This is a genomic window from Sphingobium sp. B2D3A (genome assembly GCF_025961795.1).
GTDB lineage: Bacteria > Pseudomonadota > Alphaproteobacteria > Sphingomonadales > Sphingomonadaceae > Sphingobium.
Map to the genome: position 1 here is coordinate 1,422,115 of NZ_JAOQOI010000001.1, position 56,526 is coordinate 1,478,640.

Consider the following 56,526-nt stretch of genomic DNA (forward strand, 5'->3'; position numbering starts at 1 on the left):
TGTCGCTCAGCCGGGGCAGCGCCATGCTGCTGCCGCCCGGCGGCCTGCATGTCATCGAGAATACCGGGCCGGGCAAGCTCTACACGCTCACTGTCATGACACCCGATGAAGGCTTCTCCGACCTCATCCGCTCCGGCGTGCCGGTCGATCTCGATGCCAGCGATATCGCTCTTCTCTCAGGAAACGCATGATGACTGACCAGACAGCCTCCTATCATCGCCTCGGCAGCTCACCGCGCCGCGCGTGGCAGGTGAATGCGCAGGAGGCCATTCTTGCGCAGGGGGACCAGCCGCGCCGCGTCGTCGCCTGCGAAGCCGCGCCGCAGAATCTGCAGATCGATCTGGCGCGCACGGCGATTGTCGTGGTGGATATGCAGAACGACTTCTGCCACCCCGATGGCTGGCTGGCCTCGATTGGCGTCGATATTTCCGCCGCGCGCGCCCCCATCGCGCCGTTGCAGGCGCTGTTGCCTGGTCTGCGGGCTGAGGATGTGCCCGTCATCTGGCTCAACTGGGGCAACCGGCCGGACCGGATGAACCTCAGCCCCTCGATCCTCCATGTCTACAAGCCGGACGGCACCGGCACCGGCCTCGGCGATCCGCTGGCGAACGGGGCACCGGTTCTGGAGGAAGGGAGCTGGGCGGCGGCCGTGGTCGACGAGCTGCCCATCGCGCCGCAGGACATATGCGTTTCCAAATATCGCATGTCCGGCTTCTGGGACACGCCGCTGGACAGCATCCTGCGCAATCTGCGGGTCGATACGGTGCTGTTTGCGGGCGTGAACAGCGACCAGTGCGTGCTGGCGACGCTGATCGACGCGAATTGCCTGGGCTATGATTGTGTGCTGCTCACCGATTGTGCGGCGACCACCTCGCCCGCCTTCTGCGCCGAGGCGACGCTCTACAATGTGAAGCAGTGTTTCGGTTTCGTGATGGATTCGGCGGCGCTCGTCGCCGGCATGGATGCGGCGATCGGGCAGGAGCGCGCGTGATGAAGATCAACAAGCCCGCCGTCCTCGCCGAAGTGACCGCGCTGGTGGATCGCTACGAACGCGCTCTGGGGGAGAATGACATCGCCATGCTGGACGGCATGTTCTGGCAGTCGGACCGAGCGGTGCGTTATGGCGTTGGCGAATGCCTGTACGGGATCGAGGAGATCCTCGCCTTCCGCAAGGCGCGAGCGGGCGGCTCGCCGCCCCGTGCCATCCGGCGGATGGAGATCACCACCTTTGGCGATGATTTTGCGACCGCGAATGTCGAGTTCCAGCGGATCGGCGGCGCGGTCATCGGCCGCCAGAGCCAGAGCTGGGCGCGGCTGCCGGAGGGATGGCGCATCGTCTCCGCCCATGTCTCGCTGCAGGGAAGCGGCCACTGACGGCACGCGCCCGCGCGGGCTGACTTCAAAGGCCTGCCGCCCTGCCGTCGCTGCGCGGATCGCTCGCGCCTTCCATCTGCCCATCGGCATGGCGGACGATGGCGCCAGCATGGCCCATCATCGCCGTCATCGGCGCGACCAGCTCCACCTCGTGCCCCGCCGCGCGAAGCTGCGCATAGAGCGCCGGCTCGAAGCGATCCTCCAGCTTGAGTGATGTGCTTTCTTCCCCCCATGTTCGGCCGAGCAGCCAGCGCGGGGCGGAGATGGCCTGCTGCAAGGGCACGCCGAAGCGGGCGTAGCGGCTGAACAAAGCGGCCTGCGTCTGCGGCTGGCCTTCGCCACCCATGGTGCCATAGGCCATCACCCGGCCATCATCGAAATGCGCCAATGCGGGGTTCAAGGTGTGGAACGGCTTGCGGCCGGGCTTGAGGGCATTCCAGCCCTCGTCGGCGAGACGGAAAGAGCAGCCGCGATTCTGCCATGTGATGCCGCTCTGCGGGAGTACGAGGCCCGAGCCGAACTCGAAATAGGTGCTCTGGATGCAGCTCACCACCTGCCCGCGGGCATCGGCGGCGGCGAACCAGCAGGTATCTCCCAGGGCCGAGGGGCGCGGCCACGGCATGGCGCGCGCCGGATCGATCGCCTGCGCCATCCGGTCCAGACCGGCCGCGTCATCAAGCAGCGCCTGCGGATCGATCTCCATGAAAGCCGGATCGCCGACATGCGCATCGCGGACCAGAAAGGCCTGCTTGGTCGCCTCGACCAATCCGTGCAGATGCGCGAAGCTTTCGGCCTGTTCCGCCGGCAAGCGGTCGAACAGCGCGAGAATCAGCAGCGACGCGAGGCCCTGTGTCGGCGGGGCGGTGTTGTAGAGCGTGGCGTCGCGCAGCCGCACGGTGAGTGGGGCAGGCGAGGTCGCGCGGTGGGCCGCCAAATCCTGCGCCGTCACCGGACTGCCGAGCTGGGTGAGATCATCGGCGATCCGCTCGGCGAGCGCGCCGCGATAGAAGCTGTCCAGCCCATCCTCGGCCAGCATTCTCAACGTTTCGGCGAGTTGCGGCTGGCGCAGCGTTTCGCCCTGGCGGAGCGGGCGGCCCTCCGGCTCGAAGATCGTGCGATAGGCGCCCGGTACGCATGTCAGTTCGTCCGATTTGCTCGCGGCCAGTTCGGCGCCGCCGGCGGTCACCGCCACGCCCTGTTCGGCACGGGCAATGGCGTCCGCGAGCAGGCGATGCAGGGGGAGGGGAGAGGCCAGCGAGGACCGCGCCAGATCCCATCCGGAGACCGTGCCCGCCACGGTATTGGCGGCGAGCGGCCCGCGCCAGGGAATGGCCGACAGGCCGGCATAGGCATCGCCAAGCGCCCGAGGACTGCGCCCGCAGGCGTCGATGGCCCAAACCCGGCCGTCCGGCTCGTGGATCAGCCAAAAACCGTCCCCGCCGATTCCCGTCATGTGCGGATAGACCGCGGCGAGGCACGCGGCGGTGGCAATCGCCGCCTCGATCGCCGTGCCGCCGTCCCGCAGGATGGACAGGCCGGCTTTGCTGGCCAGATGATGGGGCGCGGTGACCATTCCGTGGTTGCCGTGGGCACTCTCTTGCATGGTCATGGTCCTTTCCGCTCAGCGCATCCCGTCCGCTGCGGATGCACTAGTATGCATCTTCTGCATAACTTTCAACTTCACCTCGTCCAGACCCATGTCTATGCTCCGGCCCGGTTCGTGCCACCCAGCCTCCTGCTTTCCGGAGAGATGCCATGCTTAAAACCCCTCTCGCGCTGCTCCTTGCCATGTCGGCGCTGGCCAGTCCGGCCATGGCCGCAACCGTGGATGCGCGGGCGACCGCTGCCATAGAGCAATCCATCAAGCAGAGCACGCCGGACCTGATCGCCCTCTACCGTGATCTGCACGCCAATCCCGAGCTGAGCCTGGCGGAAACCCGCACGGCCGCGCGGCTGGCGCAGGAAATGCGCAAGCTGGGGCTGGAGGTCACCGAGAAGGTCGGCGGGACCGGCGTCGTCGCCGTGCTGCGCAATGGCGAGGGGCCGGTGGTGCTGATCCGTGCGGACATGGATGCCCTGCCGATGAAGGAGCTGAGCCAGTCGCCCTTCGCGAGCACCCGTGAGGCGCCGTATCAAGGCAAGACCACGTTCGTCGCGCATAGCTGCGGCCATGATCTGCACATGGCCTGGTGGGTCGGCACGGCGAAAGCCATGCTCGCCATGCGGGACCAGTGGCGCGGGACGATGCTGTTCGTCGCGCAGCCGGGCGAGGAAAGCGGGCAGGGCGCGCGCAAGATGGTCGAGGACGGTCTGTTCACGCGCTTCCCCAAGCCCGATTACGGCTTTGCGGCCCATGTCGGCAATGATCCTGTCGGCCGGATCGTAGTCAAGCAGGGCGCTTTTACCAGCAATTCGGACACCATCCGGATCACTTTCAAGGGCAAGGGCGGTCACGGCTCGATGCCGAGCCGCACCATCGATCCCATCGTGATGGGCGCGCGCTTCGTGATGGATGTGCAAACCGTGATCAGCCGGCAGAAGGATCCGTTTGAGTTCGGGGTCGTGACGGTCGGCTCGTTCCAGGCGGGCACGGCGGCCAATATCATCCCGGACACGGCATCGCTGGCCCTGACGCTGCGCTCCTTCTCGCCGGAGGTTCGCGAGCAGCTGGTCGAGGGCGTGAAGCGCACGGCGCTCTCGGCCGCAGCGATGTCGCAGGCGCCCGAACCGGTAATCGATCACAGCAGGGGCGCGGCATCGGTCATCAATGACGATGATCTTGCCGCGCGGACCGCAGCTGCCTTGCGCACGGCGGGCTGGGACGACATTGCCCTGATTCCGGCCACTGCGCCGGGCGGTTCGGCCAGCGAGGACTATTCCGAACTGGTGTCAGCCAGCGGCATGCGCTCGGTCTATCTGGGTGTCGGCGGCTATCTGCCGTCAGTCATCGCGGATTATGCCAAGCGTGGCGAGCCGCTCCCGACAAACCACTCGCCCTACTTCCTGCCGGACGCCGAAAGCGCCATCCCAACGGCCATACGCAGCCTGTCGGTCGCGGCCCTCTCGGTGCTGGGCAATCCCAAATAAGTCTGGTGCGCGGGATCAGACCCGCATCGGCATGAGCACGTAAAGCGCCGGCGCCTTCTCATTCTCGCGAATGAGCGTCGGCGCGGCCGCGTCGGCGAGGTGGACTTCAACCGAGTCGCCTTCGACCTGTCCGAGAATGTCGAGCAGATAGCGGGCGTTGAAGCCGATCTCGATGGGGGCGGCGCTGTAGTCGCCGGGCACTTCCTCGGCGGCAGTGCCGTTTTCCGGGCTGGTGACGGAGAGGGTGATCTTGTCCTTCTCTAGCGCCATCTTCACGGCGCGGGTCTTCTCGGTGGCGATGGTCGCGACGCGGTCCACGCCTTCCTCGAAGCTGCGCGGATCGATCTTGAGCAGCTTGTCGTTGCCGGTCGGGATCACGCGGCTGTAATCCGGGAAGGTGCCGTCGATCAGCTTGCTGGTCAGCACCGCATTGCCGAGGTCGAAGCGGATCTTGGTGGGCGAGAGGTCGATGCGCACGCTGCCATCCACTTCGTCGAGCAGCTTGCGCAGCTCGGCGATGCATTTGCGCGGAATGATGATGTCCGGCATGCCTTCGGCGCCATCGGGGCGCACGACCGTGACGCGTGCGAGGCGGTGGCCATCGGTCGCGGCGGCCTTCAGCACCGGGGCGGGGTCTTCCGCGACGTGCAGGAAGATGCCGTTCAGATAATAGCGCGTCTCCTCAGTGGAGATGGCAAAGCGCGTCTTGTCGATGATCTGGATGAGCGAGGCGGCCGGCAGCTCGAAGCTGGTGGGCAGCGCGCCTTCCGCGATGATCGGAAAGTCGTCGCGCGGCAGCGTCTGCAGGTTGAAGCGCGCACGCCCGGCCTGTACCAGCATCTTGCCCTCGGCCGCTTCCAGGCGGACCTGGCTGCCCTCGGGCAGCTTGCGCGCGATGTCGAACAGGGTGTGGGCGGAGACGGTGGTGGCGCCCGGCGTTTCCACCTGCGCCTGCACATTCTCGACGATCTGCAGATCGAGATCGGTGGCCATCAGCTTGATGGCGCCGTCGCCGGTCGCGTCGATCAGCACGTTGGAGAGAATCGGGATCGTGTTGCGCCGCTCCACGACCGACTGGACATGGCCGAGGCTCTTCAGGAGCGTCGCACGTTCGATGGTGGCCTTCATCCCTCTGGTGTCCGTTTCTTATCCGGTTGATGGAGTCGGAGCGAAGGAGTCCGCTCTTGGAGCCTCATTCCTTATCGAAATTGCCGCATGGGGCAAGTCGCCCCGAGAAAAAAGCGCGTGTCCACCCGGCGCCGTCTTGTGTTCGCGGGCGCGTTACGCTTTGTCCGGCGGCATGACGCTCACCTGCCCTGTCCGCGCGCTCGCTCTGCTGCTGATCGGCGCCGCGCTTGCCGCGGCCGGCAACGCGCGGGCGCGGGATGTGCTCGGCGTGTTCGAGGGCTGGGGCGCGTTCCGGGATCCGAACGCCCAGCGCTGCTTTGCCATGGCCCAGCCGATGGCCGGGGGCTGGGAAGCCTCGCCCTGGCGTCCGTTCGCCGCCATTGGCTACTGGCCCCGCGCCGGGCTGCGCGGGCAGGTGAATATTCGCCTCAGCCATCAACTGGCCAAGGATACGCACGCTGTTCTGTCCGTCGGCGGCAGGCAGTTCCCGCTGGTCGGGTCCGAGGCGGATGTCTGGGCGGCGGACCCAGCAAGCGATGCGGCGATCATCGCCGCGATGCGCACCAATCGGACGATGACCATCTCCGGGCGGGCGCGGGCCGGCGGGCGCTTTACCGATCGCTATGCCCTGGGCGGTGCCGCCACCGCCATCGACGCGGCGGCGTTGGCCTGCGCGCGGCGACGTTAAGCGCTGCTTTCCCGGTCCCGCCATGCGTTGACAGCGCTCTTGTTGCATTGCAGCATACGACGCATCGTCCGGGGAGACCATGCTTCATGTTCTATCGCCACGCCCTAGGGGCAGTCATTGGCTGCCTGATCGCCGCCCCACTGGCTGCGCAACTGCCCGACCCATCCCCTGAGCGGATCAATGCCTGGTGGGGCCATGTCGAGGAACTTGCCAGCGATGCCAATGAAGGGCGCGGAGCCGGCACGCCGGGCTATGATCGCGCGGCCGATTACGTCGTCGAGGCCTTTCGCAAGCTTGGGGCGCAGGCGGCGGGAACGGACGGCTATTTTCAGCGTGTCGATCTGGTCGAGCAGCGCTTCGATCAGCCGGCGAGCACGGCGGTACTCAAGCGCGCGTCGGGCGATGTGGTTCTGGCGACCCCGCAGGATCTGTTCTTCCGTGGCAACACGCCCATGCCGGCCAGCATCGACGCCCCGCTCGTCTTTGCCGGCTATGGCCTCTCCATAGCTGAGGCCGGTCATGATGATTTCGCGGGGATCGACGTCAAGGGCAAGGTGGTGGTCGTGCTGTCCGGCGGCCCGGCCGACATTTCGGGCGCGCTGAAGTCTGATGCGCGCTCGGCGCGCGCGAAGCTCCTCGCTGAGCGTGGCGCCCTCGGCATGATTGCGCTCACCACCCCCAAACAGGTCGAGATCCGGTGGGATCGGCAGGTCGGCAATGCGAGCCTTTCCTCCATGTATCTGGCCGATCCGGCGCTGCGCGATGTCTCGGTGCCCTTCATGATGGCGACCCTCTCGCCGGAAAAGGCCGGCCTGCTGTTCGAGGGTACGGGGCAGAGCTTCGAGGCGCTGTCTGCCCTGTCGGACGCATCCGCGCCGCTGCCCGTCTTCGATCTGCCGGCCCGTTTTGCCGCGACGATTAAGGCGACCCAAAAGCCGCTCAGCAGCAACAACATCATCGCGGTCCTGCCCGGATCGGACCCGGCACTGGCCTCGGAATATGTCGTCCTTTCGGCGCATCTGGATGGCTATGGCATCGGAGCGCCGGTCAATGGCGATGCCATCTATAACGGGGCGTTCGATAATGCCGTCGGCGTCGCCAGCATGATCGAGGCGGCCAGGGCGCTGGCGGCGGCGCCCCAAAAGACCCGCCGCTCGATCCTGTTCGCCATCGTTACCGCAGAAGAGAAGGGCCTGCTCGGCTCGCGCTATTTCGCCAGTCGTCCTACGGTACGGGCCGGATCGATCGTGGCGAACATCAATCTGGACATGCCGCTGCCGATCTTTCCGCTGACCAGCATCACGCCCATCGGCTATGAGGAGAGCACGCTCGGCGCTCATGCGCAGGCGGTGAGCGAGGCGATGGGCCTGCCCATCGTCCCGGACCCTAAGCCGGATCGCAACGTGTTCATCCGGTCGGATCAATATAGTTTCATAAAGCAGGGTATCCCGGCGCTCTTCCCCAAATATGGTTTCAAGCTCGGGACGCCGGAAGAGGCGGTGGAGGCCGCGTGGCGCGCGAATATCTACCATTCTCCCCAGGATGATCTTCTGCAGCCGGTGATGAAGGCCGAGGGCGTCAAGCTGACCGACTATGTCATCGCGCTCACCCAGCGCGTCGCCGACGCGCCAGAGCGCCCGCGGTGGCTGGAGACGAGCTATTTCAAGCGCTTTGCGAACTAGTCGGCCCGTCGTCAGTCTCGTTCGCGGCGGACGATCGCGTAGGTTTTCGGGGCGAGATGGAGATCCCATTGCTGCCCCTGCGCATCGCGCGCGTCATCGACCTCCCAGCGATTGTCGTCGATGTCGAACTCGATTTCGTCCCAGCTCTTGAATCCCGCCTCGTGCAGCACGGCCGTGATGGCCTTCGCCTCCTCCGGGGTCGGGGCACGGTCCGCGGCGAAAGCGGGCGTCGCGCAGGCGAGCGAGGCCAGGGCGACGAGGGGGAGCGGGAACGCGAACTTCATGGATCAATCCTCCGATAGGGGCCGAAGGATTCCACGGGAATGGCGTACGTGGAATGATCTGCCTCGGGCGCGATGGGGCGTCCGACATCACGCTTGTGAGCAAGCGCCAGAGGGGCCCGGACGACCAGAGCGTAACGGCTCCTTGCTCGCCGGGTTCCCGCAACGACGGGAAATCCGGTTTCGTATGGGGATGCTCTGCCGGGATCGGCGTTGGTCAACGCCACTGGCGCAAGCTCCAACATGCGATTATATGCGCCCCATGCCCCACACTGCGACGCCCCTCATGCCGATCCCCGGCCATGTCGATCCTGTGCCGGTCCCCCGCGCGATCACGCCGCGCGAGGACGGGCGGGTCGATCTCGTTGGTCTCTCCCGCGCCCAGATCAAGGCTGAGCTGAGTGCGGCCGGTCTCGATGAGAAACAGGCGAAGCTGCGCGCCAAGCAGCTCTTCCACTGGCTCTATCATCGCGGTGAGACCGACTTTGAACGCATGACCGATCTGGCCAAGCCGATGCGGGGCTGGATGGCCGAGCGCTTCATCGTCGGGCGGCCCAATGTGGTGGAAGCGCAGATCAGCTCGGATGGCACGCGGAAATGGCTGCTGCGTTCCGACGACGCGCAGGATTATGAAATGGTCTTCATCCCCGATGCGGACCGGGGGACGCTGTGCGTGTCCAGCCAGGTCGGCTGCACGCTCAATTGTCGCTTTTGCCACACCGGCACGATGCGTCTGGTGCGCAATCTGACGCCCGGCGAGATCGTCGGGCAGGTGATGCTCGCGCGCGATGCCTTGGGCGAATGGCCAAAGGGCAGCATGGCCGGCTTCGGCGAGGTCGATGAGGAAGAGGACGACGACGCGCCGCAGTACAGCCCGGACGGGCGCCTGCTCACCAACATCGTGATGATGGGCATGGGCGAGCCGCTCTACAATTTCGAGCATGTCCGCGATGCACTCAAGGTGGTGATGGATGGCGATGGGCTGGCCCTCTCCAAGCGTCGCATCACGCTCTCCACCAGCGGGGTGGTGCCGATGATGGCGCGCGCCGGCGAGGAGATCGGCGTCAATCTGGCCGTCTCCCTCCACGCCGTCACCAAGGAGGTGCGCGACGAGATCGTGCCGCTCAACCGCAAGTTCGGGCTGGAAGAGCTGCTGCAGGCCTGTGCCGACTATCCCGGCGCCAACAATGCCCGTCGCATCACTTTTGAGTATGTGATGCTCAAGGACAAGAATGACAGCGATGAGGATGCGCGCGAACTGGTCCGTCTGCTCCGCCAATATCGTCTGCCGGCCAAGGTGAACCTCATTCCGTTCAACCCCTGGCCCGGCGCGCCTTATGAGTGCTCGACGCCCGAGCGCATCCGGCGCTTCTCGGACATCGTGTTCGAGGCGGGCATTTCCGCGCCGGTGCGCACGCCGCGCGGTCGCGACATCATGGCGGCATGTGGCCAGCTCAAGTCCGCCAGCGAAAAGAAGAGCCGCGCCGAGCTGGATCGGCTCGCGGCCGAAAAGCAGGCCGCGCTCGGCTGAGCCAAGGGTTCAGCCGGGGCGCTTCATCAGGAACTGTGTGTCGGGCCGGATTTCGTAATAGTCGGCCGGCCCTCCACCCCGCGCCACCGGCACCGCATCGGTGGTGCGATAGATGCCGTCATGCAGGCAGGCCGGATCGATGTGGATGTGGACCACTTCGCCAAACACCATCACATTGCCGCTTTGCGCGCCGGAAAGGCCACGCAGCGGCATGATGTCTGTCACCCGGCATTCGAACTGCACCGGACTGGCCGCGACGCGCGGTGCCGCGATCTCCACCGAGGCCAGCGGTTCGAGCCCGGCGAGCGCGAATTCGTCGACGTCCGGCGCGACCTCTGCCGATGTGGCGTTCATCGCCTCGGCCAGGGAGCGGCCGACCAGGTTCCAGGTGAAGACGCCGGTCGCGCGCGCGTTTGTCAGGCTGTCCTTCACGCCGCTGGATGAGAGGCCGATGATCGGCGGGCTGTAGGCGAAGAGATTGAAGAAGCTGTAGGGCGCGAGATTGGGCACGCCGGTCGCGCTGACCGTCCCGATCCACCCGATCGGCCTCGGCGCGACGATGGCATTCAGCGGATTGTGCGCCAGCCCATGACCATCGGCCGGGCGGTAGCTGTGGAAGCTGGGGGTGGTCATGATCGTCTCATCTCCGACGGGCCGAGGCAGCGGAATAGCAGATGGACCGGTCAGGGAAAGCGCCCGCTTTTCGTGAAAGGGGGTGACCGAACGATCCGCCGCGCTATAAACGCGCGCCATGAGAATATTGGGTCGCCTGCTCGGCAAGATCATCAGTCAGGGCACATTGACCATCCGCTATGCGGATGGGTCGCAGGAAGTGTTGGGAACAGCCGTGAGGGGCTGGCCGGACGTCGCCATCCGCTTCACCGATGATGCCGCCGCACGCGCCATCCTCACCAATCCCGCGCTCGGCGCGGCCGAGGGGTTCATGGATGGCAAGCTCATCATCGAGCAGGGCAGCATCTGGAACCTGATCATGCTGGTCGCGGCCAATTCGCCTTTGGAAAGCGGCAAGACGCTCGATGAGCCGAGCTTGCTCGGCTGGCTGGGAGAGCGGATCAAGCACTGGCGCGACAATTACAACAAGCGCAGTCGCTCCAAGGCCAATGTCGCGCATCACTACGACCTGTCGGACAAGCTCTACGCGCTGTTCCTCGACAAGGACCGGCAATATAGCTGCGCCTACTTTACCGACCCCGATGCGGTGAGCCTGGAGCAGGCGCAGATCGACAAGAAGGCGCATATCGCCGCCAAGCTCGATCTGAAGCCCGGGCAGCAGGTGCTGGATATCGGCTGCGGCTGGGGCGGCATGGCCCTGTATCTCAATCGCGTGGCGGATGTGGACGTGCTCGGCGTCACTTTGTCCGAGGAGCAGCTCAAGGTCGCGCGGCGCAGGGCGCAGGAGGCGGGCGTCGCCGATCGCGTCCGGTTCGAGCTGATCGATTATCGCGATGTGAACGGCACGTTCGATCGCATCGTCTCGGTCGGCATGTTCGAGCATGTCGGCGTGCGCCATTATCGCGAGTTCTTCCGCACCTGCCATAATCTGCTGAAGCCGGACGGGGTGATGCTGCTGCACACCATCGGCCGCCTCAATGGCCCGTCATCGACGGATGGCTTCATGCGCAAATATATCTTCCCCGGCGGTTACGCCCCGGCGTTGTCGGAGATCATGGAAGGCAGCGAGCCCAACCGCCTGCTGCTGACCGACATCGAAGTGCTGCGCATGCATTATTACTATACGCTCGAGCATTGGTATCAGCGCACGCTTGCGGCGAAGACGGAGATCGTCGCCCTGTATGACGAGCGCTTCTTCCGCATGTGGACTTTCTATCTGGCGGCGGCAGCGTCCGGCTTCCTCTATGGCAGCCAGACGATCTACCAGCTCCAGTTCGTCCGCAATCGCCACACCTTGCCGATCACGCGGGACTATATGGCGCAGGCCGAGGCACGCTATCGCGCCAAGGGCTGATCCTTGATCGAAAATCTAGCTTTCAATAACGAAGTTTAATCGCTGTTTTGAGCGGCCGCTGTTCGATAATCTCCCCTCAATGAATTTTGATCGGGAAGGATATTGAAATGGACGCGAAAACAAGTGGTTCGCCGTCGGGTTGCCCGATGAAGACCTCCGCAGCCATGCGCTCGCTGCTGGGCCGCACCAACCGGGACTGGTGGCCCAACCAGCTCTCGCTCGAAATTCTCCAGCGAAACGGTCTCTCCACTGACCCGATGGGGGACGATTTCGACTATGCCGCAGCATTCAAGACGCTGGATTACGAGGCCGTCAAACGCGACCTCCATGCGGTGATGACGGACAGCCAGCCCTGGTGGCCGGCGGATTACGGCCATTATGGCCCGTTCTTCATTCGCATGGCGTGGCACTCGGCGGGCACCTATCGCACCGGTGACGGTCGCGGTGGCGCCAATAGCGGGCAGCAGCGCTTCGCCCCGCTCAACAGCTGGCCGGACAATGCCAATCTCGACAAGGCTCGCCGGCTGCTCTGGCCGATCAAGCAGAAATATGGCGCCAAGCTGAGCTGGGCGGACCTGATGATCCTCGCCGGCAATGTCGCGATCGAATCGATGGGCGGGCCGGTCTTCGGCTTCGGCGGCGGCCGGGCCGACGTGTTCGAGCCGGAGAAGGACATCTACTGGGGCACCGAGGAGCAGTGGGTGGGCCAGGAAGGCAATCTCACCCGCATTGACGAGGCCGAGGGCCGCGCGCTGGAAGACCCGCTCGCCGCGATCCAGATGGGCCTCATCTACGTCAACCCGGAAGGGCCCGGCGGCAATCCCGATCCGCTCCAGTCCGCACGGGACATTCGCGAGACGTTCAAGCGCATGGGCATGGACGATGAGGAGACAGCTGCCCTGACGGCCGGTGGCCACACCTTCGGCAAGGCGCATGGCGCGGGCGATGCCTCCAAGATCGGCGCCGAGCCGGAAGGCGCAGACATCGCGCAGCAGGGCCTGGGCTGGCAGTCGAGCCATGAGAGCGGCATCGGCGATCATACGATCACCAGCGGCATCGAAGGCGCGTGGACGCCGACGCCGATCAGCTGGGACATGAGCTATTTCGACATGTTGCTCGACCATGAGTATGAGTTGGTGCGCAGTCCCGCCGGCGCGAAACAGTGGCAACCGGTCGGCAATCCGCCCGAGACGCTGGCCCCGGCCGCGCACAATCCTGCCAAGCATGTGCCGACGATGATGACCACGGCGGACATGGCGTTCAAGATGGACCCCGCCTATCGGGTGATCATGGAGAAATTCCGCGCGAATCCCGACTATTTCGCGGATTGCTTCGCACGGGCCTGGTTCAAGCTGTGTCACCGCGACATGGGGCCGAAGGCGCGCTATCTGGGCCCGGAGGTGCCGGCGGAAGACCTGATCTGGCAGGACCCGATCCCCAAGGCCGACCATGCGCCGATCGACGCCGCCGATGTGGCAGCGCTCAAGGAGAAGATCGCGGCATCGGGCCTGTCCGTGGCCGAGCTGGTCACCACCGCCTGGGCCTCGGCCTCGACCTATCGCGGCTCGGACCATCGCGGCGGTGCCAATGGCGCGCGCATCCGCCTTGCGCCGCAGAAGGACTGGGACGTCAATCAACCCGCGCAACTGGCCCGCGTCCTGAATGTCTATGAGGGAATCAAGGCGGACTTCGACGCGACGGCATCGGGCGGGAAGAAGGTGAGCATTGCCGATCTGATCGTGCTGGGCGGCAGCGTCGGCATCGAGCAGGCCGCCAAGGCAGCGGGGCGCACGGTGACGGTGCCGTTCACGCCCGGTCGCACCGATGCCGTGCAGGACTGGACCGATGCCGAGAGCTTCGCCGTGCTGGAGCCCAAGGCGGACGGCTTCCGCAATTATCTCCAGGTGCGCTTCAGCGTGCCGACCGAGGAGCTGATGATCGACCGCGCCCAGCTTCTACGCCTGAGCGCGCCGGAGATGACGGTGCTGGTCGGCGGGCTGCGCGTGCTCGGTGCCAATCACAATGGCCGTAAGGAAGGCGTGCTGACGGATCGTCCCGGCCAGCTGACCAACGACTTCTTCGTCAATCTGCTCGACATGGGCACGGCATGGAAGGAAGTCGATGATCGCGGGGACGAGGTGTTCATCGGTACCTGCCGCAAGACGGACATGGAGAAATGGACCGCGACCCGCACCGATCTGGTGTTCGGATCGAACTCCCAGCTGCGGGCGCTGTCAGAGGTCTACGCGTCGTCCGACGCTGCCGACAAGTTCGTGGCCGACTTCATCGCGGCCTGGGTGAAGGTGATGAACGCCGACCGGTTCGATCTCGCGGCATAATCCCTCTTCCATGGCGGATGCTTCGCCGCCCGGCTCCAGAGATGGGGCCGGGCGGTTCGTTTTAGGCAGGCGAAAAGCTGCCGCGGTCTTGCCGGATGCTGGGGAATGTCGGGAGGCGATAGCTGCCCCGGCAGGAGGGGGGTGCCGGGGCAGCAGGTGCTCGCGCGGCCGTGGGGAACCGGCGAGCAATGGACGCAGGCTGCAGGCTGCGTTCCAAGGCTGACAATAATGCCACCCGTTCAAGAACGAAAATCGATTAAAGTCGTCTCAATGATCGATCTTGCCGATGACTAGTGGCGGGCTGCCAGCGGATTGGCGCGCCCGGCGTCCCTCACAGGTTGCGCGTTTTGAGCGACGCTGATAGGCGACCGGCCTGATCCTCGACCTCCAGTTCGAAAGACCCCTGTCGCCATGTCCGACACCATCAAGCGCGTTGTTCTCGCCTATTCCGGTGGCCTCGATACCAGCGTCATCCTCAAGTGGCTGCAAATCCATTATGGCTGCGAGGTCGTGACCTTCACGGCCGATCTGGGACAGGGCGAGGAGCTGGAGCCGGCCCGGCAGAAGGCGCTGAATGCCGGCGTGAAGCCCGAGCACATCTTCATCGACGATCTGCGCGAGGAATTCGTGCGGGATTATGTCTTCCCGATGATGCGCGCCAACGCCATGTATGAGGGGCTGTATCTGCTTGGCACCTCCATCGCGCGGCCGCTGATCGCCAAGCGCCAGATCGAGATCGCCAAGATGGTCGGGGCCGATGCCGTGTCCCACGGCGCGACCGGCAAAGGCAATGATCAAGTCCGGTTCGAGCTCGGCTATTATGCGCTCCAGCCGGATATCAAGGTCATTGCGCCGTGGCGCGAGTGGGATCTGACCTCGCGCACCAAGCTCATCGAATGGGCCGAGCAGCACCAGATCATGGTGCCCAAGGACAAGCGCGGCGAAGCGCCGTTCTCCACCGACGCCAACATGCTGCACACCTCCTCGGAGGGCAAAGTGCTGGAAGATCCGTGGGAGGAGGTGCCGGACTATGTCTATTCGCGCACCGTCAATCCCGAGGATGCGCCGGACACGCCGGAATATATCACCGTCGATTTCGAAAAGGGTGACGGCACGGCCCTCAATGGCCAGGCGATGAGCCCCGCGACGCTGCTCGAGGCACTCAACGAACTGGGCCGCAAGCACGGCATTGGCCGGCTCGATCTGGTCGAGAACCGCTTCGTCGGCATGAAGTCGCGCGGCATGTACGAGACGCCGGGCGGCACGATCTATGCGCTCGCGCATCGCGGCATCGAGCAGTTGACGCTGGATCGCGGCGCCGCCCACCTCAAGGACGAACTGGCGCCGCGCTATGCGGAACTGGTCTATAACGGCTTCTGGTTCTCACCCGAGCGCGAGATGCTGCAGGCGGCAATCGACCACAGCCAGCTGAAGGTTGCGGGCACGGTCCGCCTCAAGCTCTATAAGGGCAGCTGCATCGTCGTGGGCCGCAAGTCGCCCAATTCGCTCTACAGCGAGAAGGTCGTGACGTTCGAGGATGATGCGGGCGCCTATGATCAGCGGGATGCGGCTGGCTTCATCAAGCTCAACGCCCTGCGTCTGCGCTTGCTCGGGCGCCGCGATATTTAAGGAATGTGGGCCGGCCGCGTCCGGCCCCACTTTCTGCGCGCAAAAGCGCGTTCAGGCCGGCGTCAGCTCTGGGCCGAGCCCCAGAACAGAACGACCGCCATCACAATCACCGCAAGCACGAGCGAGATGCTCAGCACATAACGGACGATGTGCGGCGTCTGGCCGGCACGGGCGTCTTCGGTGGTCTTGTGAACCTCATCTTCCATCTGAGAACTCCTTTCAATTGAGCCAACGCGCGATGTTGGAGGGTCGTTCCTGAGCATCGGTCGCCTCGGAGTTCCCAAAAGGGAAATGCGCTGGCGCTGAGCCCCTCAAAATGCGTCGCTGCGCACCCACACGCTCACGCTTCCGCCATTCACCCGCGCGGTCAGCCGTCCCTCGTCGTCCGACCAGATTTCTTCCTCGCAATGCCCGAGATAATCGCGGAAGCCCGCGCCGGCATGGTCCGGGCCGAGATCGAAGACCTTGGTGGCATCGCCCGCATTGGTGAGCAGCACGACGCAGCCCGGCGCATCCCCGGTGCCGTGGCGGATGAAGCCGATGGCATGGGGGTCGTCGAACAGGTCGGTCTGCGGGCCATGCGCGAAACGCTGCCGCGCTTCGATCAGCTTCTCGAGGCCGTCAATCGGCGGCATCTCGACCTCATGAGTCTCGCCATCGCCGCCCGTATCCTTGTACCGCGCGCCATAGAGATCGGGATAGAACACGCACGGCACCCCGGCGTCGCGCAGCAGGATCAGCGCATAAGCCAGCGGGCGGAACCAGGTCTCGACGGGTGCTTCCATGGCCTGCAGCGCCTGGGTGTCGTGGTTCGCGACGATCGTCACAGCTCGGTCCGGGGCCACCGCCACCAGCGAACCGTCGAAGATCGTCCGCATGTCAAATGCGTCGCCCGCGCACGAGGCCTCGTGAAAGCGGTGATGCAGGGCGACGTCGAACAGAGCGAGCTGATGATCGACGCGGTCGAGATAGGTCTGCAGGGCGGTCATGTCCGGGTGCCAATATTCGGCGACCACGAACAGATCGTCCGCCACGCTCTCCCGCATATGTCCCACCCAGTCACGGAAGAACCAGGCCGGGATATGCTTGGCGGCATCGAGCCGGAAGCCATCGACCGGAAGCTGCTCGGCCAGCCAGCGGCCCCAATATTTCAGCTCCTCGTAGACGGCGTTGTTGCGGAACTCGATGTCCGATCCCATCAGATAATCGAAGTTACCGAGTTCCTCGTCCACCTCGGCGTTCCACTCGCCATCGCCATAGTCGTTGACGAGCTTGAAGACGCCATTTTCATTGGGCTCGTCGAGATGGTCCACGCCGCTGAAGCAGCGGGCATCCCAGATGAACTTGGAATAGGCGCCATTGCGCCCCGGGAAGGTGAAGCGCGTGTAGGCGCGCGCCTCGAAAGCCTCGTCCTCGATCTCGGTGCGGTTATCCGCATTGACCCGGCGCACGCGCACCTGCTCCGTCTCGTCCCCGCCCATCTTGTGATTGAAGACAACGTCGTGGATCACCCGCAATCCGGCCTCGCGCAGGGCGGCGCAGGCCCGTTCGAGCGCGGCGCGATCGCCATATTTCGTGGCCACCGTGCCCTTCTGGTCGAACTCGCCGAGGTCGAACAGGTCATAGGCGTCATACCCAACCGAATAGCCGCCCGCCGCCCCCTTGCCGGCCGGTGGCAGCCAGATATCGGTGATGCCGATGTCCGCCAGGCTCGCGCTCTTGTCAGCCACCTCGTCCCAATGCCGCCCTCCATCCTGCGTGTACCAATGGAAGAACTGGATCAGGGTGCGTGGCGGCATAAAAGTCCGATCTTTGGCTAACGAGCCCAGGATCGGCTCCACGCCGTAACGAAGGTTGGCGGCGGACGTTCCAGCCAGCGTAGAAGCGCGCACGTCGGGCGGTGTTGCGAACATCCAGCGCCACATCGAATAGGACGGTTTAGGCCCTTGGTCATAGTGAGAAAGCGCATGAGGATCAGCGCGAAAACCTAACCTCGCGCCCGCTCCGCTGCATCACTGGCGAGGCGGTCGGCGCGCTCGTTCTCCGGGTGGCCGGAATGGCCCTTCACCCACTGCCAATCGATCTGGTGGGGGGCGACGGCGGCGAGCAGTTCTTGCCAGAGGTCGGCATTCTTGACCGGCTTCTTGTCGGCGGTGCGCCAGCCATTGCGCTGCCAGCCGTGAATCCAGCGGGTGATGCCGTCCTTCACATAGTTGCTGTCCGTGGAGAGAATGACGTGACACGGTCCCTTGAGGGCATTGAGGCCGGCGATTGCGGCCATCAGCTCCATGCGGTTGTTGGTGGTGTGCGCTTCCCCGCCGGAAAGCTCCTTCTCATGGCCGTTGAAGCGCAGCACCACGCCCCAGCCGCCCGGTCCGGGATTGCCCTTGCAGGCGCCGTCGGTGAACAGCTGGACGGTTTTCACGAGGCCGAGCCGAACAGCGCCGCTGCGTCCGTTTCGGCATAAAAGTCGAGGCGCCGCAGATAGGCCAGCGGGTCCTTGCGCGTCACCAGCGCATTGGCGGGCGTGTTGATCCAGTCATAGGCGCGGGTCAGCAGGAAGCGCAGCGCGGCGCCGCGTGCGAGGATTGGCAGCGCGGCATATTCCTCCGCGGTCAGCCCATGCGTCGCGCGATATCCCGCGATCAGCGCCAAAGCCACGGCGCTGTCGAAGTCCCGCCCGTCGGGCCCGAAGCACCAGGCGCCATGCATGATGGCGAGATCATAGGCGCGGATGTCCGTGCAGCTGAAGTAGAAGTCGATCAGTCCGCCGACCGCGTCGCCGCGCATCAGCACATTGTCCGGAAACAGATCGGCATGGATGACGCCACGCGCCAGCGCACCCGGCCAATGCGCGTCGAGATAGGCGAGTTCGGTCCGTACGCGCTGTTCCAGGCCCGGCTGGATGGTATCCAGCGCGCCGCCGCACTCATTGGCGAGGCGGTGCCATCCTTCCGGGCCGAGCGTGTTGGGGCGCTCGCCGGAAAAGCCCTCGGCGGCGCGGTGAAACTGCCCCAGCGCCGCGCCGGCAGACCGGGCCTGCGGCGGGGTCGGGTGGGTCACCGAGACGCCGTTCAGAAACTCGATGAGGGCTGCGGGCCGCTCGCACAGCATCTGCAGTGCCTTGCCCTCGCGGTCATGGATGAAGCGCGGCACCGGGCAGCCACGCGCGCCGACATGGTCGAGCAGGTCCATGAAGAAAGGCAGGTCCGCCACATCCACGCGCTTTTCGTAGAGCGTCAGGATGAAGCGGGCGCCTTTGCCGTCCGCGCCGGTCGTGTCGACCAGATAATTGCTGTTCTCGACGCCCTCGGCGATGCCCTTGGCGGCGAGCAGGGTGCCGACATCGTAGCGTTCGAGGAAGAGCGCCAGCGTCTCGGCCGGCACCTGCGTGTAGACAGCCATGGCTCAGGCCGCTTCCAGGCCGCGCGGCAGCTTGAAGGTGATCGATTCGGTGGTGGTGAGCACTTCCTCCTCGGTCACGTCGAAGCGGGTGGCGAGCTTGTCGATCACGCTGCGCACCAGCACTTCGGGCGCGCTGGCCCCGGCGGTCACGCCCAGCGTCTCGACGCCGGCCAGCCAGTCGAAGTCGATTTCGTCGGCGGTTTCGATCAGGCGGGCGCGCGCGCCGCTGCGGTCGGCGACCTCGACCAACCGCATGGAGTTGGAGCTGTTCGGCGCCCCGATCACCATCACAGCCTGCGCACGACGGGCGATTTCCTTCGTTGCGGCTTGGCGGTTGGAGGTCGCATAGCAGATGTCCTCGCCCTTCGGCGCGGCAATGTCCGGAAAGCGCCGCTCCAGCGTCGCGACGATCTCCGCGGTATCGTCGACGGACAGGGTGGTCTGGGTGAGGAAGGCCAGCGACACGCCGGGGGCGGGCTGGAATGCTTCTGCGTCCGCCTGCGTCTCGATCAGCGTCATCGCGCCGTCCGGCACCTGGCCGAACGTGCCGATCACCTCGGGATGATTGGCGTGGCCGATGAACAGGATGTGGCGCCCGGCCTCCACCTGCCGCTCGGCCTGCCGGTGGACCTTGGAAACCAGCGGGCAGGTCGCATCGAGATAATCGAGGCCGCGCGCCTCGGCATTGGCGGGCACGACCTTGGGCACGCCATGGGCGGAAAAGACCACCGGCCGCCCATCGGGCACCTGATCCAGCTCGTCCACGAAGATGGCGCCCTTGGCGCGCAGCCCATCGACGACGAAGCGGTTGTGGACGATCTCGTGCCGGACATAGACCGGCGCGCCGAACTTCTCGAGCGCCCGCTCCACGATCATGATCGCGCGGTCGACACCGGCGCAGAAGCCGCGCGGTGCGGCGACCAGAACGGTGAGGGCGGGGCGCTGGCGAGAGGCAGGCATGTCGGGCATATGTGTCGATCCATCCATCCAGTCCCATTAGGGGCATGGCCGCCTGAGGGAAAGCCGGAAGAATGGGTAAGGGCGCAATGGTCATCCGGTTCATCCTGCGGTCATCTGGCGCGGGCGAGGTCTTTGCAGCCCGTCCGGGCGACGTGCCCTTTCGGTTGCGCGCCCGTGGGAGCGCGACTAAGAAGCGCGGACCCGATTGTGCGCGGGATATCCCGCGCGCGCCAGAATGAAGGAATTGGAGCCATCGTGCGGATCGCCGCTCTCTCGAAACCCGCCGTTCTGGCAGCTCTTGTCGCCCTGATGGCTGGCTGCGCGAAGCGCGGCGACATCGACTCCGCCGGACAAGGCATCATCCAGTTCCGCACCGCCTGCCCGACCGTGGCCGTGGCCGCGCACACCGGCGATGTCACCCTGTTCGACCCGGCCGACAGCCGCGACGCGCGTGCGATCGACGTGGTCGCGACGCTCACCGATGTGCGGCCTGCCTGCACCACGGGTGAGACGGACATTTATTCGCAGGTCGGCTACAAGGTCGTTGCGGTGCGCCGCGATGCGGGCCCGGCGCGGACGGTCGATCTGCCCGTCTTCGCGGCAGTCGTGCGCGGCGCGACGGCGGTGACCGCCAAGCGCGTCACCATGGTGCGGCTGAATTTCGCCGAGGGCGCGCTGCGTGCCGAGGCGACGGGCAGCACCTCTGCCTATATCGATCGCAGTGCGGCAACGCTGCCGCCCGAGGTCGAGCGCATGATCACCCGCCCGCGCAAGACGGGCGATGAGGACGCGGCGCTCGATCCGCTGGCCCGCCCGGAAGTGCGCGAGGCGATCCAGCGAAGCAGCTTCGAGCTGCTCCTGGGCTTCAACCTGACCACCGACCAGCTCCGCTATAACGTGACCCGCTGACATTTTCCGGCGGCCGGACGACCGCAGCATCCTGCAGCCGCGCCGCCGATGCTGACAGGACCGCTGACCCGATGAATATCTTCGCTCGTATCGCCGCCGCGCTGGACGGCCTTCTGGACGACATGGTGCAGGCTGGCGAATTGCCCGCCGGCCTCAATCGCGCCGCCGTGACCGTCGAACCGCCGCGCGACCCCTCGCATGGCGACATGGCGACCAATGCCGCGATGGTGCTGGCCAAGCCCGCCAGCACCAATCCCCGCGCCCTTGCCGAGCTGATCGCCGGCCGGCTGCGGACGCTCGCGGATGTCGACGGCGTGGAGATCGCCGGTCCCGGCTTCATCAACCTGCGTCTTGTCCGCACTGCCTGGGAAGACGAGCTGGCGGCCATCCATGCGGCTGGGTCCGACTATGGCCGCTCGGCGATGGGCAAGGGCGTGCGCGTCAACATCGAATATGTCTCGGCTAATCCGACCGGGCCAATGCACATGGGCCACTGCCGGGGTGCGGTGGTCGGCGATGCCCTGGCGGCGCTGCTCGAATATGCCGGGCACAGCGTCATCCGCGAATATTATATCAACGATGCCGGCGCGCAGGTGCAGACGCTCGGTCGCTCGGTGCATCTGCGCTACCGTGAAGCGCTGGGCGAGACCATCGCGATCCCCGAAGGCTTCTATCCGGGCGAATATCTGATCCCCATCGGTCAGGCGCTGGCGGCGGAATTTGGCGACCGCTACGTCGGAGCCCCGGAAGCCGACTGGCTCGACCTGTTCCGCGAGCGCGCCGTCGCGGCGATGATGGACATGATCCGCGCCGATCTGGCGCTGCTCGGCATTCATCATGATGTCTTCGCCTCCGAGGCGGCCGTGCAGCAGGCCGGCCGCGTCGATGCCGCGCTGGCCCGGCTGGAGGCAGAGGGGCTTATCTATCAGGGCGTACTGGAGCCGCCGAAGGGTGAACTGCCGGACGACTGGGAGCCGACCGAAATGACGCTCTTCCGGGCGACGCAGTTCGGCGACGATAGCGACCGGCCGGTGCGCAAGTCCGATGGCGGGCTGACCTATTTCGGCACCGACCTCGCATATCATGCCCAGAAGGCCGAAAACGCCGACCAGCTGATCGACATCTGGGGCGCCGACCATGCCGGCACCGTCAAGCGCATCAAGGCCGCCGTGGCTGCGCTGACCGGCGGCAAGGTCCAGTTCGACGTCAAGCTGGTGCAGATGGTGCGCCTGATGCGTAATGGCGAGCTGGTCCGCATGGGCAAGCGGCTCGGCAATTTCGTCACGCTGGCCGACGTCGTCGAGGAGGTCGGCAAGGATGTCGTGCGCTTCACCATGCTGACACGCAAGGCCGATGCGCAGATGGACTTCGACTTCGCCAAGGTGGTGGAAGCCAGCAAGGACAATCCGGTCTTCTACGTGCAATATGCCCATGCGCGGATTTCCTCGCTGGCGCGCCGGGTACAGGAGAGCTTCCCGGACGGTCTGCCCGCAGCGGACAGCGCGCTGTTCGGCCCGGAGGAGCTGGATCTGGTCAAGCAGCTGGCCACCTTCCCCCGCGTGGTCGAAGCCGCCGCCAATGCGCGGGAGCCGCATCGCATTGCCTTCTATCTCTACGATCTTGCCGCCAGCTTCCATGGCTGGTGGAACCTCGGCAACGATCAGCCCGAGCGGCGCGTGATCGTTGCGGGCGATGCGGGCCTCACTGCGGCGCGACTGCACTTGAGCGCCGGAATCGGTCAGGTTATCAAGAACGGCCTGGCCCTGATGGGCGTCAGCGCGCTTGAGGAGATGAACTGATGTCAGCCGGGGAGCCGAACAACGGTCTCAATCTTGATGACGAGGACCGGCTGCCCTGGCTGGAGCCCGCAGGAATCGAGGAAGAGACCGAAAGGGTGTCCCCGATCCGCATTGTCGGTCTGGCGGTGCTGGGCCTGGTTCTGCTCGGGGTGATTGTCGCCGGCGGCTATCTGTTCAGCAATCGTGATCGCAGCGGCAGCGATGGCTCGGCACCGCTGATCGCGGCGGAGAACAAGGATTACAAGGTTCCGGCCAACGCGTCGGACGCGCGCACCTTCGATGGGGAAGGGGACGAAGCCTTTGCAGCCAGCGAGGGCCGGGAGGCTTCGGGCCGCATCGATGCGAGCCGCGTGCCGGAAGCACCGCGTGACGATTTGAAGCAGACCGGCCCGACCGCGCCGGCTCTCGCCGTTCCCGCAGAACGTCCGGCGGCAAAGCCCACGGTCATCGCGCCGGTCAAATCTGCCGCCGCGCCCAAGCCGGCCGCGCCGGCTCCGGCGAAGGTCGAGGATGTCGATACCTTGACAGGGCCGCGCGTGCAGCTCGGCGCCTTTGCATCGCGCGCCATCGCCGAGGAAGTCTGGAAGAAGCAGTCCGGCCGATTCGATTATCTCTCGGCCCTCAAGCACAGCGTCGAGCCGGTCGAGACGGGCGGACGCACCCTGTATCGCCTCCGCGCCAGCGTCGCTTCCCCGGCGGATGCCACCGCCACCTGCGGCCGGCTGCGCGTGGCGGGCGAAAATTGCATCGTCGTCCGGTGATCTCCGCGCGATGAAGCCGGTCATCTTCGGCCTTGCCGGCGAGCGTGTCAGCGCGGAAGAGCGGGCGCTGTTCCAGGCCTGCGACCCCGCGGGCTACATCCTGTTCGGCCGCAACATCGCCGACCGCGCCCAATTGCACGCGCTGACCGATGAGTTGCGCGAGATCGCCGGGCGGGACGATCTGTACATCATGATCGATCAGGAGGGCGGCCGCGTCGCCCGGATGCGCCCGCCGCACTGGCCGGACTGTCCCCCCGCCGCACGCTTCGATGCCCTTTATGATCTCGCGCCCTCCAGCGCCATGGAAGCGGCGCGCTGCAATGCCCGGCTGCTGGGCACGATGCTCTCGGATGTCGGGATCACCGCCAATGCCGCCCCTGTGCTCGATCTGCGCTATCCCGGCGCGAGCGATATTGTGGGGGATCGGTCCTTCGGCGCTGAGCCGATGCGCGTCGCAGCGCTGGGCCGGGCGACGCTGGAGGGACTGAGGGACGGCGGCGTCGCCGGCATCGTCAAGCATATGCCGGGACATGGCCGCGCGCTGGTCGACAGCCACCTCGCTTTGCCCACGGTCTCGGCCAGCGCCGACGAGATGGAGCGCGACCTCGCGCCATTCCGGGCGCTGCGTCACGCTCCGGCGGGGATGACCGCGCATATCGTTTACACCGCCTGGGATGCGGACCGGCCAGCCAGCCTGTCGCCTTATGTGATTCGAGAGATCATTCGCGGCGCCATTGGCTTTGATGGCCTGCTGATGTCCGACGATCTCGACATGAAGGCGCTGAACGGCCCGGCGGATGAACTGGCCGAGGCGGTGGTCGCGGCCGGTTGCGATCTGGCGCTCAACTGCTGGGGGCGGATGGACGAGATGACGGCCATCGCCGCCCGCTTGCCGGACATATCCGATGCGGCGCGCGAGCGGCTGGACCGGGCGATGGCGAGCATCGCCGCAGGGGCCGATCCGGCGTGGCCGGGCGACAAGGCGATGGCGACGCGCGATGCGCTGCTGGCCCTCGCATCGGCATGAGCGCCAGCCCGCCCGTCCAGCCTGCCGATAAGGCGCCGACCGGGCTGTTCGATGGCGAGTGGATGGAGCCTGTCCGCCGCCTGCCGGGCGATGCCATCCTCACCGTCTCGGTGGAAAGCTGGGAAGGGCCGCTCGATCTTCTGCTGGCACTGGCGCGGACGCAGAAGGTGGATCTGCGCGAGATTTCCATCCTCGCCCTTGTCGAGCAATATCTGCGCTTCATTGAGGAAGCGGCCGAACTGCGGCTGGAGCTGGCCGCCGATTATCTGGTGATGGCGGCCTGGCTCGCCTATCTCAAATCTGGCTTGCTGCTGCCCAAGGAAGCGCAGCCCGAGCCCTCGCCCGAGGAACTGGCGCTGCGCCTGCACCTGCGGCTGCAGCGGCTGGAGGCGATGCGCGAGGCGGGCGCCCGCCTGATGGCGCGGGATCGGCTGGGCCGGGATGTCTTCCCCCGCGCGGCGCCGGAAGGATTGCACCGGCCGCGCGCAATCGTTTGGCAGGCCAGCCTGTTCGACATCATTCAGGCTTATGGGCAGGTGAAGGCGCGGACGGCACCGCGCATCCACATCGTCCATCGCCGGCCGGTGATGACGCTAGATGAAGCCATTGAGCGGGTGTCCCGCCTGATCGGCATGGAGCTGGACTGGGCGGAACTGGGCCGGTTCCTGCCCGAGACGGCCGATCCGCAGCTGCGCCGCTCGGCGCTGGCCAGCAGTTTCGTCGCAGCGCTGGAACTGGCGCGGCTGGGACGCGTCGAACTGCGGCAGGAAGAGACGTTCGCGCCGCTGTACCTGCGCGCGCCAGCGGTGCCGTCATGAGCGCGCCGGAGTTCCATGCTACGAGCGAGATGGAGCGTCTCGTGGAAGCCGTGCTGTTCGCGGCCGAGGCGCCGCTGACGGTCGCCGAGATCCAGCGGCATAGCGGGCTGGACGGCGATATCCGGGGCTGCCTGTCGGCGCTGGCCGCGCATTATGCCGGTCGCGGAATCGAACTGGTCGAGCGGGGCGGGCGCTGGCATTTCCAGACGGCGGCTGATCTCAGCCATATCCTGCGCCGCGAGCGGGAGGAGCCGCGCAAGCTCAACCGGGCGGCGGTGGAGACGCTGGCGATCATCGCTTATCACGAACCGGTCAGCCGCGCGGAGATTGAGGCGATTCGCGGCGTGCAGGTGGGCAAGGGGACGCTGGACGTGCTGATGGAGGCGGGCTGGGTGCGCCCGGCGGGGCGGCGAGAGGTGCCGGGACGGCCGCTCACTTATGCGACGACCCCTGATTTTCTCAGCCACTTCGGCCTCTCCGGCCGGCGCGATCTGCCCGGGATCGACGATCTGCGCGCTGCCGGCCTCCTCGATCCGGTCGATCTGGCGATGGAATCACTGGATTTGCAGGGGAGTCTTGAAAATGACCCACAAGATGAAGAAGATGAGGACTGATCGCCTTATTCGATGAGGCAAGGGCTGATGCCGGGATGGCCATTGCGCTATGGACCCGCAGGGCTTAGTTAGGGCGCATTCACAGGAGATTTCTGATGGGTTTCGGTTCCCCGATTCACTGGGTCGTACTGGTGCTGGTGATCGTGCTGCTGTTCGGCGGCGGACGCATCTCCAGCCTGATGGGCGATGTCGCCAAGGGTATTAAGAGCTTCAAGAAGGGCCTTGCGGATGATGACGGCGATACGGCGAGCGCGGCGAAGCCTGCGCAGCGCATCGATCGCCAGTCCGCAGCCGGCGAGAGCAGCGCGACGCGCGAAGAGCAGAAGCTCGAAAGCTGATCCGGGCGGTCTGATCAGGCCAACCTGGCATGTTTGACATTGCGTCCACAGAGCTGCTGCTGATCGCGGTGGTGGCGGTCCTCGTGATCGGCCCCAAGGATCTGCCGCGCGCGCTCTATAAATTCGGTCAGATCGTCGGCAAGGCGCGCGGCATGGCGCGCCATTTCCGCAGCGGCATCGACGCCATGGTGCGCGAAGCCGAGCTTGAGGAACTGCAGAAGCAGTGGGCCAAGCAGAACCAGAAGATCATGGACGAAACCCGCAATACGGAGTTCAGCGATCCGGCGAGCACACCCGCCCTGCAGGATCATAGCGCGCCGGAACTGCTGGGGGATCGTGACGATAAGGTCGCGACCGATGACGTGCCGTCCCATCCCGGTGAGACCGTCGAGGATGCCGGCCCGGCGCACAAGCCCGACGCGCCCGCCGGCGAAAGCATGGCGCAGTCCAGCCTGCCGCTTGGCACCTCCGACGAGCCGAACGGACCGCGTACCGCATGAAGGACATTGACGATACCAAGGCGCCCCTGCTCGATCATCTCATCGAGCTGAGAAAGCGCCTGTTGCGCTGCGTCGCCGCGCTCTTCATTTCCGGCGCGGTCTGCTATTATTTTGCGGGCGACATTCTCGGTTTTCTCGTGGAGCCGCTCAAGCAGGGCTTTGGCAACACGGTCGGAAAGCTCGTTTACACCAAGCTTTATGAGGCGTTCTTCGTGGAATTGAAGGTCGCCATGTTCGGCGCCTTCTTCATCTCCTTCCCGATCACCGCCAACCAACTCTGGGCGTTCATCGCGCCGGGCCTTTATGCCAAGGAAAAGCGGGCGCTGCTGCCCTTCCTGCTGGCAACGCCCATCCTGTTCGTCGGCGGTGCGGCCTTTGCTTATTATCTGGTGATGCCGACCGCATTTCACTTCTTCCTGCGCTTTCAGGGCGATGCGGGCGGGATGCAGCTGGAAGCGCTGCCCAGCGTGGACAGCTATCTCAGCCTCGTCATGCAGTTCATCCTGGCCTTCGGCATCAGCTTTCTTCTGCCGGTGCTGGTGATGCTGCTCAATCGCGCCGGCATCGTCTCGCGCGCGCAATTGGTGGGTGCGCGGCGCTATTTCATCGTCGGTGCGGTGGCTGTGGCGGCGGTTCTCACGCCGCCCGATGTGGTTTCGCAGCTCATGCTCGCCATTCCGCTCATCATCCTCTACGAAATGACGCTGATTTTCATCTGGTTTACGGATCGGCGCGCGGCCCGCGAACAGGGCAAAGACGAGCAGGCGCTCGTCCGGTCCGAATAAGCGCGTTCCGGCAGTGCTGCGGGACAAGCTGGGCTTGCGGCGGCCATGCAATCTCCTGCCTTGCTCAGCGCGCTTCGTCGTCCTAGTCAGTCGCTATGACCGTCCATCCCAATACGATCTCCCTCATCGGTAATACGCCTCTCGTCCGGCTGGCCGGTCCCTCCGAGGCCAGCGGCGCCGAAATCTACGGCAAATGCGAGTTCATGAACCCCGGCGCCTCGGTCAAGGACCGCGCTGCCCTGTTCATCGTGGAAGATGCCGAGGAAAAGGGCCTGCTGCAGCCCGGCGGCACCATCGTCGAAGGGACGGCCGGCAACACTGGCATCGGCCTCGCGCTGGTCGCCAATGCCAAGGGCTATCGCACGATCATCGTCATGCCCGAGACGCAGAGCCGCGAGAAGATGGACACGTTGCGCGCGCTCGGCGCCGAGCTGGTGCTCGTCCCCGCCGCGCCTTATGCCAATCCCGGTCACTTCGTGCACACCTCGCGCCGTCTCGCCGAGGAAACGCCGAACGCGATCTGGGCCAATCAGTTCGACAATATCGCCAATCGCAAGGCCCATATCGTCGGCACGTCCGAGGAAATCTGGGCGCAGATGGAAGGGCGGATCGACGGCTTCACCTGCGCGGCCGGGACGGGCGGCACGCTCGCGGGCGTCGGCCTCGGCCTCAAGCAGAAGAGCGAGGCGATCACCATCGCGCTGACCGACCCCTATGGCGCGGCGCTGTACAATTATTACGCCCATGGCGAGTTGAAGGCGGAAGGCTCCTCGGTCGCCGAGGGGATCGGGCAAGGGCGCATCACCGCCAATCTCGAAGGCGCGCCGATCGACACGCAGTTCCGCATGTCCGATGAAGAGGGCATGATGTGGGTCGAGAAATTGATGGGCGAGGGGCTGTGCGTTGGCCTTTCCACCGGCATCAACGTGGCGGGCGCTGTCGCACTGGGCCGCAAGCTCGGGCCGGGCAGCCGGATCGTCACCATCCTGTGCGACACGGGCCTTCGCTATCTTTCCACGCTTTACAATCGGGACTGGCTGGTTTCCAAGGGATTGACGCCTTTCCCATGGTTGGCGGACTAGGGAGCGCAAAGATGGCGGACAGTCGGCCCGAACGGGAAGCAGTGAGCCGCAAGAGCGACGTTCGCGCCCATCGTGAAGAGTTGCAGCGCGTGCAGATCGGCCTGGTCGGTTTGGCCGCGGTTCTGCTGGTCGTGACGCTGGCGAACCTCATCGTCGATGCCGTTCGCCAGGATGGGACGAGCGATACGGCGACAATGTCGAGCGATGCGTCGTCCGCCGCCGCACAGACTGGTGGTGCCAATACGACCGGCACCCCGGCGCCGACCAACAACGAGCCGCTGGCGGATCTGGGCGTCACGCCGACCACATCGGACAGCGCCGCGCCCATCCTGCCATCGCCCGTGCCCGATCTGGAGCCCGATCCGCAATTGCGTCAGCGCATGGATCAGGACCGCGATCAGGCCCAGTCGCAGCGCCCCGCCCAGCAGCAGACGCCCTGAGCCGTCGCCCGGTTGCCGCGATGCCCCGCACTGCCTTGCTGCTGGCGGCGACGCTTGCCCCTGCCATCCTGTCGCTTCTGCTCGGGCTGACCGGCACCAGCCTGCGGACCGGACGGCTCGATCCGCTCGATTGGCTGTGGCCGGGCGCTGCGGGGATCATTCTGGGTGCCATCCTGCTGACACGCGCCGCCCGCGCCGGGCAGGGTGACCGCGCCGAGGCTGCTCCTGCAAGGTTGCGCTGGCCGACGGTTGCGGCTCTGTGGGCCGTCGTCTCGCTGCCGCCGCTGTGCCTGATCGGGTTGGCGTCCGTCCGTCTGCCCTGGGCCGGCATGATTGCGCTTGCGGCGGGATTGGCCATTGTCGGCAGTCTGTGGGCCTTGGTCGCAGGACGCTCCCGCCGGGTAAGGCTGGGTTCGGCGCTGGCGCTGTGCGCAGGGGCTGTGCTTGTCGTGACCTGGGCCGTGCCGGCCATACGCAAGGCTTCCCAATCCGCCACAGCCGGGGATCGGCCCAGCGTCGCCTTGTTCTCGGCCTTGCCCTTGCACGATGTCGCCCTGGGTGCGGCCCATGGATTGCCGGCGGCGCAGTCGATCGGCCTGCGCTCGCCCTTGCTGCGCGCGCTGGACCTCCATGTCGCCCTGCACCCTCTGGACGCGCTCAATAACCAGAGCCTGGCCGGGCACGAGGCCGTGCTGCTGGCTCAGCCGCGTGCGATGGCGCCCGAAGAACTGGTCGCGCTGGACCGCTGGGTGCGCGCGGGTGGACGCGCGGTGGTGCTGGCCGATCCGCTATTGCTCTGGCCGGACCCGCGCCCGCTCGTCCATCCCGGCCGGCCGCCACTCACAAGTCTGCTCGACCCGCTGCTGGCCCATTGGGGTGTGCGGCTGGAGGCGGCTGAGTTCGGCGCGCAATCCAATAGCGACAACCATCGCCATGGGGGCGAGGCGTCGGATCGGCGGAGCCTGGCGTCAGGCGCCTTGCTGCAGGTGGCAGGCGCCTCTCGTTTCGTGGTGCGCGAACCGACAGCCGGCTGCACGCCCGCCGAGCAGGGGTTCATCGCGACCTGTCGATTGGGCAGAGGGCAGGCGCTGCTGGTGGCGGATGCGGACTGGATCGATGACCGCCTCTGGACGCTGGCCTCGCAGGATGGGGCCGACCGCGCGCTGCGCACCAGCGATGCGCCGGACGTTCTCGCCGCGTGGCTGCGCAACGAGCCGGTCTCGGCCGGCACTTTCACGAGTTGGGTGAAGGACGAGGCCGCTCTGGTGCGGGGTCTCCGCTTCGCGCTGGCCGCTGCGCTTGTCCTTTCCCTCCTGCTGGCGCTGGTGGTGCGCAATCCCCGCTTTTCCCAGCTCATGTTTCGGACAAAAACGGGTCATAATGAGAACATAAGAAAAACGGAGGACATTTCTCCCTAATCTGCCCAAGATTTTCCCATCATTTCCCACTTTATCCAAGATTCTCCCTTTTCTCCCCGGGGGCGGACTGCTAATACCGCAGGCCTAGGGGCACTCGTATCTTCGCGAGTCTATCAACCGGTCAGCTTGGTGCTTTCCGGAGCGGGAAGGCCTGTGCCCCGCGCAGGGAGTTCGTTGGGGTGTCATCGGCTTATTTCATGGGGAACGGGGCCAGTGCCCTGGACGGCAAGGGGCGCTTCGCGCTGCCGATGTCGTTCCGCTCCGTCCTGAATGAGCACAGCACCCAGCCCGGCACCATGCTTGTTCGGGCAGACCCCACCCGCAAATATGTGTCGCTTTTCGGCAGCAAACAGCTCGATTTCTTTCAGAACAAGTTCGACGAGGCCGCCCGCATCGCCATGACCCGTGGCGAGGATTTCGACGCGGAAATGGCGGACGCGAACTTCTGGAGCACCATCAAGACCGTTACCATCGACTCCGGCGGCAGGTTCACCCTGCCGCCGGCTTTTCGGCGGTTGTACGGCATCACCGACGCGCTCTTCATTATCGGGGGCGGTCGCCTCGTCCAGCTTTGGAGCCCCGAGCGCTTCCTCGCCGAGAATTCGGCGAACCTGCTTGCCATCGAGGAATGCGAAACTTTCCTCGATGAGCTCAAGGCCAAACGGGAGGAGCGCTGATGAGCGCGGCTTCCCTTGCGAACCCGCCGGCCGAGCCGCACCGCCCCGTGCTGCTCGACGAAGTGCTGGACGCGCTTGCCATTGCCCCTGGCGAGCGTCATGTCGACGGCACATTCGGTGCCGGCGGGTACAGCCGCGCCATGGCCGCGCGCGGCGCGCGGGTCTTCGCGATCGATCAGGATCCTGACGCCATTGCCGAAGGGCAGGCGGTCGTCGCAGCCAGTGAGGGCGCGATTACGCTGCTCGCCGGCAATTTTGCGCAGATGGAACGGCTGCTGGCTGAGGCCGGTGTCGACAGCGTGGATGGCGTGACGCTGGATATCGGCGTCTCCTCGATGCAGCTCGATCGCGAGCGGCGCGGCTTCTCGTTCCGCTTTCCGGACGCCCCTCTGGATATGCGGATGAGCCAGTCCGGCGAGACGGCGGCCGAATTTCTCAACCGCGTCGATGAGACCGAGCTGGCCGACATCCTCTATCATTATGGCGAGGAGCGGCAGTCGCGCCGTGTCGCGCGCGCCATCGTGGCGGCGCGCCCGCTGGCGACCATCGGCGATCTCGTCGGCGCGGTCCACAAGGCGCTCGGCAAGCGGCCCGGCGACAAGACCGATCCGGCGACGCGGACCTTCCAGGCGATCCGCATTCATCTCAATGGTGAGCTGGATGCGCTGGAGCGCGGTCTGGATGCCGCCGAGGCCGTGTTGCGCCCGGGTGGCCGGCTGGCGGTGGTGACCTTCCACAGCCTGGAAGATCGCATCGTGAAGAATTTTCTCCGCACGCGCAGCGGGCAGGAGGGTGCCGGCTCGCGCCACCGGCCGGAGGTCAAATCCGCCGTGCGGCCGACCTTCCAGAAGCCCGCCCGCGCTGTTCGCCCCGGCGATGCCGAACTCAAGTCCAACCCCCGTGCGCGCTCCGCAACGCTGCGTAGCGCCATCCGAACTGAAGCCCCTGCCATGCACCAATCTGTGGGAGCACGATCATGATCGCCATCAAGCGCTTGCAAAGCATCATGTGGATTCTCGTGGTCGCCATGGGGGCGCTCGCCGCCTATCTGATCAGCCTGCAGGTTGCGACGGAGCGGAACGCGGTGCGGCATACGATTGACCAGATCCGCTGGACCCGCGCGGACATCCGCTATCTTGAGGCGGAATTCGGTGCGCGGGCAACCATGCGTCAGCTCCATGCCTGGAACACCAGCGATCTGCGCCTGTATGTGCCGGCGCCCGCGCAATATCTGCCCAATGAGCGCGCGCTTGCCAATCTGGACCGCATGGCACCGGTGACCGGCGGCTACAGCCCGCCGCCCGTCATGACCGCGATGGCCCAGAATACCCCGCCTGCGCCGGTCGCGGCAGCGCCCGACAAGCCGGCAGCGCGCAGCGGCGCCGATGTGGCCTCGGAATTCGCGTTCATTCGCACTGCCTCGGCTGCCGAGCCCCGGCCGCCCGTGGCGGAGGCTAAGGCGAAAACGGCGCCGGCAACGCGCGCGCCGGCAGAGGCTGCGGCGCGCCGCACTGTCGAGCCCGATCCGGCCTCCCGCAAGGCAGCCCGGCTGGCCCTGCTCGACAAGAAGCTGCTCGGCGGCCCGGCTCTAAGTGAAGCCATGGTGCCCTGATGGCCACCATTTTGGCGCGGCCGGAGCCGCGTTCCGAGAATCGGAAGCCGACAGATCTGGTCACGGTGGCCCACGGCCGGATCATGCTCCTCCTGCTTATTTTCGCCGCGATCACAATGGTGATGGCGGCGAAAATGGTCTGGATGGGCATCGACGCCGGCACCCAGGCGGAGCGCATGGCGAGCCCGATCCCGATTCCGGGGCGCGCTGATATTGTCGACCGCAACGGCGTACCGCTGGCGCGCGATATCGACGGCTACGCCATTGCCGTGCGCCGCGACCGCCTGCTCGGCGATCCGCGCGATCTGGCCAAAAAGCTCCACGCGATCTTCCCGGACCAGTCTGAAGCGGATTTCTACGCCAAGCTGACCTCGGGCGGGCAGTGGAATTACCTCCGCACCCGTGCCGTCCCGCGCGACGTCGCCGCGGTAAATGCGCTGGGCGAGATCGGCATCGAGTTTCCGCGCGAGGCGGAGCGCCTGTATCCGCAGCGCACGCTGGCGGCGCACCTTATCGGTTTCGTCAATCGCGACGGGTTCGGTGCCATGGGCGTCGAACGCGCGTTTGATGACCGGCTGACTGACGAAAAGACGCGCGGGCAGCCGCTGCAGCTCTCCATCGATAGCCGCGTTCAGGCCGCGCTGGAGGAAGAACTTTCGCTCGGCATGGCGGAGCAGAGCGCCAAGGGCGCCGTTGGCATCGTGCTGGATTCGCGAAATGGCGAAGTGATCGCGATGGCGTCTCTGCCCACGTTCAATCCCAACCGCCTGATGCCGGTCGAGGCGCCGATGGTGATGGGCCCGGACGGCCAAATGCGCCGGGGCCAGATCACCTGCGACATGTCGCCGCGCTGCAACCGCGTGGTTCAGGCGCGCTACGAGCTCGGCTCGACGTTCAAGCCGCTGTCCTTCGCCATCGCCATGGATGCGGGTGTCATCGTCAGCATGAGCAAGCGCTATGATGCCACGGCGCCGCTGCCCGTCGGGCGCTTCACTATCAAGGATGACCACCCCCTGGGCCGCTGGCTGACGGTGCCGGAAGCGCTGGTGCACTCCAGCAACATTGTCACGGCCCGCATCGCCGATGAAATGGGGCAAAAGCCGCTTGAGGCTGCCTATCGCTCGCTTGAGTTCGACCGTCCCGCCACCGTGGAGCTCCGCGAACAGGCCGGCACACTGTTCCCGTCGCGCTGGTATCGCACGACCATCATGACGACCGCTTATGGCCATGGCATCGCGGTGACGCCGATGCATTTGGCGAGCGCTTATGCCGCGTTGGTCAATGGCGGCATCTGGCACCCCACCACCGTTCTCAAGCGGAAGCCGAATGAACAAGTGGCCGCGCGCCGGGTGTTCTCCGAGCAGACCAGCGCGAAGATGCGTCAGTTGCTGCGGATGATCGTGCAGACCGGCACCGGGCGCAATGCGGATGCCGAAGGCTATCGCGTCGGCGGCAAGACGGGCACGGCCGAGAAGCCCAAGGATGGCGGCTATGCCCGCCGTTCGCTCGTCTCCACCTTCGCTGCGGCTTTCCCGATGGAAGCGCCGCGCTACGTCGTCATCGTCATGATGGACGAGCCGCAGGGCAGTGCCCGCTACCCGGGCATCCGCACGGCCGCTTATACGGCGGCCCCGGTGGTGAAGTCCTTCGTGTCGCGCGCCGCGCCGCTGCTGGGCGTCTATCCCGAGGCGTTCCGCGACGTCGACATTTCTGAGCTGACCCCGTTGGTCAAAGACGAAGAGGTGGCCGAATGATGCGCCTTTCCACGCTCGTGCCCGATTCGATTGATCCGGCCAAGGATGCCGAGGTGAGCGGCTTCGCGCTGGACCATCGCAAGGTGGCGCCCGGCGCGGTGTTCGGCGCGTTTCGCGGCGCGCGGGTGAACGGCGAGGACTTCATCGACGCCGCCATCGCTGCGGGCGCCGTGGCTGTCGTCGCGGCGCCGGATGCGCGCGTGGCCGGCGTCCCTCACATTGCCGCCGAGGAACCGCGCCGCCTGTTCGCGAGCCTCGCGGCGCGCTATTACGCGCCTTATCCGCAGACGCTGGTCGCGGTCACCGGCACCAACGGCAAGACCTCGACGGTCGAGCTCACCCGGCAGCTTTGGCGCATGATGGGCCATGGCGCCGCGTCCATCGGCACGCTGGGCGTGACGACCGCCGTGGATCAGGTTTCGACCGGCCTCACGACCCCGGACGTGGTGACCTTCCTCTCCAATCTCGCCGGGCTCGCCAAGGAAGGCATCGACCATGTCGCCTATGAGGCGTCGAGCCATGGGCTGGCCCAATATCGTGCCGAGGGGCCGCGCGTTGCGGCGGGCGCCTTCACCAATCTGAGCCGCGATCATCTCGATTATCACGGCACCATGGACATGTATTTCGCGGCCAAGATGCGGCTGTTCGACGAGGTTGTCGCGGATGATGGCGTCGCTGTCATTTGGGCCGATGACGAGCGCTCCGCCGAAGTGATTGAGCATGTGCGTCGCCGGGGCTTGCAGTTGATGACCGTCGGTTCGGCCGGCGAGACGCTGCGGCTGGTGACGCAAACGCCGACACATCTCGGGCAGACGCTTATGATCGAGGCGGAGGGCGCCACGCACAAGGTCGATCTGCCGCTCATCGGCGCCTATCAGGCCGCCAATGCGCTGGTTTCCGCCGGATTGGTCCTCGCAACCGGCGGTGCGCTGAAGACGGTGCTGGGATTGCTCTCGCGCGTGCAGCCGGTGCGCGGCCGGCTGGAACGCGCCGTCATCACCACTGCGGGTGCGCCGGTTTATGTCGATTATGCCCATACGCCCGACGGGCTGCGGGCGGCCATCGAGGCGCTGCGCCCGCACGTGCGCGGTCGGCTCATCACGGTGTTCGGCGCCGGTGGGGATCGCGATGCCGGCAAGCGCCCGCTGATGGGCGGCGTTGCCAGCGACCTGAGCGATGTCGTGATCGTCACCGATGACAATCCGCGCGGGGAAGACCCGCAGGTGATCCGCGCCGCGATCATGGCCGGCGCGCCGGGCGCGCGGGAGATTGGCGGGCGACGGGCTGCCATCGCTGCTGCCATTGCCGAGGCGGGGCCGGACGATATCGTGCTGCTGGCCGGCAAGGGGCATGAGCAGGGCCAGATCATCGGCGACCGCGTGCTGCCGTTCGACGATGTCACCGTGGCGCGGGAATGCGCTGCATGAGCTTGTGGACCTCCGACGAGATTGCCGCAGCGACCGGCGGGGCAGCCTCCACGGCCTTCGCGGTGAGCGGCGTCGCGTTCGATAGCCGGGAGGTCGCGACCGGCGATCTCTTCGTCGCGCTGCATGGCGAGAGCGCGGATGGTCACGCCTATATTCCAGGGGCGCTGGCGTCCGGCGCAGCAGGGCTGCTGGTGGATCGGGCTGTCCAGGGGCCTTGCGTCCGCGTCGCCGACACGGCGAAGGGCCTCGATGATCTTGGCCGTGCCTCCCGCGAACGGACGTCGGCAAAGATCATCGGCGTCACCGGGTCGGTCGGCAAGACCGGCGTCAAGGAAGCGCTGTTCGCCGCCTTCGACCGGATGAGCCAGGGCGCCGCCCATCGTTCGCTCAAGAGCTACAATAATCATGTCGGCGTGCCGCTCTCGCTGGCGCGGATGCCGCGCGAGGCACGTTATGGCGTGTTCGAGATGGGCATGAACCATGAGGGCGAACTGCGCGCGCTGACCGCGCTCGTCCGCCCACATGTCGCCATCGTCACGACGATTGCGCCCGCGCACATCGAATATTTCGGGACGGAAGAGAAGATCGCGCTGGCCAAGGCGGAGATATTCGAAGGCCTTGTCGAGGGTGGCACAGCGGTCATCCCCGCCGACTCGCCCCATGCGCCGCTGCTGACAGACCACGCCCGTCGTCACGCCGGGCAAGTTGTCACCTTCGGGCGCGATGCCGGGGCGGATGTTCGACTAATCGACGAAATGTCCGTGGGCGCTGCCGGCACCCGCATCACCGTGCAGACCCGCGCGGCGCGCCTCAGTCTGGTGGTCGGAATGCCCGGTCGCCACTGGGTCAGCAATGCGCTGGGCGTGCTGGCCGTGGTCGAGGCCGCCGGTGGCGATCTGGCGCAGGCCGGGCTTGCGCTGGCGGAAATGACCGGGCTGCCGGGCCGGGGCGCGCGCCGCCCCATCGCAACCGCGGACGGTGGCGAGGCCTTGATCATCGATGAAGCCTATAACGCCAATCCCGCCTCCATGGCCGCCACATTGGCCCAGCTTGGCGAGGAGCGCGCGCAGCGGCGGATCGCGATACTGGGCGCGATGAAGGAGCTTGGCGACCAGTCCGCGCCGCTTCACGCCGGGCTGGCGCAGGCCATTCGCGATGCGAAGGTGGATGTGGCGCTTCTGGTCGGCGAGGAAATGGCACCGCTCGCCGATGCTCTGGCCAGCGAAATTTCCGTCGAGCATGTCGCAAATGTCGATCAGGCCGTTGAATTCGCACGCTTAACGGTCAAAAGCGGTGATGTGATGCTGGTCAAGGGGTCCAACAGTGTCGGACTTTCGCGACTTGTCGAACAGCTCGCAGCAAGCGAGGTGGCCTGATGCTTTATTGGCTCGCTGAACAACTGAATTTCCCAGGCATCTTCAACCTGGTCCGCTACCTCACATTCCGGGCCGGCGCCGCGATCATGACGGCGCTGATCATCGGGCTGGTGATCGGTCCCCGCTTCATCGGCTGGCTGCGCGTCCGCCAGGGCAAGGGGCAGCCGATCCGAGAAGATGGGCCGCAGACGCACTTCGTCAAGCGCGGCACGCCGACCATGGGCGGGTTGATGATCCTCACCGCCATGGCGAGCGCCGTGCTGCTGTGGATGAACGTCACGTCGGTCTATATCTGGGCCTGCCTCATCGTGACGCTGGGCTTTGGCGCCATCGGTTTCATGGACGATTATGACAAGGTGACCAAGGCGAGCCACAAGGGCCTCTCCGCCCGGGCGCGCCTGCTGGCGGAATTCGGCATTGCCGGTTTCGCCACCTGGCTGATCGTCAGCCAGAATGGCACCTTGCTGTATCTGCCTTTCTGGAGCGGCGGGGCGCTGGACCTTGGGCCGCTTTATTATCTGTTCGGCGCCTTCGTCATCGTCGCCTTCGGTAATGCGGTGAACCTCACGGACGGGCTGGACGGGCTGGCCTCCATGCCGGTGATCGTGGCGTCGATGGCCTTCATGCTGATCGTCTATCTTGTCGGCCGCGCCGACTATGCGTCCTATCTCGGCATTCCCCATGTGCCGGGCGCGGGCGATCTGGTGATCCTGTGCGGCGCGATTGTCGGGGCATGCCTCGCCTTCCTGTGGTTCAACGCGCCGCCGGCGGCGGTGTTCATGGGCGATACCGGCAGCCTCGCGCTGGGTGGCACCATCGGCGTGATCGCCGTCGCGGCCCATCACGAGATCGTGCTCGCCGTGATCGGCGGCATCTTCGTGGTGGAGGCGATGTCGGTCGTCATTCAGGTGTTCTTCTACAAGCGCACTGGCAAAAGGGTGTTCCGCATGGCGCCCATCCATCATCATTTCGAGCAGCTTGGCTGGCCCGAATCCACGGTGGTGATCCGCTTCTGGATCGTCTCCTTCGTGCTTGCGCTCGCCGGTCTTGCGACTTTGAAGCTGCGATGATCATTTCCACCGCCTTTGCCGGCAAGCGCTATGCCGTTCTGGGGCTGGCCCGCTCCGGCCTCGCCACGGTCGACGCGCTGGCCGCCAGCGGTGCTCATGTCATCGCCTGGGACCAGCGCGAGGATGCGCGGGCACTGGTGGCCGACAAGGCCGAGCTGGGCGATCCGATGGAGATGGATCTGGCCGGGCTGGATGCGCTGGTCGTGTCGCCGGGCGTGCCGCTCAACCGTCACCCGGTGACATGCCGCGCGCGCGCCGCCGGCGTGCCGATCATCGGCGACATCGAGCTGTTCGCGCTGGCACGGTCGAGCCTGCCGGCGCATCGCGTGGTCGGCATCACCGGCACCAACGGCAAATCGACCACCACGGCGCTGATCGATCACATCGTGCGCACGGCGGGGCTGCCCTCGCGCATGGGCGGGAATATCGGCCTGCCCATTCTCGCGCAGGCCCCGCTGCCGGAGGGCGGCGTCTATGTGCTGGAGCTTTCCAGCTATCAGATCGACCTGACCTTCAGTCTCGATTGCGACGTGGCGGTGCTGCTCAACATCACGCCAGACCATCTCGACCGCTATGATGGCTTTGAGGGCTATGTCGCCTCCAAGCAGCGCCTCTTTGCCATGCAGTCGCCCGATCATCCGGCGATCATCGCGGTGGACGACGCGGTGACGCGGCGCATCGCCGATGCTCTGCCGCAGACCGTGCCCGTGACGGCCCAGTCGGTTGCGGCCAAGGACCAGTCCCGCTGGCCGGCCTTGCAGGGGCCGCACAATGCGCAGAATGTCGCGGTCGCCAAGGCCGTGGCAGAGGCGCTGGGCATCGCGCCCGAGACGACGGCGCAGGCGCTGGCCAGCTATGTCAGCCTGCCGCACCGCATGCAGCGCGTGGCCGAGATCGACGGCGTGCTGTTCGTCAACGACAGCAAGGCGACCAACGCCGCCTCGACCGCACCAGCGCTTGCTGCCTGGCCGCCGGTCGACGGACGGCCGCGCATCCACTGGATTCTCGGCGGTCTCGCCAAGTCGGATTCGCTCGATGAGTGCGCGGCGGGCTTCCCCAACATCGCGCGTGGCTACACCATCGGCGAGGCCGGGCCGCTGTTTGCCCGTCTGCTGGGTGAGGCCCCCGTGCCCGTCACCGAATGCGAGTTGATGGTGACGGCCGTGGCCGAGGCTGCCGCGCATGCGCAGCCGGGCGATATCGTCCTGCTTTCGCCGGCCTGCGCGTCATTCGATCAGTTCCGGGATTTCGAGGCGCGGGGCGATGCCTTTGCGGCCGCCGTGGCCGCGCTTCGCGATAAAGCAGGGGCAGAAACGGGGGCAGGGGCATGAGCGAGCGCGGGGACGAAGGCGTAGTCATGGTCGAAGGCGAGGCGGCGAAGCCGGTTACCGCGCCGCCGCTCGATGTCGCCTTGTCTCCTTTGCGCGCCCGCCCCGGCAAGCCCATGCCGCGCGAGCGGACCGCGCTGGCGATCTGGTTTTGGGAGATCGACCGAGTGCTGCTCGGGCTGATCGTTGTGCTGATCGCGATCGGGCTGGTGGCGGTCGCGGCGGCCTCGCCCGTGGCGGCGGCCAAGCTGTCGACCCATTCGGCCTCGCTCTCGCCCCTCTATTTCTTCTATCGCCAGCTCATGTGGATCGGCCTTGGTCTGCCGCTGATGATCGTGATTTCCATGCTCCCGCGCACCCAGGCCCGCCGTTTGGCGGTCGGTCTGGCGGCGCTGTTCGCGGTGATGCTCGTGCTGGTGCCGATCATCGGGACGAGCGTGAACGGTGCCTCGCGCTGGCTGGGCAGCGGCGCCTTCCGCTTCCAGCCCTCGGAGTTTCTCAAGCCCTTCTTCGTCGTCGCCATTGCCTGGCTGCTGTCGCTGCGCGCGCGTGATCCCTCGCTGCCGGTAATCCCGCTGACGGGCATGTTGACCGGCATCGTCGCCCTCCTGCTCATGCGGCAACCGGACTTTGGCCAGACGGTCATTTTCGTGGCCTGCTGGGGCGCGCTGCTGCTGGTGGGCGGTGCCTCGATCAAGCTCCTCTCGGGCTTTGCGTGCGGCGGCCTCGGCCTTTTCGTACTGACCTATCTCTTCTACGACAATGGCCGCGAGCGCATTGATTCCTTCCTTAACCCGGTCGTCGATCCGGCGGCGGGGCCGGATCAGGTGCAGCTGGCTTATGCGACCATCACGCGCGGCGGCCTGACCGGCGTTGGTCCCGGCGGCGGCACCGCCAAGTTCAATCTGCCCGAGGCGCACACCGACTACATCTTCTCGGTGATCGGCGAGGAGTTCGGCTTGATCGCCTGCATCGCCATCGCGCTCGTCTATCTTGCCATCATCGTGCGGGTCCTGCTGCGGCTGCTGGATGAGGAAGATCCATTCATCGTCATGGCAACCTCCGGCCTTGTCTTCGTGATGGGCGTGCAGGCCGTCATCAACATGGGCGTGAACATTCACATCTTCCCCTCCAAGGGCATGACGCTGCCATTCATCAGCTATGGCGGCTCGTCGATGATTGCCTTGTGCTCGGGCATTGGCCTGCTGCTGGCCTTCACCCGGCGGAACCCGTATATGTCGCGCTCCCCCTACGTCGTCACATGGAGCGGGCGATGAGCCTTTTTCGGCATTATGTTCTGGCTGCCGGTGGCACCGGTGGGCACATGGTCCCCGCCCACGCCATCGCGCAGGAGCTTATGGCGCGGGGTCACCGCGTCGCCCTGATTACCGACGAGCGCGGCGCCAAGATTCCGGGCCTGTTCGAGGATGTGCAGACGCATGTGCTGCCGGCCGGCCGCATGTCCGGCGGTATTTCTGGTTGGATCAGGGGCTTCAAGGCCATTCTCGAAGGGCGCGCCATGGCCCGGCAGCTTTATTCGACCTTCGAGCCGGCCGCCGTGGTGGGCTTCGGCGGCTATCCGGCGCTGCCGGCGATGCTTGGCGCCTTTGCGGAAGGCATACCGGCGATCGTGCATGAGCAGAACGCGGTGCTCGGCCGCGTCAACCGGCTGGTCGCCCGCAAGGTCGCTGCGATCGCGACCGCTTATCCCGATGTGAAGCGTCTGGCCACACGCCATGTGGACAAGACCTATCTGGTCGGCAATCCGGTGCGGGAGTCCGTTCTGGCCCTGCGCGACGAGCCGTTCCCGGTCTTCTCAGATGAGAGCGTGCTGCGCCTGCTGGTCACTGGCGGCAGCCAGGGGGCATCGATCCTCTCGCAAGTGGTGCCGGCCGGGCTTGGCATGTTGCCGATCAGCCTGCGGCGGCGCTTGCAGGTCACCCAGCAATGCCGGCCCGAGGACATCGAGCAGGTCCGCGCGCTCTATGCGGAGATGGAAATTCCCGCCGATCTGGCGACCTATATCGAGGATATGCCGACCAAGCTCGCCTGGTCGCACCTCGTGATCGGGCGCGCCGGCGCCTCGACCATTGCCGAACTTACCGCCGCGGGGCGCCCCGCCATCCTCATACCTTTGCCGAGTGCCATGGATAACCACCAAGCCTACAATGTCCTCGAGATGGTGAATGCGGGCGGGGCCCGCGCGATCGACCAGAGCAAGTTCACGCCCGCCGAACTGGCGCGCCAGATGCAGAAGCTGGCAATGGAACCGGGCGCGCTCCAGAACGCCGCCAAGCGCGCGCATCGTTGCGGTCGCCCGGATGCGGTGAAGGACATGTGCGATCTCATCGAGAGCTTCGGCCCCGCGCCGCAGACCATCGACACCGTGCGGGCCGCAGAAGCGCCGCGCATGGCCGGCCTCGCGGGAGCGGGCGCATGAAGGGCGTCGGCACGGATATCGGCACGATCCATTTCATCGGTATCGGCGGCATCGGCATGTCCGGCATCGCTGAGGTGATGCACAATATGGGTTACAGCGTGCAGGGCAGCGACATGTCGGAAGGCTATGTCATCCAGCATCTGCGCGATCTCGGCATCAATGTGATGATCGGCCACAAGGCCGAGAATCTGGGCGATGCCGCCGTGGTGGTGACCTCCACCGCGATCAAGCGCGGCAACCCGGAAGTGGAACTGGCGCTGGAGAACCGCGTGCCGGTCATCCGCCGCGCCGAGATGCTGGCCGAACTGATGCGGCTCAAATCCACCGTCGCGGTGGCGGGCACGCACGGCAAGACGACGACGACCTCGATGATCGCCGCGCTGCTCGATGCCGGCGGCATCGACCCCACCGTCATCAATGGCGGCATCATCAACAGCTATGGCTCCAACGCGCGCCTCGGCAACAGCGACTGGATGGTGGTCGAGGCCGATGAGAGCGATGGCAGCTTCCTGCGGCTGGACGGCACCTATGCCGTCGTCACCAACATCGATCCCGAGCATCTCGATCATTATGGCTCGTTCGATGCGGTGAAGGACGCGTTCGTCGAGTTTGTCGAGAATGTGCCCTTCTACGGCGCGGCCATGCTCTGCCTGGATCACCCGGAAGTGCAGGCGATCCTGCCGCGCGTGCAGGATCGGCGGATCGTGACCTATGGCTTCTCCGCACAGGCCGACCTGCGCGGCGAGAATGTCCGGCCCGTTCCAGGCGGCAATATGTTCGATGTGCAGATCCGCGAGCGTGATGGCTCGACGCGACGCATTGCCGACATCACCATGCCGATGCCGGGCCGGCACAATGTGCTGAATGCCATGGCCTCCATTGGCGTCGCCCTGCAGATGGGCATTGAGGATGCGACCATCCAGACCGGCTTCGCCAGCTTCGGCGGCGTCAAGCGGCGCTTCACCAAGGTGGGCGAGATCGAGACGGGCGGCGGCAAGGCCGTCGTCATCGATGATTATGGCCACCACCCGGTCGAAATCCGCGCGGTTCTCGCGGCGGCCCGCGAGGGTGCGCGGGGCCGGGTGATCGCCGTGGTGCAGCCCCACCGCTTCACGCGGCTGCGCGATCTGATGGACGAGTTCCAGCAATCCTTCAACGATGCCGACATGGTCTATGTCTCGCCCGTCTACCCGGCTGGCGAGCAGCCCATCGAGGGCGTGGATGCCGATGCGCTGGTCGCCGGCCTCAAGCGTCGCGGCCATCGCGCGGCGCAGACCATCGGCGATGCCGATGCGCTCGCCGCGGCCCTCGCCGCGGATCTGAAGGCCGATGACATGATCGTCTGCCTCGGCGCGGGCGACATCACCAAATGGGCGGCTGGTCTGGCGCCGGCCATCGCGGCATCGGGCGAGGGGCGCGGCTGATGTGGGAGCTGATGCGCATCGGCCTGGAGATGCAGGAGCGCATGATCGAGGTGCATGGCAAGAGCCTCGACATGGCGCGCGAGATGATCGACGCCGTCGAGAGCCATGCCGCCATGGGGCCGAAGGGCATGGGGCAGGCGGCGCTCGACATGGGTGAAGCCATGAACCGTGCCGGCAAGGCGCAGGCCGATCTGATCGGGCGTTGGTCCAGCTGGTGGAGCGGTCGCTCCTGATGCATCCCGCCGCTTCCGTGAACGTCGATCGACAGCTGAGCCCGGACGGTATTGCCGTGCGGGGCAAGCTGACGCGCGGTGCGCCGCTCGCGCCGTTGGTGTGGTTCAAGGCAGGCGGTGCGGCGGATTGGCTGTTCGAGCCGGCGGATGCGGATGACCTCGCGCAATTCCTCTCGGCGCTGGATCTCTCGGTGCCGGTGATGGCGCTGGGCCTTGGGTCTAACATGATCGTTCGCGATGGCGGCGTGCCCGGCGTGGTGGTTCGGCTCGGCAAAGCCTTCGCGCGCGTAGACCAGAGCGCGCCGCAGACGCTGCGGTGCGGCGGGGGCGCGTCTGGCATTCTGGTCTCCTCCACCGCACGCGATGCGGGCATTGGCGGGCTTGAGTTCCTCCGCTCCATTCCGGGCACGGTCGGCGGCTTCGTGCGCATGAATGGCGGCGCTTATGGACGCGAGGTGAAGGACATTCTGGTCGAGGCCGAGGTCATCCTGCGATCCGGCGAGCAGATTGTTCTGCCGCTGGATGCGCTCGGCTTCACCTATCGGCATTCGACGCTGCCCGAGGGTGCAGTGGTGATCGCGGCGACATTCCGTGGCGTTCCGGCTGAGCCGGCCGCCATTCAGGCGGAAATGGACCGGATCGCGACCGCGCGGGAAGAATCGCAGCCGCTGCGCAGCAAGACGGGCGGATCGACCTTCAAGAATCCGCCGGGCGAAAAGGCCTGGGCGCTGGTCGACCGGGCCGGCTGCCGGGGCCTCAGCCTCGGTGGCGCGCAAGTGAGCGAGAAGCACACCAATTTCCTCATCAACACCGGCGGCGCGACCAGCGCGGACATCGAGTCCCTTGGCGAAGAGGTACGCCGGCGCGTGCAGGCAGAGAGTGGCATAACCCTGGAATGGGAGATTCAGCGCGTGGGGCGTTCGGCGCAGGAGCAGGGACAATGAGCATCAAGCGTCTCAAGGTCGCCGTGCTCATGGGTGGCTGGGCCGCAGAGCGGCATGTCTCGCTGTCGAGCGCGAAAGGCATCATCCAGGCGCTGGAAGAGCGCGGCCATGAGGTCGTGCCCATCGATCTGGGCGCGACCCGGGCGGAGGGCCGCGATTTTCCGGCCAAGCTCATCGCGGCCAATCCCGACATCGTGTTCAATGCCCTGCATGGCGTGCCGGGCGAAGACGGCACCGTGCAGGGGCTGATGGACATCATGGGGTTCGCCTACACCCATAGCGGTCTGGCAACCTCGGTCATCGCCATCGACAAGCAGCTCACCAAGCAGCATCTCGTGCCCCATGGCATCCCGATGCCCGGCGGCCATATCGTCGAATGCGAGAGCCTGTTCGCAGGCGATCCCCTGCCGCGCCCCTATGTGCTCAAGCCGGTCAATGAAGGCTCGTCGGTCGGCGTCGCCATCGTCACGGAAGAGGGCAATTACGGCAACCCGATCGCGCGCGATGCGGTGGGGCCGTGGCAGGATTTCGACCAACTGCTGGCCGAGCCGTTCATTCGCGGCCGTGAGCTGACCGTCGCCGTGCTCGGCGACCGGGCGCTTGCGGTGACGGAGCTGCGCCCCAAAAGCGGCTTCTACGATTATGACGCGAAATATACCGATGGCCTGACTGACCATATCTGCCCGGCGCCCGTTCCGGCCGAGATGGCCGCCGCGATGATGGACATCGCGCTGCGGGCGCATCGTCTGCTGGGCTGCAAGGGCACATCGCGCTCGGACTTCCGCTGGGATGACGAGCGCGGGCTCGATGGCCTGTATCTGCTGGAAGTGAATACGCAGCCCGGCATGACGGCGTTGAGCCTGGTGCCGGAGCAGGCGAAATATTTGGGCATGAGCTACGGCGAACTCGTAGAGAGTATCATCGCCGAGGCTCTGGCGGACCGTGGAGGGAAGCAATGAACAGCGCGACGATCAAGCGCGGATCGGCGAGCGGCGCGCGGAGCGGCCGGGCCGGCCGCAAGCCGCGGCGGGCGAGGAGCAATCTGGACAAGCTGCTCGACTATGTTCCGCTCAGTCCGGCGCAGATCAATCGGTTGATGACCTGGGGGATCGGCCTGGTCCTTTTCATCCTGCTGTGGGTCACCGCCAGCTTCATGGGCTTGCCGGCGATGCTGCGCGCCGAGGTGAACGATTTGGCCGGGCGCGCGGGCTTTGCCGTCGCCAAGATCGAGGTGCGCGGGCTCGAGCGCATGGACGAGATGCAGGTCTCCGACATCGCCGTGAAATATGTCGAGCGCTCGATGCTGGCAGTCGATCTCGACAATCTGCGCAACGAGGTCATGCGGCTGGGCTGGGTGAAGGAGGCGCGGATTTCCCGCCGCCTGCCCGATGCGCTGATCGTCGATGTGGTCGAGCGGCAACCGGCTGCGGTCTGGCAGAATGGCGGGCAATTGATGCTGGTGGACGCCGCCGGCGTCGCGCTCGGCCCGGTTGAGGCCAATGCCTTGCCCGATCTGCCCCTGGTGGTGGGGCCGGATGCCAACAAGCGGACCAAGGCGCTGGCCGAACTGATGAACGCCGCGCCGGCCCTCAAGCCGATGCTCGCCGGCGCGACTTGGGTTGGCGGCCGCCGCTGGGATCTGCGCTTTCAGTCGGGTGAGCAACTGATGCTCCCCGAGGGCGATGCCGACGCGGCTGCTGCACTGGTCAACTTCGCGCGCATGGATGGCGTGGACCGGCTGCTCGGGCGCGGGGTGCTGCGGTTCGACATGCGCGATCCCGCGCGGTTCGTGCTGCGCCTGCCGCCGGGCAAGAAAGAGGATGAAGCGCCGGCGGTAACGTCGGCGAAGGATTCGGCTGTCGTGACGTCCGGCGAGAAGGATCGATCGACGACCTCTGCATCGGGTGGGGAGGGCTAAGCATGGCGGCGCGCAATGATGGGCTGATTACCGCGATCGACATCGGCACCTGGAAGGTGTCGGCGCTAATCGCGCGCAAGCAGGAGGACGGCACGCTGGCGGTGCTGGGCACCGGTCAGCGCGAGAGCCGGGGCGTGCGCCGGGGCTTTGTGGTCGACATGGAGCGGACCGAACTGGCCGTGCGCGAGACGGTCGAGCAGGCCGAGAAGGTCGCCGGCACCAATATCGAGAAGGTCATTCTGAGCTTCTCCGGCGGCAGCATCGAGAGCAAGGTCGAGCCGGTCGAGATCAATGTCGGCGGTCGGCGGATCGAGCAGGCCGATATCGAGAGCCTGTACGATCAGGCGCGTGAGCGGATCGATCCGGGCGGCCGGGTCATCCTGCAGGCGCAGCCGACGCTCTACACCATCGACGGGATGCGCGGCGTCGCGCGGCCGATGGGGCTTCATGCCGATCAGCTCGGCGTCGATATTCATGTGGTGCTGGCGGATAGCGCGCCGTTGCGGAACCTCGAGACGAGCGTGCGCGGCGCCTATCTCGATGTGCAGAGCATCATCGCCGCGCCGGTCGCCACGGCTGCGGCCTGCCTCTCCGACGAAGAGCGCGATCTTGGCGTTGCCTTGGTCGAGCTCGGCGCGGGCGTCACCAATGTCTCGCTGCACATTGGCGGCATGCTGGTGGGCTTCAAATCCATCCCTATCGGTGCGGCGGACGTGACGGACGATATCGCCTCCGCCTTCGGCATTCGCCGCAGTCAGGCCGAGCGGATGAAGTGCTTTTACGGCTCGGCCATGCAGTCGCGCCGGGATTTTCGTGAGATCATCGAGATCGCGCCCGCCGCCAGCAGCGCCGAGCAGACCGAAGCGCGCCGCGTGACTCGCGCCGAACTGGTCGGGGTGATTTGCGAGCGGCTGAACCGGCTGATGGCGGAGGTCAACAAGGCACTGGGCGAGATGGGCTTCCACTCGCCGGTCGGGCGCCAGGTCGTGCTGACTGGCGGCGGCGCGGAGCTCAAGGGCATGGCGGATTACGCGCAGACCGCGCTCGGGCGCGCCGTGCGGATCGGCCGGCCCAAGCTGCTCGATGCCATGCCCGAGGCGCATCGTGGCCCGGCTTTCGCAACGCTGGCCGGCCTCGCGCTCTATGCATCGAAGGAGCGGCAGGATCTGCTGCAGCGGCCTTTGCGTGAGCAGCGCGTCCACACGACGCGCGGCGGAGCGGTCGTCCAGCGGCTGATCGCGGCGCTGCGCGCCGGCTATTAGGGTCAGGCCGCAACATATTGTGGATGAGCGGTTAAAAAGAACGTGAATTGGCGGCTCATCTGGTGCATGAATCCCGACAAGGTGACGGTGCGGTTTGCACCCGGAGGAGATAGTTGATGAGCATTGAAATCGGTCCGCCCCATGTGGACGAGCTGAAGCCGCGGATTACCGTTATTGGCGTCGGCGGGGCGGGCGGAAATGCGATTGCCAACATGATTGGCGCATCCGTGGATGGGGTCGACTTCATTGTCGCCAACACCGATGCTCAAGCGCTCAATGCCTCGCCTGCCGAACGCCGCATCCAGCTTGGCCCGCGCATTACCGAGGGTCTCGGCGCCGGTTCGCGCCCCGACATCGGCCGCGCCGCCGCAGAAGAAACCATTGCGGAAGTGCAGGAGGCGCTTGAGGGCGTCCACATGTGCTTCATCGCGGCCGGCATGGGCGGCGGCACCGGCACTGGCGCAGCGCCGGTCATCGCCAAGGCGGCGCGTGAAAAGGGCATCCTCACGGTCGGCGTGGTCACCAAGCCGTTTACCTTTGAAGGCTCGCGCCGGATGCGCTCGGCAGACTCGGGCATCGAGGAGCTGCAGAAGCACGTCGATACGCTGATCGTCATTCCGAACCAGAATCTGTTCCTGATCGCGAACCCGAACACGACCTTCAAGGAAGCGTTCGAGATGGCCGACGAAGTGCTCCAGCAGGGCGTGCGCGGCATCACCGATCTCATGGTCATGCCCGGCCTCATCAACCTCGACTTTGCCGACGTCCGCTCCGTGATGGAAGAGATGGGCAAGGCGATGATGGGCACCGGCGAGGCCGAAGGCGACGGTCGTGCGCTCGAAGCCGCCGAGAAGGCCATTGCCAATCCGCTGCTCGATGGCGTCTCGATGCGCGGCGCCAAGGGCGTCATCGTCTCCATCGTGGGTGGCGAAGACATGCGCCTGATGGAAGTCGACGAGGCAGCCAACCACATCCGCGAGCTGGTCGATCCCGATGCGAACATCATCTGGGGTTCGGCATTTAACGAGCAGTTGAACGGCAAGATCCGCGTCTCCGTCGTCGCGACGGGTATCGATAATGAAGCGAGCGCCGCGGCGCAGGCCCGCAGCCAGCCGTTCAAGCTCGGCGATGTGGGTGTCGCCGCCGCGCCGCGTCAGGCCGCACCTGCCGTGTCGGCGCCGGCCAATCTCGTCCGCCCGGAGGCTGCCCCCGCGCCGCGTTATGAGGACGGGTTGGACCTTGGCGGCGTCGCACCTGCGCGAAACGAGTCGTTCGCCCCGGCTCCGGCCCCGACCAGCGAGGCACCTGCCAGCTTCCAAGCGCCCAAGCCGGAAGAGCCCAAGCCGGCACCGCGCTTTGCCGCATCGACCTTCGATGACATCACCGGTGAGGACGAGCTGGTGCTCGACAACAGCGTCTCGCCCGAGCCGCCGCTTCGGGTAGAGCCGCCGCAGCCCGCCGAGGAGCCGGCCAGCAAGGGTACGAGCGGCGGCACGCTGTTCGAGCGCATGTCGCAGCTGGCCCGTGGGCAGGCTCGGCAGGGCAATGCCGAGGAAAGCGAGAGCGAGCGGGATCGCACCGAATTCGAGGTGCCACGCTTCCTCAATCGCCAGAACAACCAGTAAAACTGTGCACGGCGGGACGCGACCCGTCCCGCCGGACAGAAGAGGTGTATCCGTGAAGTCGACCAGCTGCATTCTGGCCCTTTCTCTGGCCATCGCAGCGCCTGTGTTCGCGCAAAGCGGCGGGATGGTTCAGGCCACGCCACCAGCCGAGGCGGTAGCCGCGCTCAACCGCCATCTCGCCTCGCTGTCCCGTAATCCTCAGGATGTGAATGCCCTGTTGGGCGCCGGCCAGGCCGCGCTCGATCTGGGGGACATTCAGGCGGCCAATGGCTTCTTCACGCGCGCCAATATGGTCGATGGGCGCAACGGCCGCGCCCGGCTGGGTCTGGCGGTCGTGCAGATTGCCCTCAAGCAGCCCGCCGATGCCGCCGCGAACTTCGATGCCGCCTCGGCCTTGGGCGTCAGCGCCCAAGCGCATCTCCCCGAGCGCGCGCTGGCTTACGATCTCACCGGGCAGCAGGCCAAGGCGCAGCAGGATTATCGCGCCGTCCTGCAGGCCAATCCCAATGATAACACCGCGCGGCTCAATTATGCGGTCTCGCTGGGCGTCTCCGGCAATCTCGCGGAAGCCGAGCAGCAGCTCAAGCCCGCCCTGACCAGCGGCGACCGTGAGGCGTGGCGTATCCGGGCCTTCGTCCTGGCGATGAACGGCCAGATGGCCGAGGCGCGCTCCATTGCGCAGACGACGCTGCCGAAGGGCCTTGCCGACGCGCTCGAACCCTATCTGCAACGCCTGCCCCTGCTGACGGCGAGCCAGAAGGTCTCCGCGGTCCATTATGGCGAGTATCCGGCGGATGTCCTCCGCTTGGCTGCACCCGAGCCGGCGCGGAACCGCGATACGCAGGTTGCCGCTACCACCGAGCGCGAGCGGGGCGGCCGGCGTCAGACGGCGGCAGAACGACGGGCCGCGCAGCAGGCCGCGCGCCGCGCGTCGCAGGCTCAGGCTCAGCAAACAGCATCCGCTGCGGCAGCGGCCCAGCCGCTTCCACCGCCGCCACCGCCTGCACCGACAGCATCCCCACCGCCGCAACAGCCGGTGCAGACCGCCGCGCGCGCCCCCGCGCCGCAGCCGACGCGCCCGGCTCCATCATCCGCTCCCGCCACACAGCCGGCCAGTCGCGTAACCAATCCTGCGCCGACGACCGTCGCTGCCGTGGCGCCGGCGGCACCCAGCACGCCGGCCCCGGTGGCGTCTGCGCCGACACCGGCACCCGCACCTACGCCAGTGCCGCAGCCGGTGCGCTCGCTTGGCGACACGCTGAAGGCGCTCGAAGTGCCGGAAGGCGAGCGCCGACAGGTCGCCGTCGCGGATCTGAGCGCCGTCGCGCGGATTCAGGAGCAGCGCCGGGTCGCGGCAGCCGCGCAGCAGGCCAAGGCCAAGGCGGATGCCGAGGCGCGCGCCAAGGCGGAGGCTGAACGCAAGGCCGAGGCTGAGCGCAAGGCCAAGCTGGCGGCAAACCCGTCGCGCAATTGGGTACAATTGGCGGCAGGCCGTGATCCGGCTGCCCTGGCCTTCGATCTGCGCCGTTTGCGCCGGACCTATGGCGATACGATTGCCGGGCAGGATGGCTGGACGGCCACCTGGGGCGAGACGCGCCGCCTGCTGATCGGCCCCTTCCGTCGCCCCGAGGATGCGCGGGCGGTGGTCACCGAATTGCGCAAGGCGGGTGGCGATGCGTTCTTCTGGCAAAGCGAAGCCGGCGAGGAAGTCAGCAAGATCGGCACGCAGTGAGCGTGCTCGCCCCCTATGCCTGTGACCCGGCGCGCAGCCGGGGTCGTCAACATGCCGAGCCGGGTGGCGAGGCGCGCGGACCACGCGACATTTTCCAGCGCGACCGCGACCGGATCATTCACTCGATCAGCTTTCGTCGCCTGCGCCACAAGACGCAGGTGTTCGTCGCACCCGATGGCGACCATTATCGCGTCCGCCTGACGCACAGCCTTGAGGTCGCGCAGATCGGGCGGACGATTGCACGAGTGCTGGGCCTCAATGAGGATCTGACCGAGGCGCTGTGCCTCGCTCATGATATCGGCCATCCCCCGTTTGGCCATGCCGGGGAGGATGCGCTGGAAGAGGCGCTGGCCGGGCAGGGCGGCTTCGATCACAACGCCCATTGCCTGCGCACGCTCGCCTTGCTGGAAAATGCCTATCCCCGCTTCCCCGGCCTCAATCTGAGTTGGGAGATGATGGAAGGGCTGGCCAAGCATAACGGCCCGGTGCTGGCCCCCAACTGGGCGATGCAGCAGATCGATGCCGCCTTTCCGCTGGAGCTCGAAAGCTGGCCGTCGCTGGAAGCGCAGGTCGCGGCGCTTGCCGACGATATCGCCTATGACAATCATGATATTGACGATGGCCTGCGCGCCGGCATTCTGACGCTTGAGCAACTTCTGGAAGCGCCGTTCGTCCGCCGCTGCTGGGAGCAGGTCACCGCGCGCTATCCCGATCTGCCGGCCGAGCAGCTGTTGCGGGAACTGATCCGCGACCAGATTGGCATCATGGTCAACGATCTCATCATGACCACGCGCGAAAACCTGCGCCTGCACGGGTTGGAGCGAGCTGACGTCTCAGCCGTGCGGAGCGCGGGGCAGGCCATGGTCGCCTTCTCGGATGCGATGCGGGAGGACGAGCGCCAGCTCAAGCGCTTCATGTACGCCAATCTCTATCACCATCCGACCCAGCTTGCCGCCGCCGGGCGGGCGCGGGTGATCGTCACCGATCTGTTTCGCGCCTATTCGGCCGATCCTGCGCTGATGGGGACAGCCTGGGATGCCAGTTGCGGCGCCGCCGAGCCCGAGCGCAGCCGCCATATCGCGGACTATATCGCGGGCATGACCGATCGCTTCGCCGAGCGCGCGCATCAGGAGATTTTCGGGGTCTCCTAAGCGAGGACAGAGTTCGTGAGGGCGTTGTCCACTATCGATTTGGTCAGAGTGCGCGACCAGCGGCTCATGTGGGGGGAAGCCGACTTCGCCACCCTCCACAGTTCGTGCTGAGTAGGGTCTGAGTAGGGCCGCAGGCGCGTGGCGAAGACCCGTATCGAAGCATCTCAGTCATGGACTGCACCTTCGATACGCCGCTTCGACAGGCTCAGCAGCTACTCAGGACGAACGGAGGGCGGTCAGCAATGATGCCGTGTCTGAAAAGTCCGCTTGGGGGAAAAGGTGTAATAGCCGCGCTTCGCCCACGCCGCTTGATCACCCCGGAATGACCTGCCCCGCCTCCACCCGCAAATAGGTCGCCTGTTCCAGCCCGTTGAACAGATCGGCCTCCGTCCCGGTCATCCACACCTGCCCGCCGCTGGCGCGCAACCGCTCGAACAGGGCATGGCGGCGCGTCGGATCGAGATGGGCGGCCACCTCGTCCAGCAGGATGATGAGCGGTCGCCCGCTCTGTGTACCGACCAATTGGGCGTGGGCCAGCATGATGCTGAGCAGCAGCGCCTTTTGCTCCCCTGTCGAGCACAGCGCCGCATCCTGCTGCTTGGCTTCATGCGTGACCAGCAGATCGGCGCGATGCGGGCCGACAAGTGTCCGCCCCGCTGCCCGGTCTCCCGTCCGCGCCGAGCGCAGCCGAGCGGCAAGGGCGCCCTCCTCGAATGGCTCGCCGGTCAGCCTCAAGGTCGGCCGGGCGAAGAGATGCTGCGCGCTGCGGGCGATCTCTTCTTCCAGTTCGGCGATCAGCGCCCGCCGCGCGGCATCGATCACGGCGCCATGCTCCGCCATGCGGGCTTCCAGCGCGGCGAGCCAGTCCGGGTCGGCCGGCCCGTCTTCTCCCAGCAGGGCATTGCGCGCGCGCATCGCGGCCTCGTAGCGTGCGCTGTGATGGGCGTGCGATGGCGCCTGGGCCAGCACCAGCCGGTCCAGGAACCGGCGGCGTCCACCGGGGCTGTCCAGAAACAGGCGGTCCATCGCCGGCGTCAGCCAGCTCAGCGCCACGCGGGTCGAGAGCGCATTGGCCGGTGAGGCGCGCCCGTCGATCCGCACTTGCCGCTTGTCCGGCGCATCAGGGTCGGTGCCGGTCCCCAAGGCGGCATCGCCCAATCGCGCGGCGACCGCGAAGCCGCCCGGCCCGCTCTGCCGCGCCATGTCGCGCAGGGCCGCGCCGCGCAGGCCGCGCCCCGGCGCCAGCAGCGAAATCGCCTCGAGGATGTTGGTCTTCCCCGCGCCATTCTCGCCGGTCAGGACGATCATCGGCGCGGCGGGCACAATCAGGGCGTCGGCATGATTGCGGAAATTGGTGAGGGCAAGGCGGTCGATCGCCATGGCTGCTCGTAACCGGTGAGGGCTGGCACGCCAAGGCCTTCTATGGCAGATTGTGCGGATCGTGAGTCAGCAGACGGGAATGGGCATATGTTCGGCAAAGCATCGAAGACAGTCATGATTGCGATGCTGGGCAGCGCCTTGCTCGGCGGCGGCGCGCAGGCAGCGCTGCCGGTCGGCGCCAAGGCGCCGGATTTCGAGACGCGCGGTGCGCTGGCCGGCAAAGTGTTCAGCGTCAAGCTGTCCGATGCGCTGAAGAAAGGCCCGGTCGTGCTCTACTTCTTCCCCGCAGCCTTCACCAAGGGCTGTACGGCGGAAACCAAGGAATTTGCCGATCAGGCGGATGCGTTCAAGAAGGCCGGTGCGACGGTGATCGGCATGTCGGCCGACCCGGTCGACGTCCTGCAGCGTTTCTCCACAGAGGCGTGCGGCAGCAAGTTCGCGGTCGCCTCGGCCGGGCCGCGTCTCATCACCAATTACGACGTGGCGCTCAAGGCGGACAATCCGGCCTTTGCGGGCAAGACGGACCGCACCTCCTATGTCATCAGCCCGGCGGGCCGGATCGTCTATGTGCATAGCGCACTCGACTATCGCGACCATGTGAAGAACACGCTGGCCGCCGTGCAGTCCATGGCCAGCGATCACAAGCACTGATCATCCGCACCAGACCTGCCCGACGGCGCAGGGGTTTCCAGGGATTAGCCGGCAGGCCGGGCCGACGATGGCTTGCGCGGCTTGGTTCGCTGGCTCTTCTGGCGTTTCTGCTGATCGTGCTGGCCCTGCTCCGTGCGCCGCCCGAATGGATCGAGGCCGCCGATGGCACGCGCGTGCATGTGATGGATGGCGATAGCCTGCGGATCGGCCCGCGGATCGTGCGCATCGCGGACATTGACGCGGTCGAACTGAACCAGCGTTGCCAGGATGCGGCCGGCCAGCCCTGGGACTGTGGCACGCAGGCGCGCGACGCGCTGCTGGCGCTGGTGCGCGGCGGTGGGCTCAGCTGCGAGTCCCGGACGACGGACCAATATGGCCGCGCCGTGGCGACCTGCGCCACCACCCGGATCGCGGACATCGGCGTGATCATGGTGGCGCGTGGCTGGGCGATCAGCAACCTAGGGCGCGGCCCCGGCACCTATCGGCAGGAAGAGGAGGCTGCCCGTTCCGCCCGGCGCGGCATCTGGCGTGGCACGTTCGAGACGCCCTCGGTCTGGCGCGCCGCGCATCCGCGATCCTGACCGGCCAGCGACCCCGCAGGCGACGGCCACTGTTGACTCTGTCCGGATTTGCTGGATGAGATTGGAGGAGCGGCCGGGCGCAGCATCGGCCGATGGATCAGTTTGAGCAAGCCGGCGAGGCGCCGGGTTTGGAGAGGAAAGCCATGGAGATTGCGGGCACGACGGCGTTCATCACGGGCGGAGCGAGCGGGATCGGCTTCGGCATTGCCCAGCAGCTGCTCGCCAATGGCGCCAGGCTGGTGCTGGCCGATATCCGCCAGGACCATCTCGATGAAGCCAAGGCATTTTTCGAGGAACGCCAGCAGGGCCGCAATGTCCACACCATGCGGCTCGACGTGTCCGACCGCGACCAGATGCGCGAGGCCGCCAAGGAGTGCGAGGCCGTGATGGGCGGGCCGGAAATCCTGATCAACAATGCCGGCATCGATCCGTCCGGCCCGTTCGATCAGGCCACCTATGCCGATTGGGACTATGGCATCGGCGTCAATCTCATGGGGCCGATCAACGGCATCATGGAATTTGCGCCCGGCATGCGCCGGCGGGGCAAGGGTGGCCACATCGTCAACACCGCGTCGCTGGCCGGGCTGACGCCGATGCCGAGCTTCATGGCCATTTATGCCGTGGCGAAGGCGGGCGTCATCACCCTGTCTGAATCGATCCGCGACAGCATGGCGCAGGACAATATCGGCGTGACGGTGCTGATGCCCGGCCCGATCAAGAGCCGCATCCATGAATCCGGCCAAAACCGGCCGGAGCGTTTCCGCTCGGGCAGCGGCCTCGCGCAGACGGAGGATCAGCTCGCCAAGCGCGTCGTGTCCGACACCTGGATGGAACCGACGGAAGTGGGCGACATGATCGTCGACGCGATCCGCAACAACACGCTGTACGTCGCGACGCACGGCAACTGGAAAGACAATGTGGAAGAGCGCTTCAAGGCGCTGATGGCTGCGATGCCGGAGGCCAAGCCGTTCGATTTCGGCGCGACCCTGGCCGTGCCGGACGAAGACTGAAGATTGATCCGGACCCGGAGCGCGCCCGCTTCTTACGCTGGGCGCGCGTCCCGGGCGCCGCTTAGCGCTGCGTGGTCGTCTGGCTGGTCGTCGCCTGGACGGTCTGCACCAGACCCGGCGTGCTGTTTGCGGCCGCAGCCCGCGCGAGCGATCCGTCCGGATCGGGCAGGCTGGCGGCCTTGTTCAGCTCCCACAGCAGGAACGTCGCCTTCTCGCTGAACGCAATGGGGGTCTGGTTCGCGACTTCGGCGAGCTGCGCCTTGGCCTTGGCGCAGAACTTGTCGCGCGACTGGGTGTTGGAATAGCGGTTGTAGAGCTTGGTCATATGGTCGTCATGGGCGTCCTGCCA

At 66.2% G+C, this 56,526-nt stretch carries 55 protein-coding genes (2 of these 55 cut by a window edge); 44 read left to right on the forward strand and 11 right to left on the reverse strand.

The window, feature by feature from the left end; all coding sequences use genetic code 11:
• The 3 genes in view from M2337_RS06580 to hpxZ are tightly spaced (each overlapping or abutting the next) and all read left to right on the forward strand, a layout consistent with a single transcriptional unit that may run on beyond the window.
• Positions 1-191, forward strand: partial view of a cupin domain-containing protein gene (locus tag M2337_RS06580; RefSeq protein ID WP_181558831.1) — the final stretch only. 238 nt of this gene lie to the left of the window's left edge; the window shows 191 of its 429 coding nt (coding positions 239-429); its start codon lies off the left edge, out of view; the stop codon is at positions 189-191.
• On the forward strand, positions 191-991 hold the full coding sequence (locus M2337_RS06585) for a cysteine hydrolase family protein (RefSeq protein WP_264572170.1): 801 nt from the start codon (positions 191-193) through the stop codon (positions 989-991). The genes M2337_RS06580 and M2337_RS06585 overlap by 1 nt, the downstream gene beginning before the upstream one ends.
• Positions 991-1,374, forward strand: a complete 384-nt coding sequence (gene hpxZ / locus M2337_RS06590; RefSeq protein WP_264572171.1) for an oxalurate catabolism protein HpxZ — start codon at positions 991-993, stop codon at positions 1,372-1,374. Before M2337_RS06585 ends, hpxZ begins: the two co-directional genes overlap by 1 nt.
• A 25-nt stretch (positions 1,375-1,399) precedes the next feature.
• On the opposite strand, the gene M2337_RS06595 is transcribed toward hpxZ, so the two are convergent.
• Entirely contained in the window at positions 1,400-2,977 is a 1,578-nt protein-coding gene (locus M2337_RS06595; RefSeq protein WP_264572172.1) for a gamma-glutamyltransferase family protein, read from the reverse strand.
• A gap of 152 nt (positions 2,978-3,129) precedes the next feature.
• On the opposite strand from M2337_RS06595, the gene M2337_RS06600 reads away from it, so the two are divergent.
• Positions 3,130-4,461 carry an amidohydrolase gene (locus M2337_RS06600; protein WP_264572173.1) on the forward strand — a complete coding sequence of 444 codons (1,332 nt, stop codon included), beginning with the start codon at positions 3,130-3,132 and terminating at the stop codon, positions 4,459-4,461.
• A gap of 15 nt (positions 4,462-4,476) precedes the next feature.
• Here the strand turns inward: M2337_RS06600 and dnaN are convergent, their stop codons facing one another.
• Positions 4,477-5,589, reverse strand: a complete 1,113-nt coding sequence (gene dnaN / locus M2337_RS06605; RefSeq protein WP_181558834.1) for a DNA polymerase III subunit beta — start codon at positions 5,587-5,589, stop codon at positions 4,477-4,479.
• A gap of 172 nt (positions 5,590-5,761) precedes the next feature.
• Between dnaN and M2337_RS06610 the strand changes: the two genes are divergently transcribed.
• Positions 5,762-6,277 carry a hypothetical protein gene (locus M2337_RS06610; protein ID WP_264572174.1) on the forward strand — a complete coding sequence of 172 codons (516 nt, stop codon included), beginning with the start codon at positions 5,762-5,764 and terminating at the stop codon, positions 6,275-6,277.
• An 86-nt stretch (positions 6,278-6,363) separates the two neighbouring features.
• Positions 6,364-7,959 (forward strand): M28 family metallopeptidase, encoded by a 1,596-nt coding sequence (locus tag M2337_RS06615; RefSeq protein ID WP_264572175.1) that lies wholly within the window; start codon positions 6,364-6,366, stop codon positions 7,957-7,959.
• Between the two features lie 11 nt (positions 7,960-7,970).
• Here the strand turns inward: M2337_RS06615 and M2337_RS06620 are convergent, their stop codons facing one another.
• Positions 7,971-8,243, reverse strand: coding sequence for a PepSY domain-containing protein (locus M2337_RS06620; protein WP_264572176.1), 273 nt, complete (start codon positions 8,241-8,243; stop codon positions 7,971-7,973).
• 259 nt (positions 8,244-8,502) lie between these two features.
• On the opposite strand from M2337_RS06620, the gene rlmN reads away from it, so the two are divergent.
• A complete protein-coding gene (gene rlmN / locus M2337_RS06625; RefSeq protein WP_264572177.1) occupies positions 8,503-9,771 on the forward strand; it encodes a 23S rRNA (adenine(2503)-C(2))-methyltransferase RlmN in 1,269 nt (422 codons plus the stop codon).
• 9 nt (positions 9,772-9,780) lie between these two features.
• Here the strand turns inward: rlmN and M2337_RS06630 are convergent, their stop codons facing one another.
• A complete protein-coding gene (locus M2337_RS06630; RefSeq protein WP_264572178.1) occupies positions 9,781-10,404 on the reverse strand; it encodes a flavin reductase family protein in 624 nt (207 codons plus the stop codon).
• A gap of 118 nt (positions 10,405-10,522) precedes the next feature.
• Here M2337_RS06630 and M2337_RS06635 point away from each other — a divergent pair, with 118 nt between their 5' ends.
• The 3 genes from M2337_RS06635 (at position 10,523) to M2337_RS06645 (ending at position 15,726) form a co-directional block, all read left to right on the forward strand.
• Entirely contained in the window at positions 10,523-11,758 is a 1,236-nt protein-coding gene (locus M2337_RS06635; protein WP_264572179.1) for an SAM-dependent methyltransferase, read from the forward strand.
• A gap of 107 nt (positions 11,759-11,865) precedes the next feature.
• Entirely contained in the window at positions 11,866-14,097 is a 2,232-nt protein-coding gene (gene katG, locus M2337_RS06640; protein ID WP_264572180.1) for a catalase/peroxidase HPI, read from the forward strand.
• Between the two features lie 411 nt (positions 14,098-14,508).
• Complete coding sequence (locus M2337_RS06645; RefSeq protein WP_264572181.1) at positions 14,509-15,726, forward strand: argininosuccinate synthase; 1,218 nt, start codon at positions 14,509-14,511, stop codon at positions 15,724-15,726.
• A 62-nt stretch (positions 15,727-15,788) separates the two neighbouring features.
• Here the strand turns inward: M2337_RS06645 and M2337_RS06650 are convergent, their stop codons facing one another.
• The 5 genes from M2337_RS06650 to ispH all read right to left on the reverse strand — a co-directional run bounded on the left by M2337_RS06650 (position 15,789) and on the right by ispH (position 20,091).
• The gene (locus tag M2337_RS06650; RefSeq protein ID WP_181558843.1) at positions 15,789-15,932 is read right to left on the reverse strand and encodes a hypothetical protein; all 144 of its coding nucleotides are present in this window, start codon (positions 15,930-15,932) and stop codon (positions 15,789-15,791) included.
• A gap of 105 nt (positions 15,933-16,037) precedes the next feature.
• Positions 16,038-17,525 (reverse strand): alpha-amylase, encoded by a 1,488-nt coding sequence (amyA, locus tag M2337_RS06655; protein ID WP_264572182.1) that lies wholly within the window; start codon positions 17,523-17,525, stop codon positions 16,038-16,040.
• A 188-nt stretch (positions 17,526-17,713) separates the two neighbouring features.
• The gene (gene rnhA, locus M2337_RS06660; RefSeq protein WP_264572183.1) at positions 17,714-18,151 is read right to left on the reverse strand and encodes a ribonuclease HI; all 438 of its coding nucleotides are present in this window, start codon (positions 18,149-18,151) and stop codon (positions 17,714-17,716) included.
• The gene (gene thrB / locus M2337_RS06665) at positions 18,148-19,131 is read right to left on the reverse strand and encodes a homoserine kinase (protein WP_264572184.1); all 984 of its coding nucleotides are present in this window, start codon (positions 19,129-19,131) and stop codon (positions 18,148-18,150) included. The genes rnhA and thrB overlap by 4 nt, the downstream gene beginning before the upstream one ends.
• Before the next feature lie 3 nt (positions 19,132-19,134).
• Positions 19,135-20,091, reverse strand: coding sequence for a 4-hydroxy-3-methylbut-2-enyl diphosphate reductase (ispH, locus tag M2337_RS06670; RefSeq protein ID WP_413714902.1), 957 nt, complete (start codon positions 20,089-20,091; stop codon positions 19,135-19,137).
• A gap of 255 nt (positions 20,092-20,346) precedes the next feature.
• On the opposite strand from ispH, the gene M2337_RS06675 reads away from it, so the two are divergent.
• The 31 genes from M2337_RS06675 (at position 20,347) to M2337_RS06825 (ending at position 52,555) form a co-directional block, all read left to right on the forward strand.
• Positions 20,347-21,000 (forward strand): hypothetical protein, encoded by a 654-nt coding sequence (locus tag M2337_RS06675; RefSeq protein WP_264572185.1) that lies wholly within the window; start codon positions 20,347-20,349, stop codon positions 20,998-21,000.
• Between the two features lie 71 nt (positions 21,001-21,071).
• Positions 21,072-22,799, forward strand: coding sequence for an arginine--tRNA ligase (gene argS / locus M2337_RS06680; RefSeq protein ID WP_264572186.1), 1,728 nt, complete (start codon positions 21,072-21,074; stop codon positions 22,797-22,799).
• Positions 22,799-23,560 carry an SPOR domain-containing protein gene (locus M2337_RS06685; RefSeq protein WP_264572187.1) on the forward strand — a complete coding sequence of 254 codons (762 nt, stop codon included), beginning with the start codon at positions 22,799-22,801 and terminating at the stop codon, positions 23,558-23,560. The genes argS and M2337_RS06685 overlap by 1 nt, the downstream gene beginning before the upstream one ends.
• 10 nt (positions 23,561-23,570) lie before the next feature.
• On the forward strand, positions 23,571-24,587 hold the full coding sequence (nagZ, locus tag M2337_RS06690) for a beta-N-acetylhexosaminidase (RefSeq protein WP_264572188.1): 1,017 nt from the start codon (positions 23,571-23,573) through the stop codon (positions 24,585-24,587).
• A gap of 62 nt (positions 24,588-24,649) precedes the next feature.
• Complete coding sequence (locus M2337_RS06695; protein WP_264572368.1) at positions 24,650-25,405, forward strand: segregation and condensation protein A; 756 nt, start codon at positions 24,650-24,652, stop codon at positions 25,403-25,405.
• The gene (gene scpB, locus M2337_RS06700; protein ID WP_264572189.1) at positions 25,402-26,019 is read left to right on the forward strand and encodes an SMC-Scp complex subunit ScpB; all 618 of its coding nucleotides are present in this window, start codon (positions 25,402-25,404) and stop codon (positions 26,017-26,019) included. The genes M2337_RS06695 and scpB overlap by 4 nt, the downstream gene beginning before the upstream one ends.
• A gap of 95 nt (positions 26,020-26,114) precedes the next feature.
• Positions 26,115-26,357, forward strand: coding sequence for a twin-arginine translocase TatA/TatE family subunit (locus M2337_RS06705; RefSeq protein WP_181558851.1), 243 nt, complete (start codon positions 26,115-26,117; stop codon positions 26,355-26,357).
• Between the two features lie 29 nt (positions 26,358-26,386).
• Entirely contained in the window at positions 26,387-26,857 is a 471-nt protein-coding gene (tatB, locus tag M2337_RS06710; RefSeq protein ID WP_264572190.1) for a Sec-independent protein translocase protein TatB, read from the forward strand.
• Positions 26,854-27,642, forward strand: coding sequence for a twin-arginine translocase subunit TatC (gene tatC / locus M2337_RS06715; protein ID WP_264572191.1), 789 nt, complete (start codon positions 26,854-26,856; stop codon positions 27,640-27,642). The genes tatB and tatC overlap by 4 nt, the downstream gene beginning before the upstream one ends.
• A gap of 95 nt (positions 27,643-27,737) precedes the next feature.
• A complete protein-coding gene (locus M2337_RS06720; RefSeq protein ID WP_264572192.1) occupies positions 27,738-28,724 on the forward strand; it encodes a cysteine synthase A in 987 nt (328 codons plus the stop codon).
• Between the two features lie 11 nt (positions 28,725-28,735).
• Positions 28,736-29,164 carry a hypothetical protein gene (locus tag M2337_RS06725; protein WP_264572193.1) on the forward strand — a complete coding sequence of 143 codons (429 nt, stop codon included), beginning with the start codon at positions 28,736-28,738 and terminating at the stop codon, positions 29,162-29,164.
• Positions 29,165-29,184: 20 nt separating this feature from the next.
• Positions 29,185-30,582 carry a GldG family protein gene (locus M2337_RS06730; protein WP_264572194.1) on the forward strand — a complete coding sequence of 466 codons (1,398 nt, stop codon included), beginning with the start codon at positions 29,185-29,187 and terminating at the stop codon, positions 30,580-30,582.
• A 179-nt stretch (positions 30,583-30,761) separates the two neighbouring features.
• Entirely contained in the window at positions 30,762-31,259 is a 498-nt protein-coding gene (locus M2337_RS06735; RefSeq protein ID WP_264572195.1) for a division/cell wall cluster transcriptional repressor MraZ, read from the forward strand.
• Positions 31,259-32,239, forward strand: a complete 981-nt coding sequence (gene rsmH, locus M2337_RS06740; protein WP_264572196.1) for a 16S rRNA (cytosine(1402)-N(4))-methyltransferase RsmH — start codon at positions 31,259-31,261, stop codon at positions 32,237-32,239. The genes M2337_RS06735 and rsmH overlap by 1 nt, the downstream gene beginning before the upstream one ends.
• A complete protein-coding gene (locus M2337_RS06745) occupies positions 32,236-32,871 on the forward strand; it encodes a colicin transporter (protein WP_264572197.1) in 636 nt (211 codons plus the stop codon). The genes rsmH and M2337_RS06745 overlap by 4 nt, the downstream gene beginning before the upstream one ends.
• Entirely contained in the window at positions 32,871-34,625 is a 1,755-nt protein-coding gene (locus M2337_RS06750; RefSeq protein ID WP_264572198.1) for a peptidoglycan D,D-transpeptidase FtsI family protein, read from the forward strand. Before M2337_RS06745 ends, M2337_RS06750 begins: the two co-directional genes overlap by 1 nt.
• Entirely contained in the window at positions 34,625-36,052 is a 1,428-nt protein-coding gene (locus tag M2337_RS06755; RefSeq protein ID WP_413716248.1) for a UDP-N-acetylmuramoyl-L-alanyl-D-glutamate--2,6-diaminopimelate ligase, read from the forward strand. The genes M2337_RS06750 and M2337_RS06755 overlap by 1 nt, the downstream gene beginning before the upstream one ends.
• Entirely contained in the window at positions 36,049-37,428 is a 1,380-nt protein-coding gene (locus M2337_RS06760) for a UDP-N-acetylmuramoyl-tripeptide--D-alanyl-D-alanine ligase (protein WP_413716229.1), read from the forward strand. The genes M2337_RS06755 and M2337_RS06760 overlap by 4 nt, the downstream gene beginning before the upstream one ends.
• Positions 37,428-38,498 (forward strand): phospho-N-acetylmuramoyl-pentapeptide-transferase, encoded by a 1,071-nt coding sequence (gene mraY, locus M2337_RS06765; protein ID WP_264572201.1) that lies wholly within the window; start codon positions 37,428-37,430, stop codon positions 38,496-38,498. The genes M2337_RS06760 and mraY overlap by 1 nt, the downstream gene beginning before the upstream one ends.
• Positions 38,495-39,829, forward strand: a complete 1,335-nt coding sequence (murD, locus tag M2337_RS06770) for a UDP-N-acetylmuramoyl-L-alanine--D-glutamate ligase (protein WP_264572202.1) — start codon at positions 38,495-38,497, stop codon at positions 39,827-39,829. The genes mraY and murD overlap by 4 nt, the downstream gene beginning before the upstream one ends.
• A gap of 113 nt (positions 39,830-39,942) precedes the next feature.
• Entirely contained in the window at positions 39,943-41,103 is a 1,161-nt protein-coding gene (gene ftsW, locus M2337_RS06775; protein ID WP_264572369.1) for a putative lipid II flippase FtsW, read from the forward strand.
• Positions 41,100-42,266: an undecaprenyldiphospho-muramoylpentapeptide beta-N-acetylglucosaminyltransferase gene (gene murG, locus M2337_RS06780; RefSeq protein WP_264588590.1), complete on the forward strand. Its 1,167-nt coding sequence runs from the start codon at positions 41,100-41,102 to the stop codon at positions 42,264-42,266. Before ftsW ends, murG begins: the two co-directional genes overlap by 4 nt.
• Positions 42,263-43,690 (forward strand): UDP-N-acetylmuramate--L-alanine ligase, encoded by a 1,428-nt coding sequence (gene murC / locus M2337_RS06785; RefSeq protein WP_264569592.1) that lies wholly within the window; start codon positions 42,263-42,265, stop codon positions 43,688-43,690. The genes murG and murC overlap by 4 nt, the downstream gene beginning before the upstream one ends.
• Entirely contained in the window at positions 43,690-43,923 is a 234-nt protein-coding gene (locus M2337_RS06790; RefSeq protein ID WP_181558866.1) for a hypothetical protein, read from the forward strand. Before murC ends, M2337_RS06790 begins: the two co-directional genes overlap by 1 nt.
• Positions 43,923-44,867 carry a UDP-N-acetylmuramate dehydrogenase gene (murB, locus tag M2337_RS06795; RefSeq protein WP_264569593.1) on the forward strand — a complete coding sequence of 315 codons (945 nt, stop codon included), beginning with the start codon at positions 43,923-43,925 and terminating at the stop codon, positions 44,865-44,867. The genes M2337_RS06790 and murB overlap by 1 nt, the downstream gene beginning before the upstream one ends.
• Positions 44,864-45,826: a D-alanine--D-alanine ligase gene (locus tag M2337_RS06800; RefSeq protein ID WP_181558868.1), complete on the forward strand. Its 963-nt coding sequence runs from the start codon at positions 44,864-44,866 to the stop codon at positions 45,824-45,826. The genes murB and M2337_RS06800 overlap by 4 nt, the downstream gene beginning before the upstream one ends.
• Positions 45,823-46,785, forward strand: a complete 963-nt coding sequence (locus M2337_RS06805) for a cell division protein FtsQ/DivIB (RefSeq protein WP_264569594.1) — start codon at positions 45,823-45,825, stop codon at positions 46,783-46,785. Before M2337_RS06800 ends, M2337_RS06805 begins: the two co-directional genes overlap by 4 nt.
• A 2-nt stretch (positions 46,786-46,787) precedes the next feature.
• Positions 46,788-48,047, forward strand: coding sequence for a cell division protein FtsA (ftsA, locus tag M2337_RS06810; protein ID WP_264569595.1), 1,260 nt, complete (start codon positions 46,788-46,790; stop codon positions 48,045-48,047).
• Positions 48,048-48,163: 116 nt separating this feature from the next.
• Positions 48,164-49,672, forward strand: coding sequence for a cell division protein FtsZ (gene ftsZ, locus M2337_RS06815; protein ID WP_264569596.1), 1,509 nt, complete (start codon positions 48,164-48,166; stop codon positions 49,670-49,672).
• Positions 49,673-49,724: 52 nt separating this feature from the next.
• A complete protein-coding gene (locus M2337_RS06820; RefSeq protein ID WP_264569597.1) occupies positions 49,725-51,404 on the forward strand; it encodes an SPOR domain-containing protein in 1,680 nt (559 codons plus the stop codon).
• Entirely contained in the window at positions 51,401-52,555 is a 1,155-nt protein-coding gene (locus M2337_RS06825; RefSeq protein ID WP_264569598.1) for a deoxyguanosinetriphosphate triphosphohydrolase, read from the forward strand. The genes M2337_RS06820 and M2337_RS06825 overlap by 4 nt, the downstream gene beginning before the upstream one ends.
• Positions 52,556-52,867: 312 nt before the next feature.
• On the opposite strand, the gene recF is transcribed toward M2337_RS06825, so the two are convergent.
• Complete coding sequence (gene recF / locus M2337_RS06830; RefSeq protein ID WP_264569599.1) at positions 52,868-53,935, reverse strand: DNA replication/repair protein RecF; 1,068 nt, start codon at positions 53,933-53,935, stop codon at positions 52,868-52,870.
• 87 nt (positions 53,936-54,022) lie between these two features.
• Between recF and M2337_RS06835 the strand changes: the two genes are divergently transcribed.
• From M2337_RS06835 to M2337_RS06845, 3 genes are all read left to right on the forward strand, one after another.
• Positions 54,023-54,586 (forward strand): peroxiredoxin, encoded by a 564-nt coding sequence (locus tag M2337_RS06835; RefSeq protein ID WP_264569600.1) that lies wholly within the window; start codon positions 54,023-54,025, stop codon positions 54,584-54,586.
• Between the two features lie 116 nt (positions 54,587-54,702).
• The gene (locus M2337_RS06840) at positions 54,703-55,167 is read left to right on the forward strand and encodes a thermonuclease family protein (protein WP_264569601.1); all 465 of its coding nucleotides are present in this window, start codon (positions 54,703-54,705) and stop codon (positions 55,165-55,167) included.
• 92 nt (positions 55,168-55,259) lie between these two features.
• Complete coding sequence (locus M2337_RS06845) at positions 55,260-56,177, forward strand: SDR family NAD(P)-dependent oxidoreductase (protein WP_264569602.1); 918 nt, start codon at positions 55,260-55,262, stop codon at positions 56,175-56,177.
• A 61-nt stretch (positions 56,178-56,238) separates the two neighbouring features.
• Here the strand turns inward: M2337_RS06845 and M2337_RS06850 are convergent, their stop codons facing one another.
• Positions 56,239-56,526, reverse strand: the end of a protein-coding gene (locus M2337_RS06850; RefSeq protein ID WP_264569603.1) for a hypothetical protein. Its footprint extends 375 nt past the window's final position; only the last 288 of its 663 coding nucleotides appear in the window; the start codon falls outside the window, past its right edge; it ends in the stop codon at positions 56,239-56,241.

Bases quoted from the DNA above. Each gene is read 5' to 3' on its own strand.
- hpxZ (WP_264572171.1), top strand. From the start codon at position 991: ATGAAGATCAACAAGCCCGCCGTCCTCGCCGAAGTGACCGCGCTGGTG.
- M2337_RS06615 (WP_264572175.1), top strand. From the start codon at position 6,364: ATGTTCTATCGCCACGCCCTAGGGGCAGTCATTGGCTGCCTGATCGCC.
- M2337_RS06835 (WP_264569600.1), top strand. From the start codon at position 54,023: ATGTTCGGCAAAGCATCGAAGACAGTCATGATTGCGATGCTGGGCAGC.
- M2337_RS06800 (WP_181558868.1), top strand. From the start codon at position 44,864: ATGAGCATCAAGCGTCTCAAGGTCGCCGTGCTCATGGGTGGCTGGGCC.
- amyA (WP_264572182.1), bottom strand. From the start codon at position 17,525: ATGCCGCCACGCACCCTGATCCAGTTCTTCCATTGGTACACGCAGGAT.
- rsmH (WP_264572196.1), top strand. From the start codon at position 31,259: ATGAGCGCGGCTTCCCTTGCGAACCCGCCGGCCGAGCCGCACCGCCCC.
- M2337_RS06755 (WP_413716248.1), top strand. From the start codon at position 34,625: ATGCGCCTTTCCACGCTCGTGCCCGATTCGATTGATCCGGCCAAGGAT.
- murD (WP_264572202.1), top strand. From the start codon at position 38,495: ATGATCATTTCCACCGCCTTTGCCGGCAAGCGCTATGCCGTTCTGGGG.
- M2337_RS06745 (WP_264572197.1), top strand. From the start codon at position 32,236: ATGATCGCCATCAAGCGCTTGCAAAGCATCATGTGGATTCTCGTGGTC.
- katG (WP_264572180.1), top strand. From the start codon at position 11,866: ATGGACGCGAAAACAAGTGGTTCGCCGTCGGGTTGCCCGATGAAGACC.
- dnaN (WP_181558834.1), bottom strand. From the start codon at position 5,589: ATGAAGGCCACCATCGAACGTGCGACGCTCCTGAAGAGCCTCGGCCAT.
- murG (WP_264588590.1), top strand. From the start codon at position 41,100: ATGAGCCTTTTTCGGCATTATGTTCTGGCTGCCGGTGGCACCGGTGGG.
- M2337_RS06790 (WP_181558866.1), top strand. From the start codon at position 43,690: ATGTGGGAGCTGATGCGCATCGGCCTGGAGATGCAGGAGCGCATGATC.
- argS (WP_264572186.1), top strand. From the start codon at position 21,072: ATGAATATCTTCGCTCGTATCGCCGCCGCGCTGGACGGCCTTCTGGAC.
- mraY (WP_264572201.1), top strand. From the start codon at position 37,428: ATGCTTTATTGGCTCGCTGAACAACTGAATTTCCCAGGCATCTTCAAC.
- murC (WP_264569592.1), top strand. From the start codon at position 42,263: ATGAAGGGCGTCGGCACGGATATCGGCACGATCCATTTCATCGGTATC.
- tatB (WP_264572190.1), top strand. From the start codon at position 26,387: ATGTTTGACATTGCGTCCACAGAGCTGCTGCTGATCGCGGTGGTGGCG.
- M2337_RS06650 (WP_181558843.1), bottom strand. From the start codon at position 15,932: ATGGAAGATGAGGTTCACAAGACCACCGAAGACGCCCGTGCCGGCCAG.
- M2337_RS06620 (WP_264572176.1), bottom strand. From the start codon at position 8,243: ATGAAGTTCGCGTTCCCGCTCCCCCTCGTCGCCCTGGCCTCGCTCGCC.
- M2337_RS06750 (WP_264572198.1), top strand. From the start codon at position 32,871: ATGGCCACCATTTTGGCGCGGCCGGAGCCGCGTTCCGAGAATCGGAAG.
- M2337_RS06705 (WP_181558851.1), top strand. From the start codon at position 26,115: ATGGGTTTCGGTTCCCCGATTCACTGGGTCGTACTGGTGCTGGTGATC.
- M2337_RS06695 (WP_264572368.1), top strand. From the start codon at position 24,650: ATGGAGCCTGTCCGCCGCCTGCCGGGCGATGCCATCCTCACCGTCTCG.
- M2337_RS06805 (WP_264569594.1), top strand. From the start codon at position 45,823: ATGAACAGCGCGACGATCAAGCGCGGATCGGCGAGCGGCGCGCGGAGC.
- scpB (WP_264572189.1), top strand. From the start codon at position 25,402: ATGAGCGCGCCGGAGTTCCATGCTACGAGCGAGATGGAGCGTCTCGTG.
- ispH (WP_413714902.1), bottom strand. From the start codon at position 20,091: ATGCCTGCCTCTCGCCAGCGCCCCGCCCTCACCGTTCTGGTCGCCGCA.
- M2337_RS06725 (WP_264572193.1), top strand. From the start codon at position 28,736: ATGGCGGACAGTCGGCCCGAACGGGAAGCAGTGAGCCGCAAGAGCGAC.
- ftsZ (WP_264569596.1), top strand. From the start codon at position 48,164: ATGAGCATTGAAATCGGTCCGCCCCATGTGGACGAGCTGAAGCCGCGG.
- M2337_RS06720 (WP_264572192.1), top strand. From the start codon at position 27,738: ATGACCGTCCATCCCAATACGATCTCCCTCATCGGTAATACGCCTCTC.
- ftsA (WP_264569595.1), top strand. From the start codon at position 46,788: ATGGCGGCGCGCAATGATGGGCTGATTACCGCGATCGACATCGGCACC.
- ftsW (WP_264572369.1), top strand. From the start codon at position 39,943: ATGCCGCGCGAGCGGACCGCGCTGGCGATCTGGTTTTGGGAGATCGAC.
- M2337_RS06630 (WP_264572178.1), bottom strand. From the start codon at position 10,404: ATGACCACCCCCAGCTTCCACAGCTACCGCCCGGCCGATGGTCATGGG.
- rlmN (WP_264572177.1), top strand. From the start codon at position 8,503: ATGCCCCACACTGCGACGCCCCTCATGCCGATCCCCGGCCATGTCGAT.
- M2337_RS06645 (WP_264572181.1), top strand. From the start codon at position 14,509: ATGTCCGACACCATCAAGCGCGTTGTTCTCGCCTATTCCGGTGGCCTC.
- M2337_RS06685 (WP_264572187.1), top strand. From the start codon at position 22,799: ATGTCAGCCGGGGAGCCGAACAACGGTCTCAATCTTGATGACGAGGAC.
- M2337_RS06635 (WP_264572179.1), top strand. From the start codon at position 10,523: ATGAGAATATTGGGTCGCCTGCTCGGCAAGATCATCAGTCAGGGCACA.
- M2337_RS06600 (WP_264572173.1), top strand. From the start codon at position 3,130: ATGCTTAAAACCCCTCTCGCGCTGCTCCTTGCCATGTCGGCGCTGGCC.
- M2337_RS06595 (WP_264572172.1), bottom strand. From the start codon at position 2,977: ATGCAAGAGAGTGCCCACGGCAACCACGGAATGGTCACCGCGCCCCAT.
- thrB (WP_264572184.1), bottom strand. From the start codon at position 19,131: ATGGCTGTCTACACGCAGGTGCCGGCCGAGACGCTGGCGCTCTTCCTC.
- recF (WP_264569599.1), bottom strand. From the start codon at position 53,935: ATGGCGATCGACCGCCTTGCCCTCACCAATTTCCGCAATCATGCCGAC.
- tatC (WP_264572191.1), top strand. From the start codon at position 26,854: ATGAAGGACATTGACGATACCAAGGCGCCCCTGCTCGATCATCTCATC.
- M2337_RS06730 (WP_264572194.1), top strand. From the start codon at position 29,185: ATGCCCCGCACTGCCTTGCTGCTGGCGGCGACGCTTGCCCCTGCCATC.
- nagZ (WP_264572188.1), top strand. From the start codon at position 23,571: ATGAAGCCGGTCATCTTCGGCCTTGCCGGCGAGCGTGTCAGCGCGGAA.
- M2337_RS06845 (WP_264569602.1), top strand. From the start codon at position 55,260: ATGGATCAGTTTGAGCAAGCCGGCGAGGCGCCGGGTTTGGAGAGGAAA.
- M2337_RS06760 (WP_413716229.1), top strand. From the start codon at position 36,049: ATGAGCTTGTGGACCTCCGACGAGATTGCCGCAGCGACCGGCGGGGCA.
- M2337_RS06585 (WP_264572170.1), top strand. From the start codon at position 191: ATGACTGACCAGACAGCCTCCTATCATCGCCTCGGCAGCTCACCGCGC.
- murB (WP_264569593.1), top strand. From the start codon at position 43,923: ATGCATCCCGCCGCTTCCGTGAACGTCGATCGACAGCTGAGCCCGGAC.
- M2337_RS06610 (WP_264572174.1), top strand. From the start codon at position 5,762: ATGACGCTCACCTGCCCTGTCCGCGCGCTCGCTCTGCTGCTGATCGGC.